Source organism: Winogradskyella sp. (genome assembly GCF_003712105.1).
Classification (GTDB): domain Bacteria; phylum Bacteroidota; class Bacteroidia; order Flavobacteriales; family Flavobacteriaceae; genus Winogradskyella.
On record NZ_RHLG01000007.1, the window covers coordinates 1 to 57671 of the forward strand.

The 57671-nt window shown below is 33.3% G+C and carries 51 protein-coding genes and 3 tRNA genes (1 of these 54 running past the window's edge); 21 read left to right on the forward strand and 33 right to left on the reverse strand.

All coding sequences use genetic code 11. The annotated features are described in order from the left end of the window. Positions 1–245 precede the first annotated feature (245 nt). The 4 genes from thrS to rplT all read left to right on the forward strand — a co-directional run bounded on the left by thrS (position 246) and on the right by rplT (position 3476). Entirely contained in the window at positions 246–2186 is a 1941-nt protein-coding gene (gene thrS / locus ED556_RS13655) for a threonine--tRNA ligase (RefSeq protein WP_296325070.1), read from the forward strand. A 68-nt stretch (positions 2187–2254) separates the two neighbouring features. Then, positions 2255–2767 carry a translation initiation factor IF-3 gene (gene infC, locus ED556_RS13660; RefSeq protein ID WP_296325298.1) on the forward strand — a complete coding sequence of 171 codons (513 nt, stop codon included), beginning with the start codon at positions 2255–2257 and terminating at the stop codon, positions 2765–2767. Between the two features lie 60 nt (positions 2768–2827). Continuing rightward, positions 2828–3025, forward strand: coding sequence for a 50S ribosomal protein L35 (gene rpmI / locus ED556_RS13665; RefSeq protein WP_102754533.1), 198 nt, complete (start codon positions 2828–2830; stop codon positions 3023–3025). 106 nt (positions 3026–3131) lie between these two features. Further along, a complete protein-coding gene (rplT, locus tag ED556_RS13670; protein WP_073081329.1) occupies positions 3132–3476 on the forward strand; it encodes a 50S ribosomal protein L20 in 345 nt (114 codons plus the stop codon). Between the two features lie 66 nt (positions 3477–3542). Here rplT and ED556_RS13675 read toward each other — a convergent pair whose 3' ends face one another. The 7 genes from ED556_RS13675 to tgt form a co-directional block, all read right to left on the reverse strand. Then, positions 3543–4622, reverse strand: coding sequence for an adenylate/guanylate cyclase domain-containing protein (locus tag ED556_RS13675; RefSeq protein ID WP_296325079.1), 1080 nt, complete (start codon positions 4620–4622; stop codon positions 3543–3545). 15 nt (positions 4623–4637) lie between these two features. Next, positions 4638–5822, reverse strand: a complete 1185-nt coding sequence (locus tag ED556_RS13680) for an asparagine synthetase B (RefSeq protein ID WP_296325302.1) — start codon at positions 5820–5822, stop codon at positions 4638–4640. Positions 5823–5973: 151 nt separating this feature from the next. Beyond that, complete coding sequence (gene dnaB / locus ED556_RS13685) at positions 5974–7506, reverse strand: replicative DNA helicase (protein ID WP_296325081.1); 1533 nt, start codon at positions 7504–7506, stop codon at positions 5974–5976. A 257-nt stretch (positions 7507–7763) separates the two neighbouring features. Next, positions 7764–8717: an acetyl-CoA carboxylase carboxyltransferase subunit alpha gene (locus tag ED556_RS13690; RefSeq protein WP_296325084.1), complete on the reverse strand. Its 954-nt coding sequence runs from the start codon at positions 8715–8717 to the stop codon at positions 7764–7766. Positions 8718–8778: 61 nt separating this feature from the next. Further along, positions 8779–9675 (reverse strand): DMT family transporter, encoded by an 897-nt coding sequence (locus ED556_RS13695; RefSeq protein WP_296325087.1) that lies wholly within the window; start codon positions 9673–9675, stop codon positions 8779–8781. After that, positions 9662–10741, reverse strand: a complete 1080-nt coding sequence (locus ED556_RS13700) for an LptF/LptG family permease (protein ID WP_296325090.1) — start codon at positions 10739–10741, stop codon at positions 9662–9664. Before ED556_RS13700 ends, ED556_RS13695 begins: the two co-directional genes overlap by 14 nt. A gap of 2 nt (positions 10742–10743) precedes the next feature. Further along, positions 10744–11874, reverse strand: coding sequence for a tRNA guanosine(34) transglycosylase Tgt (gene tgt, locus ED556_RS13705; RefSeq protein WP_296325093.1), 1131 nt, complete (start codon positions 11872–11874; stop codon positions 10744–10746). Positions 11875–12042: 168 nt separating this feature from the next. Here tgt and ED556_RS13710 point away from each other — a divergent pair, with 168 nt between their 5' ends. From ED556_RS13710 to ED556_RS13720, 3 genes are read left to right on the forward strand one after another with little or no spacing between them, the layout of a single operon-like run. Then, positions 12043–12888, forward strand: coding sequence for a transketolase (locus ED556_RS13710; protein ID WP_296325096.1), 846 nt, complete (start codon positions 12043–12045; stop codon positions 12886–12888). 36 nt (positions 12889–12924) lie between these two features. Beyond that, positions 12925–13878, forward strand: a complete 954-nt coding sequence (locus ED556_RS13715) for a transketolase family protein (protein WP_296325098.1) — start codon at positions 12925–12927, stop codon at positions 13876–13878. 53 nt (positions 13879–13931) lie between these two features. Continuing rightward, positions 13932–14576, forward strand: coding sequence for a porin family protein (locus ED556_RS13720; RefSeq protein WP_296325101.1), 645 nt, complete (start codon positions 13932–13934; stop codon positions 14574–14576). 64 nt (positions 14577–14640) lie between these two features. Here the strand turns inward: ED556_RS13720 and ED556_RS13725 are convergent, their stop codons facing one another. Further along, on the reverse strand, positions 14641–15693 hold the full coding sequence (locus ED556_RS13725; protein WP_296325107.1) for a hypothetical protein: 1053 nt from the start codon (positions 15691–15693) through the stop codon (positions 14641–14643). A gap of 128 nt (positions 15694–15821) precedes the next feature. Between ED556_RS13725 and ED556_RS13730 the strand changes: the two genes are divergently transcribed. Next, positions 15822–16190 (forward strand): S4 domain-containing protein, encoded by a 369-nt coding sequence (locus ED556_RS13730; protein ID WP_296325112.1) that lies wholly within the window; start codon positions 15822–15824, stop codon positions 16188–16190. A gap of 48 nt (positions 16191–16238) precedes the next feature. Next, the gene (locus ED556_RS13735; RefSeq protein WP_296325116.1) at positions 16239–16742 is read left to right on the forward strand and encodes a phosphoribosyltransferase family protein; all 504 of its coding nucleotides are present in this window, start codon (positions 16239–16241) and stop codon (positions 16740–16742) included. Here the strand turns inward: ED556_RS13735 and ED556_RS13740 are convergent. Next, a complete protein-coding gene (locus ED556_RS13740; protein ID WP_296325119.1) occupies positions 16734–17255 on the reverse strand; it encodes a shikimate kinase in 522 nt (173 codons plus the stop codon). The two genes, ED556_RS13735 and ED556_RS13740, sit on opposite strands and share 9 nt — an antisense overlap. A gap of 132 nt (positions 17256–17387) precedes the next feature. On the opposite strand from ED556_RS13740, the gene ED556_RS13745 reads away from it, so the two are divergent. The 6 genes from ED556_RS13745 to ED556_RS13770 all read left to right on the forward strand — a co-directional run bounded on the left by ED556_RS13745 (position 17388) and on the right by ED556_RS13770 (position 21388). Then, positions 17388–17460 (forward strand) — tRNA-Lys (locus ED556_RS13745). A 53-nt stretch (positions 17461–17513) separates the two neighbouring features. Next, positions 17514–17599 (forward strand) — tRNA-Leu (locus ED556_RS13750). 111 nt (positions 17600–17710) lie between these two features. Then, positions 17711–18613 carry a MerR family transcriptional regulator gene (locus ED556_RS13755; protein ID WP_296325122.1) on the forward strand — a complete coding sequence of 301 codons (903 nt, stop codon included), beginning with the start codon at positions 17711–17713 and terminating at the stop codon, positions 18611–18613. A 2-nt stretch (positions 18614–18615) separates the two neighbouring features. Continuing rightward, complete coding sequence (gene crtI / locus ED556_RS13760) at positions 18616–20082, forward strand: NAD(P)/FAD-dependent oxidoreductase (RefSeq protein ID WP_296325124.1); 1467 nt, start codon at positions 18616–18618, stop codon at positions 20080–20082. A 3-nt stretch (positions 20083–20085) separates the two neighbouring features. Then, complete coding sequence (locus tag ED556_RS13765) at positions 20086–20925, forward strand: phytoene/squalene synthase family protein (protein ID WP_296325127.1); 840 nt, start codon at positions 20086–20088, stop codon at positions 20923–20925. Between the two features lie 16 nt (positions 20926–20941). Continuing rightward, positions 20942–21388, forward strand: coding sequence for a sterol desaturase family protein (locus ED556_RS13770; protein ID WP_296325129.1), 447 nt, complete (start codon positions 20942–20944; stop codon positions 21386–21388). A gap of 2 nt (positions 21389–21390) precedes the next feature. Here the strand turns inward: ED556_RS13770 and ED556_RS13775 are convergent, their stop codons facing one another. The 5 genes from ED556_RS13775 to ED556_RS13795 form a co-directional block, all read right to left on the reverse strand. Continuing rightward, positions 21391–21948 (reverse strand): TlpA disulfide reductase family protein, encoded by a 558-nt coding sequence (locus tag ED556_RS13775; RefSeq protein WP_296325132.1) that lies wholly within the window; start codon positions 21946–21948, stop codon positions 21391–21393. Positions 21949–22019: 71 nt separating this feature from the next. Further along, positions 22020–22892: an anti-sigma factor gene (locus ED556_RS13780; protein ID WP_296325134.1), complete on the reverse strand. Its 873-nt coding sequence runs from the start codon at positions 22890–22892 to the stop codon at positions 22020–22022. Positions 22893–22984: 92 nt separating this feature from the next. After that, a complete protein-coding gene (locus ED556_RS13785; RefSeq protein ID WP_296325137.1) occupies positions 22985–23656 on the reverse strand; it encodes a Crp/Fnr family transcriptional regulator in 672 nt (223 codons plus the stop codon). Positions 23657–23764: 108 nt separating this feature from the next. Next, positions 23765–25285 (reverse strand): outer membrane protein transport protein, encoded by a 1521-nt coding sequence (locus ED556_RS13790; RefSeq protein WP_296325139.1) that lies wholly within the window; start codon positions 25283–25285, stop codon positions 23765–23767. 30 nt (positions 25286–25315) lie between these two features. Further along, positions 25316–26401: a hypothetical protein gene (locus tag ED556_RS13795; RefSeq protein WP_296325141.1), complete on the reverse strand. Its 1086-nt coding sequence runs from the start codon at positions 26399–26401 to the stop codon at positions 25316–25318. Positions 26402–26502: 101 nt separating this feature from the next. On the opposite strand from ED556_RS13795, the gene proS reads away from it, so the two are divergent. The 3 genes from proS (at position 26503) to rpsT (ending at position 28423) form a co-directional block, all read left to right on the forward strand. Then, positions 26503–27981 carry a proline--tRNA ligase gene (proS, locus tag ED556_RS13800; RefSeq protein ID WP_296325143.1) on the forward strand — a complete coding sequence of 493 codons (1479 nt, stop codon included), beginning with the start codon at positions 26503–26505 and terminating at the stop codon, positions 27979–27981. A 98-nt stretch (positions 27982–28079) separates the two neighbouring features. After that, a tRNA-Glu gene (locus tag ED556_RS13805) sits at positions 28080–28151 on the forward strand. Positions 28152–28171: 20 nt separating this feature from the next. After that, positions 28172–28423: a 30S ribosomal protein S20 gene (rpsT, locus tag ED556_RS13810; RefSeq protein WP_296325145.1), complete on the forward strand. Its 252-nt coding sequence runs from the start codon at positions 28172–28174 to the stop codon at positions 28421–28423. Between the two features lie 203 nt (positions 28424–28626). Here the strand turns inward: rpsT and ED556_RS13815 are convergent, their stop codons facing one another. From ED556_RS13815 to ED556_RS13835, 5 genes are all read right to left on the reverse strand, one after another. Further along, complete coding sequence (locus ED556_RS13815; protein WP_296325147.1) at positions 28627–30894, reverse strand: aconitate hydratase; 2268 nt, start codon at positions 30892–30894, stop codon at positions 28627–28629. Positions 30895–31176: 282 nt separating this feature from the next. After that, positions 31177–32130: a MoxR family ATPase gene (locus tag ED556_RS13820; RefSeq protein ID WP_296325149.1), complete on the reverse strand. Its 954-nt coding sequence runs from the start codon at positions 32128–32130 to the stop codon at positions 31177–31179. Positions 32131–32133: 3 nt separating this feature from the next. Next, complete coding sequence (locus ED556_RS13825; RefSeq protein WP_296325150.1) at positions 32134–33594, reverse strand: peptidylprolyl isomerase; 1461 nt, start codon at positions 33592–33594, stop codon at positions 32134–32136. Further along, the gene (locus ED556_RS13830) at positions 33542–34384 is read right to left on the reverse strand and encodes a peptidyl-prolyl cis-trans isomerase (protein WP_296325151.1); all 843 of its coding nucleotides are present in this window, start codon (positions 34382–34384) and stop codon (positions 33542–33544) included. The genes ED556_RS13825 and ED556_RS13830 overlap by 53 nt, the downstream gene beginning before the upstream one ends. 4 nt (positions 34385–34388) lie before the next feature. After that, positions 34389–36326 (reverse strand): peptidylprolyl isomerase, encoded by a 1938-nt coding sequence (locus tag ED556_RS13835; RefSeq protein ID WP_296325152.1) that lies wholly within the window; start codon positions 36324–36326, stop codon positions 34389–34391. Between the two features lie 216 nt (positions 36327–36542). On the opposite strand from ED556_RS13835, the gene ED556_RS13840 reads away from it, so the two are divergent. Then, entirely contained in the window at positions 36543–37283 is a 741-nt protein-coding gene (locus tag ED556_RS13840) for a T9SS type A sorting domain-containing protein (protein ID WP_296325154.1), read from the forward strand. 57 nt (positions 37284–37340) lie between these two features. Continuing rightward, entirely contained in the window at positions 37341–37583 is a 243-nt protein-coding gene (locus ED556_RS13845; protein ID WP_296325155.1) for a hypothetical protein, read from the forward strand. On the opposite strand, the gene ED556_RS13850 is transcribed toward ED556_RS13845, so the two are convergent. From ED556_RS13850 to ED556_RS13915, 14 genes are all read right to left on the reverse strand, one after another. After that, entirely contained in the window at positions 37575–38708 is a 1134-nt protein-coding gene (locus tag ED556_RS13850) for a lycopene cyclase family protein (protein ID WP_296325157.1), read from the reverse strand. The two genes, ED556_RS13845 and ED556_RS13850, sit on opposite strands and share 9 nt — an antisense overlap. A gap of 1 nt (position 38709) precedes the next feature. Then, positions 38710–39345 carry a carotenoid biosynthesis protein gene (locus ED556_RS13855; RefSeq protein ID WP_296325160.1) on the reverse strand — a complete coding sequence of 212 codons (636 nt, stop codon included), beginning with the start codon at positions 39343–39345 and terminating at the stop codon, positions 38710–38712. Next, complete coding sequence (gene crtD, locus ED556_RS13860) at positions 39345–40820, reverse strand: 1-hydroxycarotenoid 3,4-desaturase CrtD (RefSeq protein ID WP_296325162.1); 1476 nt, start codon at positions 40818–40820, stop codon at positions 39345–39347. Before crtD ends, ED556_RS13855 begins: the two co-directional genes overlap by 1 nt. Positions 40821–40905: 85 nt before the next feature. After that, complete coding sequence (gene guaB / locus ED556_RS13865; protein WP_296325164.1) at positions 40906–42375, reverse strand: IMP dehydrogenase; 1470 nt, start codon at positions 42373–42375, stop codon at positions 40906–40908. A 39-nt stretch (positions 42376–42414) separates the two neighbouring features. Further along, a complete protein-coding gene (locus ED556_RS13870) occupies positions 42415–43737 on the reverse strand; it encodes an alkaline phosphatase D family protein (protein WP_296325165.1) in 1323 nt (440 codons plus the stop codon). A gap of 87 nt (positions 43738–43824) precedes the next feature. Beyond that, positions 43825–46266: a TonB-dependent receptor gene (locus ED556_RS13875; RefSeq protein WP_366663757.1), complete on the reverse strand. Its 2442-nt coding sequence runs from the start codon at positions 46264–46266 to the stop codon at positions 43825–43827. Next, a complete protein-coding gene (locus tag ED556_RS13880) occupies positions 46244–47626 on the reverse strand; it encodes an HTTM domain-containing protein (RefSeq protein ID WP_296325167.1) in 1383 nt (460 codons plus the stop codon). Before ED556_RS13880 ends, ED556_RS13875 begins: the two co-directional genes overlap by 23 nt. 63 nt (positions 47627–47689) lie before the next feature. Continuing rightward, positions 47690–48823 carry an imelysin family protein gene (locus ED556_RS13885; RefSeq protein WP_296325169.1) on the reverse strand — a complete coding sequence of 378 codons (1134 nt, stop codon included), beginning with the start codon at positions 48821–48823 and terminating at the stop codon, positions 47690–47692. A 102-nt stretch (positions 48824–48925) separates the two neighbouring features. Further along, positions 48926–50143 (reverse strand): DUF4856 domain-containing protein, encoded by a 1218-nt coding sequence (locus tag ED556_RS13890; protein WP_296325171.1) that lies wholly within the window; start codon positions 50141–50143, stop codon positions 48926–48928. 102 nt (positions 50144–50245) lie between these two features. Beyond that, on the reverse strand, positions 50246–50608 hold the full coding sequence (locus ED556_RS13895; protein WP_296325173.1) for a DUF6686 family protein: 363 nt from the start codon (positions 50606–50608) through the stop codon (positions 50246–50248). Between the two features lie 12 nt (positions 50609–50620). Further along, a complete protein-coding gene (locus tag ED556_RS13900) occupies positions 50621–52810 on the reverse strand; it encodes a PepSY domain-containing protein (protein WP_296325175.1) in 2190 nt (729 codons plus the stop codon). Between the two features lie 24 nt (positions 52811–52834). Next, positions 52835–53281, reverse strand: a complete 447-nt coding sequence (locus ED556_RS13905) for a DUF2271 domain-containing protein (protein WP_296325308.1) — start codon at positions 53279–53281, stop codon at positions 52835–52837. A gap of 81 nt (positions 53282–53362) precedes the next feature. Then, a complete protein-coding gene (locus ED556_RS13910; protein ID WP_296325177.1) occupies positions 53363–54856 on the reverse strand; it encodes an ankyrin repeat domain-containing protein in 1494 nt (497 codons plus the stop codon). 21 nt (positions 54857–54877) lie between these two features. Continuing rightward, positions 54878–55771 carry a DUF6607 family protein gene (locus tag ED556_RS13915; RefSeq protein WP_296325179.1) on the reverse strand — a complete coding sequence of 298 codons (894 nt, stop codon included), beginning with the start codon at positions 55769–55771 and terminating at the stop codon, positions 54878–54880. 83 nt (positions 55772–55854) lie between these two features. Between ED556_RS13915 and ED556_RS13920 the strand changes: the two genes are divergently transcribed. Further along, a protein-coding gene (locus ED556_RS13920; RefSeq protein ID WP_296325182.1) for a TonB-dependent receptor crosses the window boundary here: on the forward strand, positions 55855–57671 show its 5' portion. 361 nt of this gene lie beyond the right edge of the window; the window shows 1817 of its 2178 coding nt (coding positions 1–1817); it begins with the start codon at positions 55855–55857; its stop codon lies beyond the right edge, outside the window.

The window sequence follows — 57671 nt, forward strand, 5'->3', positions numbered from 1 at the left end:
TATGAACTTATCACTCTAAAACATATATAAATATATCCGTTTTAGAGGCCGCAAAGATAAACCCTAAAACCAATTCAACAAGACTTTTTTTAACTTATTTTTACCCATTTCATTACAAGGCTATAAACCAAGTCTTTACACTCATAAAAACATAGAAAAATAATTCCAAGTATCTAATATTATTATTGTATGTAATAGTAATAGAATTATCTTTGCACCTTAATTTATAATAACCATAGTCCATTATGATTCAAATTACATTACCAGATGGAAGTGTAAAATCTTTCGAGAAAGGTAGTAGCGCAATTGATGTTGCTAAAAGTATTAGTGAGGGTTTAGCGAGAAATGTTATTTCTGCAAAATTCAATGATGACATCATTGAAACTACAACCCCACTCAACACAGATGGTAGCTTAACTCTTTTTACTTGGAGAGATGATAATGGAAAAAAGGCTTTTTGGCATTCTTCGGCTCACATTTTAGCACAAGCTTTAGAAGAGTTATATCCTGGTGTTAAACTTTGGGTTGGTCCTGCGATTGAAAATGGCTTTTATTACGATGTTGATTTTGGTGAAGATTCTATCTCTGAAAAGGATTTTAAAACAATAGAGAATAAAATGCTTGAGATAGCACGAGGAAAACATGATTTCAAAATGCGTTCAGTTTCTAAAGCTGATGCTCTATCGTATTATAAAGGTAAAAATGAATATAAAGTAGACTTAATTGAAGGGCTGGAAGATGGAGATATTACCTTTTGCGATCATTCTTCATTTACTGATTTATGCCGAGGTGGTCATATACCAAACACTGGTATTGTTAAGGCAGTAAAAGTTTTAAGTGTAGCTGGTGCATATTATAAAGGAGATGAAAACGAAAAACAACTGACTCGTGTTTATGGTATTTCATTTCCTAAACAAAAGGAGTTAACCGAGTATCTTCATTTATTAGAAGAAGCAAAAAAACGTGATCACAGAAAGTTAGGTAAAGAATTAGAGTTATTTACTTTTTCAAGAAAAGTTGGCCAAGGCCTTCCTTTATGGTTACCTAAAGGTGCCGCCCTAAGAGAAAGACTAGAAAACTTTTTAAAAGCCGCTCAAAAGAAAGCAGGTTACGAAATGGTGGTGACACCACATATCGGTCAAAAAGAATTATATGTGACTTCTGGACACTATGCTAAATATGGTGAAGACAGTTTTCAACCCATAAATACACCGGCAGAAGGGGAAGAATTTTTACTTAAGCCAATGAATTGTCCTCACCACTGTGAGATATATAATGCTAGACCTTTTTCGTATAAAGAATTACCCAAAAGATATGCTGAGTTTGGGACAGTATATAGATATGAACAAAGCGGTGAGCTACATGGTTTAACTAGAGTTAGAGGATTTACTCAAGATGACGCTCATATATTCTGCACTCCGGATCAGTTAGATACTGAGTTTAAAGAAGTTATTGATTTAGTGCTTTATGTCTTTGGTTCTCTTGGTTTCGAAAACTTTACAGCTCAGGTTTCTATAAGAGATCCTAAAAAACCTGAAAAGTATATTGGTAATGCTGAAAATTGGGAAAAAGCTGAAAATGCAATTATAAATGCAGCAAAAGATAAAGGGCTTAATTATGTAGTTGAAGAAGGTGAAGCTGCATTCTATGGTCCAAAGCTTGATTTTATGGTTAAGGATGCACTCGGAAGGCAATGGCAATTAGGTACGATACAGGTTGATTATAATTTACCTGAACGTTTTGATTTAACATACAAAGGAAGTGATAATGAGTTACATAGACCTGTTATGATTCATAGAGCTCCTTTTGGAAGTTTGGAGCGGTTTGTTGCAATTTTGCTAGAGCACACAGGTGGTAACTTCCCGCTTTGGCTAATGCCCGAACAAGCTATAGTGCTATCTATCAGCGAGAAATATGAAAAATACGCTGAAAAAGTTTTAAATTTGCTAGAAAATAACGAAATTCGCGCCCTCGTTGACAATAGAAACGAAACAGTAGGTAAAAAGATACGTGAAGCAGAACTGCAAAAGTTTCCTTATATGATTATTGTTGGCGAGCAAGAAGAAAATAATAATACTATTAATGTAAGAGCTCACGGCGGTGAAAACTTAGGCACGACAAGTGTAGATGCTTTTTCAGAAATAGTGAAAGAAAAGATTAAAGAAAGTTTAAAAACTTTTAAATAATAACGTTTAACTAAAATTTATAAGCCATAGCAATACGTAGAAACAGAAGGAATAACAATAGACGTGTAATTAAAGAAGATAAGCACCGAATTAATTCTAAAATAAGATCTGAAGAAGTAAGACTTGTTGGAGATAATGTTGAGATAGGAATTTATCCTACCAGAAAGGCATTATCAATAGCAGATGAACAAGGATTAGATCTTGTTGAGATTTCGCCAAATGCAAATCCACCTGTTTGTAAAGTAATGGATTATAAAAAGTTTCTTTATGAACAAAAGAAACGTGAAAAGGCGTTAAAAGCTAAAGCAACAAAAGTTGTTATAAAAGAAATACGATTTGGTCCACAAACAGATGACCATGATTATGAGTTTAAAAAGAAACATGCCATAAAGTTTCTTAATGACGGTGCAAAATTAAAGGCGTTTGTGTTCTTTAAAGGACGTTCAATTGTTTTTAAAGAGCAAGGACAAATTTTATTACTTAGGTTAGCTCAAGACTTAGAAGAATATGGAAAAGTTGAGCAGATGCCTAAATTGGAAGGTAAACGTATGATTATGTTTATCGCTCCTAAGAAAAAATAATAAACGGCTTAATATAGATTAAGCAAAAGATAATAAGCGAAACGTAAAAAATAGGAGAAAATGCCTAAAATGAAAACTAAATCGAGTGCTAAGAAACGTTTCAAACTAACTGGCACTGGTAAGATTAAAAGAAAGCACGCTTTTAAGAGTCATATATTGACAAAAAAATCTAAAAAGCGTAAGCTTGCGTTGACTCATGATACATTAGTACATAAGTCTGACGAGGATAATGTTAAAACAATGTTGCGTTTAAAGTAATATAAGTTTTAACCGGTTAAAATAATTTTATAAACCCTGGAGTTAGGCAAAAGAATTTAGCAAGTGTCGTTTTTAGACCGCCTACTACAAAAAACAATTAAAAGAAATGCCAAGATCAGTAAATTCAGTTGCTAAAAGAGCCAGAAGAAAAAAGGTTCTTAAACAAGCAAAAGGTTATTGGGGAAGACGTAAAAACGTTTGGACAGTAGCCAAAAATGCGGTTGACAAAGCGATGCAATATTCGTATAGAGATCGCAGGAACAAAAAGAGAACATTCCGTGCATTATGGATTATGCGTATAAACGCAGGTGCTAGACAGCATGGTATGAGCTATTCAAAATTTATGGGTAAATTAAAGGCTAATAATATCGAATTGAACCGTAAGGTACTTGCAGATTTAGCTATGAATCACCCAGAAGCTTTTGAAGCTATAGTAAACAAAGTTAAATAAGGCGTTTAGCCAAATTAATAACAACATTTCGCTTAAAAAAACCCAACTTTAATAAAGTTGGGTTTTTTATTCGCTATAATTAATAGCATAGATTTTTAAGCGCTCTTGCTTACCTCTAAGTTCTATATCCTGAGATATGAGTTCGTAATGGGTATCGGATATATTGAGTTTGGTCAATACAGACTCTGATACTAATAGCTTTTTACCATAACTGTTACAAAGACTTTGTATTCTAGATGCTGTATTAATGACATCACCATGGAAAGCCAAATCCTTTTTAACTGTACCAACCTCAGCTACCATGAGTTTTCCAAAGTGAATACCTGCTTTAAACTCTGGCATAAAACCATACTTAGTATTATAGTAGGCTTTCTTTTTCTTTAGCTTTGACTGAAACGCATAAAACAAGTTTATACAATTGTTACGATGAAACCCTTTTCTTGAAGGCCAATAAATAACGGCTTCATCACCAACATATTGATACACTTCAGCATCATACCTACCAAGCGTAATGTTTAGGTCAATAAAACAATCTTGTATAAACTGGCTATACATCTTATGACCTATGTGTTCAGCAATTTTGGTTGAGTCTTTTAAATCAATGAACATAAGTACACGTTCTTGCTCTTTTGGGCGCTTGTATGTACCGAGAAGAACTTGAATAAAATTACCACGACCAAATCTATCATTTGCTAAACGTATTAAAGAAAAAACAACAGATGCGATAACAAAATATACAACTGTGGTCCAGAAACGAAGATTGGTTTTCCACCAACCATTATCATTAGACAAATCTCTATCTAATTCTATCTCTAATAAAAATGAACTCGCACTTAATATAATTACTATAAGAATAAAATAGACAATTGACTTAAATATAATACTCAAACCTAGTATTAACCTTTTACTTAAGCGGTCAAAAATAAACTCGATGATGGTATAAAAAACACTTACTATTAATCCTATAAGTATTGAGAAGAAGTAATATTCTCTAATTGGAAGGTATAATCGTTCTTCATCAGTAAACAATTTTAACTGATTTTCTAAACCATTATATCTTAATGCAGTTAACAGAACAAATGCTATTGTCCAGAAAACTACTGAAATTAATAGGAGTCGAAAAAAAGATTTGAGTTTATAAGACATTTTTATTATTCAAAATTATGTCTTTTGTTTCTTTTTCTTAGCTGCAGGAAACAAAACATTATTGAGTATTAATCTGTAACCTGGTGAAGTTGGGTGCAAATCTAATTCTGTTTTTGGGTCTCCTACTCTATGTGTATAATCTTCAGGATCATGACCACCATAAAACGTGAAAAAGCCTTTTCCTTTTATGCCATGTATGTATTTGGCTTCTCCGTTAGTTCTGTTTTCGCCCATAACCAGGACATTAGACTTTATTTCATCTCTTGTAAACGAAGTTGTTTGCCCCATAAATCCTTTTACTAAAGCTGTATGATTTTGAGTAAGCATTGTTGGTATTGGGTCCCATTTTGCAGAATACTCCATCAAGGAAAAGTAATCAGTTGATTTAGGTATACGACGTTTTCGCGTCATATCTATTGATGAAAACTCATAAATATTTGGACTACGTTCTAAAACATAATTTTTGAAAGCAAATGTTCTACTATAATCTATTTTATTTTGGTAGGCAGGATCACTACCATCACCATCAAACATGGGTTCACAGATATCTACACCTTCTGCAGAAAGTGCAATATCAAAGCTATCTGTTGCAGAACACATCGCAAACATAAAACCACCACCAACGACATAGTTTTTAATCTTCAAAGCGACGTCTAACTTAGCATCAGAAACCTTGGTGTACCCAAGTTTACGAGCTAAGGCCTCAGCTTCTTTTTTCTCTTTTATATACCATGCTGCTGATCGGTATGTTCTATAGAATTTACCATATTGTCCTGTAAAATCTTCGTGATGTAAGTGTAACCAGTCATATAATAACAATTCGTCATTCAAAACCTCTTCATCATAAACTGTTTCATAAGGAATCTCGGCATAGGTCAATACCATTGTAACAGCATCATCCCAAGGTTGTTTACCATAAGGTGTATACACTGCTATTTTAGGTGCTTTTTCTAAAACAACGGCTTCTTGGTTTACCGCAGGGCTTGCAATATCTTCAAGAATTTGTGCTGCTTGACCATCAGAAATTACTTCAAAAGACACACCTCTAATCTGACATTCGCGCTGAATAATTTCTGCATCAGGTAGTAAGAACGAACCACCACGATAATTAAGTAACCACTTTACCTTTAATTCGCGTTGTAAAGTCCAAAATGTAACTCCGTATGCCTTAAGATGGTTTTCTTGTGATTCTGCATCCATAGGAATAAGTATATAGGACGCATAAGACGAATAACCAAGAAAAAACAGCAGCACTAAGAGAATATATCTTTTCAATTTCATCATTTTAAAAATGAAAGATACTCAAAAAACAATACTAACAGAAGTGTTTAAAAGATAATTAACAAGTGCATTAGAATGGTACACCATCATCATCAGGAGCATCAAATGCATCAGAAGCAGATGGGAAGCTATCTGGCTTGAAGGTATCATCGTTTGCCGCAGCGTTCATCTTTGAGTGGAACTCTCCGAATGGTGTGTCGAAATCATCGAGATTATCAAACTTACCAAGATGACCAATAAACTTAAGTCTAATATTATCTAAACCACCATTTCTGTGCTTTGCAACGATAAATTCGGCTTGGCCTTCAGTTGGTGAGCGTTCTTCATCATCCCATTCATCAATCTTATAGTATTCTGGTCTGTAAATAAATGAAACAATATCTGCATCTTGCTCGATAGCACCAGATTCACGTAAGTCTGATAACAATGGGCGTTTACTGCCTCCACGTGTTTCGACAGCACGTGACAACTGAGATAAGGCTATTACCGGAACATTCAATTCCTTAGCCAAAGCTTTTAAGTTACGAGATATAGTAGAGATTTCTTGTTCACGGTTTCCTCCTTTTTGGCTTCCTCCAGCCGTCATCAATTGAAGGTAATCAATTACAATTAACTTTATACCGTATTGTGATGCTAAACGACGTGCTTTTGCTCTTAAATCGAATATAGATAACGAAGGTGTGTCATCAATAAATAATGGTGCTTTCTCAAGTGTTTTAACTTTTACATTTAGTTGTTCCCACTCGTGTTTTTCAAGCCTTCCAGTTCTTAATTTTTCAGAAGAAAGCCCAGTTTCACTAGAAATTAAACGTGTAATTAATTGAACCGACGACATCTCCAAGGAGAAAAATGCCACTGGTATACCACTATTTACTGCAATGTTTCTAGCCATTGTAAGTGTTAATGCGGTTTTACCCATACCTGGACGAGCCGCCACAATAACTAAGTCACTCGGTTGCCAACCCGAGGTTAATTTATCGAGCTTATCAAAACCTGATGGTATGCCACTGAGACCTTCTTTATTAGAAATTTCTTCAATTTTCTTTTTAGCTTGAATTACTAAACTCTGAGCGGTTTCAGTTGATTTTTTTACGTTGCCTTGCGTAACCTCGTATAATTTTGCTTCGGCATTGTCTAATAAATCAAAAACGTCTTTAGTTTCATCATAAGCTTCTTCAATAATTTCGTTTGAAATTTTTATGAGACTTCTTTGAATATATTTTTGAAGAATAATACGTGCATGAAACTCAATATGCGCCGAAGACGACACACGTTGTGTCAAAGAAATAAGATAGAAATCGCCGCCAACCAAATCTAATTTTTCATCTTTTCGCAATTGTGTCGAAACTGTTAATAAATCTACAGGTTCACTGTTTTCGAAAAGCTTGAAGATGGCTTCAAAGATATATTGGTGCGCTTCTTTATAAAAGGCTTCTGGACTTAAGATATCTATGACCTCATCAACTCCTTTTTTGTCAATCATCATGGCGCCCAAAACCACTTCCTCAAGGTCAAGCGCTTGAGGTGGTATCTTTCCCTTTTCTAGGCTAATTAAGGAACTCGTATCTATTTTATAGCCTTTAACTGGGTTAGGTTGCTTCATTATATGGTGACTGAATTAGTTGCTTTAATTTACGAATTTTAATCCATAAATTAAAGTTGGTTGTGTTGATTTAGCTCAGATTAATTGCGGTTACGAATGTAACTAAAAGCTTTCTAAAATATCAATTATGATAATACAGAATCGTCAACAATCCATCAACATTTTAACTGTTAATAACTTGAAAATATTGTTAATAGCGCATAAAAAAACTGAAGCAAAAATGCTTCAGTTCTTTCTATCTACTATATTATATCGTATTAAGATTTAAAAACACCCATCTCGGCATATTTATCCATACGTTGATTTACCAAATCTTTTGGTGATAAGTTTTTAAGCTCGTCGTGAGCTTTTACAATGGCGTCTCTAACAGCTAAAAATGTTTTCTCTCTGTCTTTATGTGCGCCACCTAGTGGTTCTTTAACGATTTGGTCAACAAGCTTCATGCGTTTCATATCTTTGGCTGTAAGCTTTAAAGCATCAGCAGCTTGCTCTTTGTACTCCCAACTGCGCCATAAAATTGATGAGCAAGATTCCGGAGATATTACAGAATACCACGTGTTTTCTAACATTAAAACTTTATCTCCTACACCGATACCTAATGCTCCACCAGAAGCACCTTCACCAATAATAACTGCTATAATTGGCACTTTAAGACGCGTCATTTCAAGGATATTTCTTGCTATAGCTTCACCTTGTCCTCGCTCTTCGGCCTCTAATCCTGGATAAGCACCCGGCGTATCTATTAAAGTTACTACTGGTATTCCAAACTTTTCAGCAGACTTCATTAAACGTAACGCTTTACGATAGCCTTCTGGATTAGACATCCCAAAATTTCTATATTGTCTAGTTTTAGTATTGAATCCTTTTTGCTGACCAATAAACATATAAGATTGATCTCCAATCTTTCCAAGGCCACCAATCATTGCCTTATCGTCCTTTACATTTCTATCTCCATGAAGCTCTAAAAACGAATCTCCACATAAAGCCTTTATATGATCTAATGTATATGGTCTATCTGGGTGACGCGATAATTGTACACGTTGCCAAGCCGTAAGATTTTTATAAATCTCTTTTTTTGTTTCAAGAAGTTTCTTCTCAATTTGCTTGCATGTTTCGGTAACATCAACATCACTTTCATCTCCAATAACCTTGCATTTTTGTAATTGGTCTTCTAGCTCTTTTATGGGTAATTCAAACTCTAAATATTCCATACAATTTGAAGTTGTTTTTTTAGTTAGTTAAGTGTACAAATATATAAACTTTAATCGGTAATTAACTTTCTTTTAGTTTTCTACTTTTTCTATTCTTTAATATAGCATCCATAATTAAGGTTAAGATAATTATACATGCTCCGATATAAAACTGAGAGGACATTTTCTCGGTCTCCGGAAAGATGATAAGTGCTAAAATAATTCCATAAACTGGTTCCAAGTTATAACTCAATATTACAGTGTAAGGTGATATATATTTCATAACCTCAACAGCACCAATAAACGCATATGCCGTGCATACCGATGCCAGAATAAAAATACAAATCCAATCCACCTTATCTAGTGTAAAAAATTCTGTATTAAATCTTATTCCTGAAAAATAGATAAGTACTGTTAAAAACAATACACCACTTATAAACTCATAAAACGAAATCACAGTTGCGTTATAATTTTTGATGAATTTTCCATTTATCACTGCAAAAAGAGTAGATAACAAAGCTGAAAGTAAGCCAAGGATAATTCCGTTTAAATATTTGAGTTCACTACTGGTGATTAAAAAAACACCTACAATAACAATTACACCAAATAGAATTTCGAAAATCTGAATTCTCCTCTTAAAGAAAAGCGGTTCAACAAAAGAAGCAAAAAAAGCACCAGAAGAAAACATAGCTAAAGCTATAGATACATTAGATTGCTTAATAGACTCAAAAAAAGTAAACCAATGCAATGCAATTAAGATTCCAGCTCCAGAAAATTGCAATATTGCTTTTTTAGACACCTTTATATTAAGCTTGATGATCTTAATGTATAAGAACATTAAGATTGTGGCAATTGCCATTCTATACCATACAATTTCACTTGCACCAATTGAAATTTTTTTACCTAATATGGCAGTAAAACCAGCAATAAAAACTAGAAAATGGAGATGCAAATAGTGTTTTAGATTACCTTTTAGCATTGTACAAAAGGTAAATGGCAAGAATACCAAAAATTATGTTTGGAAACCAGACAGCAATAATAGGGTCGAAATTAGACTGTTCAGCCATGACCCCAAAAATTTTATCGAAAAAGACATATATCATAGCTATGGTAATACCGAATGCTAAGTTAACTCCCATTCCACCTCGCCGTTTAATCGAGGAAACGGCTACGGCAATAATAGTTAAAATAAATACTGAAACTGGCAAACTCCATTTCTTATATTTTACTACTTCATAGCGTCCAATATTAGATGAACCTCTTGCTTTTTCCTTATCAATAAAATCAACTAATTCATGATATAATTTTGTTTCGGCTATATAATTTACGGGGGTTAAATCGTCCACATCAAAAGAAAACCTAACATTAATTTTACTCTTTTGTTCTACAGTTACATTACCAAGACTATCATAGACTCTTTTATAATAGCCATTAAGAACAAAAGTTGTGTCCTCTTCCTTATATCTTAAACTATTAGCAAATACTTTATATTCTAAACGATTGTCCTTAAAATGCTCTAGTGCAAAATTTTGACCACGTTTAGATTTAGGATCAAATGAACTTATATAAATAATATCGTTGTCTGTTATCCGCCTATACACATCTTTAGTATCTTGGATTTTTTTATTTCTTGATAAGTATTTGTATCTAAATTCATTGTAACCTTTACTAGCTTTTGGCGCTAAAAACATTCCAAGAATCAGTGCACAAATGGCAATAATTGTTGCACCGATTAAATAAGGTCTCAAAAACCTTGAAAATGAAACTCCTGAACTTAAAAACGCTACAACCTCTGTATTATTAGCAAGCTTTGATGTAAAAAATATCACCGATAAAAACAAGAATAACGGGAATAGCAAATTGGCAAAATAGATTGTAAAGTTTAATAGGTATTCTGCAATCTCATTAAAACCAGCATCACTATCAATAATTTTACCAATTTTCTCAGCCATATGAACCATAATGGCTATTGGAATAAACAATAGCAACATCATTAAAAAAGTAAATAGATATCTCTTAAGTATGTACCAATCTAATATTTTCATGTTTACAAACGCTTATCCATTTGTTTCACCATTTTATCTTTCCAAGTTCTAAAATCACCATTACTAATATGTTTTCTGGCTTCTCTCACTAGCCATAAATAAAAACCTAAGTTATGTATGGTAGCAATTTGTTTTCCAAGTAATTCATTTACAGTAAATAAATGTCGTAAATACGCCTTACTATACTCGGTGTCTACAAATGTAATTCCCATGTCATCTATAGGTGAAAAGTCATCTGCCCATTTTCTATTCTTGATATTTATAGTTCCATGAGCTGTAAACAACATTCCATTTCTAGCATTTCGGGTAGGCATAACACAATCAAACATATCTACACCTAACGCAATATTTTCTAAAATATTTATTGGTGTGCCAACACCCATTAAATATCGTGGTTTATCTTCTGGTAAAATACCACAAACCAATTCTGTCATTTCGTACATTTCTTCAGCAGGCTCTCCAACGGATAGACCGCCAATGGCATTACCTTCGGCACCTGCATTAGCTATATACTCGGCTGATTGTTGTCTTAAATCTTTATAAGTACTACCTTGAACAATAGGAAAGAAGGTTTGTGAATAATCGTACTTAAATGGTACCTTTTTAAGATGCTCAAGACAGCGATCTAGCCACCGATGCGTCATATGCATAGAACGCTTTGCATAATTGTAATCACAAGGGTAAGGCGTACACTCATCAAAAGCCATGATAATATCAGCACCTATACTACGTTGAATTTCCATCACATTCTCTGGTGTGAAAAAGTGCGTACTTCCATCAATATGAGATTTGAACTTTACACCTTCTTCTTTGATCTTTCTATTTGCCGAAAGCGAATACACTTGGTAACCACCAGAATCAGTTAGGATATTTCTATCCCAATTCATAAACTTATGTAAACCACCAGCTTGTTCTAATATTGGAGTTTGCGGTCTTAAATAAAGATGGTATGTATTCCCGAGTATTATATCTGGGTTGATATCATTTTTCAGTTCACGCTGATGCACCCCTTTTACACTAGCAACTGTCCCAACAGGCATAAAAATTGGTGTTTCTATCGTTCCGTGATCTGTTGTAATTACACCAGCTCTCGCCTTGCTATTAGTATCTTTTGCAATCTTTTTAAACTCCATAAACCAGTTGTGAATGGGCAAATATAATTAACTCATTTTCATAAGCTCTTAATTAATTTTAAAATTGTTAGCAATTAAGCAAAATCGTTAATAACTGGCATATTACAAACTTTGCCACACCTATCTAATCCACTATTTTTGGCGTATAAAATTTTCAAGTCATTTAATATGCCAAATATTCAAGAATTAAAAGATTTAACTACTCAAGTTCGTAGAGACATTCTACGTATGGTACATAAGGTTAATTCAGGTCATCCTGGTGGATCTCTAGGTTGTGCTGAGTTTTTTGTAGCACTATATCAAGACATCATGGAAAGAAACGATGGGTTTGATATGGATGGAAAAGGTGAAGACTTATTTTTCTTATCCAACGGGCATATTTCACCTGTTTATTATAGCGTACTGGCACGCTCAGGGTATTTTCCTGTTGATGAACTCAACACATTTAGATTAATTGACTCAAGACTTCAAGGTCACCCAACAACTCACGAAGGGTTACCTGGTGTGCGAATTGCATCTGGTTCTCTTGGTCAAGGAATGTCAGTTGCAATAGGTGCTGCTGAAGCGAAAAAGCTTAACAATGATCATCATGTGGTTTACAGCCTGCATGGTGATGGTGAGCTACAAGAAGGACAAAATTGGGAAGCCATTATGTATGCTGCTGCTAGAAAAGTTGATAATTTGATTGCAACAGTTGATTTAAATGGTCAACAAATTGATGGTTCTACTGATGACGTTTTACCTCTTGGAAGTGTAAAAGGTAAATTTGAAGCATTTGGTTGGACTGTTATTGAAATAGAAAACGGAAATGATATAGCATCTATTCTTGATGGAATGGAAAAAGCAAAATCGTTGTTAGGTCAAGGAAAACCTATATGTGTGCTTTTGAAAACCGTAATGGGTAATGGCGTTGATTTTATGATGCATACACATGCTTGGCATGGTAAAGCTCCAAATGATGAGCAACTGGAGATTGGATTATCACAAAACGCAGAAACCTTAGGAGATTATTAAACCCATTTTAGATTTAAGAACTACGATTTTAATTTTATGAAAACATACGAAAACACAGGAAATAAAGACACTAGATCCGGTTTTGGAGCAGGATTAACCGAACTTGGAAAAACCAATGAAAATGTTGTAGCTCTATGTGCCGACTTAACGGGTTCCTTAAAAATGGATGAGTTTAAAAACAATCATCCAGAACGTTTTTTTCAAGTTGGAATTGCGGAGGCAAACATGATTGGTATAGCTGCTGGTATGACTATTGGCGGCAAAGTACCTTTTACTGGTACTTTTGCAAATTTTTCAACTGGACGAGTTTATGACCAAATTCGTCAGAGTGTAGCATATTCTGATAAAAATGTGAAAATATGTGCGTCACATGCTGGTATTACATTAGGAGAAGATGGTGCCACGCACCAAATTCTTGAAGATATTGGTCTAATGAAAATGTTACCAGGAATGACAGTAATAAATACTTGTGATTTTAACCAAACCAAAGCTGCAACGCTAGCTATTGCCGAGCATCATGGTCCGGTATATTTAAGATTCGGTAGACCTAAAGTGCCAAACTTTACACCTGAAAATCAAAATTTTGAAATTGGTAAAGCAGTAAAACTAACAGATGGTAATGATGTTACAATTGTTGCTACAGGTCATTTAGTTTGGGAAGCATTAGAAGCTGCAAAAGCTTTAGATTCTGAAGGAATTTCTGCTGAAGTTATTAATATCCACACTATAAAACCTCTTGATAGTGAAGCCATAATACAATCTGTATCTAAAACTAAATGTATAGTAACGGCCGAAGAACATAACCATCTTGGAGGATTGGGAGAAAGTGTGGCAAGAGTATTATCTCAACACCAACCAACACCTCAAGAATACGTTGCTACTAACGATACTTTTGGCGAATCTGGAACTCCAGCTCAGCTAATGGATAAGTACGGATTAAACAGCAAAGCAATAATAGAAGCTTCAAAAAAAGTTATAAAAAGAAAATAACTTGAGTTTGGCAACGTTTTTGTTAAAGTATTCTAAATCAAAAACGAATAATCATGAAAACTCTAAAAAAAACTTACAATTTTTTTAATCACGAACTTTCTAAAGCAAACAGGCTTTGCTTTGCATTCATTCTTACTTTAGCTTTTTCAATTGGCTCCTATGCACAAAGCGGCAGTGGATTTGGTATTAAAGCAGGATTAAATTACGGTGGAAATGGAGATTACTTCCAATCTATTAGTAATAATTTTGAGAATCCTGACCAAAACATCGGGTTCCACTTTGGTGTTTTTGGCAAACTTGGTAACAAGATTTATTTCAGACCAGAACTTGTGTATTCTAAAGTGAAAAGTGATTATGATGCTGGTGATTTTGATATGCAAAAACTTGATTTACCACTTTTAGTAGGTGTAAAAGTTTTAGGTCCTCTTAATGTCTTTGCTGGACCGTCATTGCAATATATCTTGGATACTGACGATGGTTTTAGCGCACTTAATATAAGTGATATAGACAACGACTTTAGTGTAGGCCTTAACTTTGGTATTGGAATTAACCTTAATAGATTAGGTATTGATTTAAGATACGAGAGAGGATTTAGTGATAACGAAGCAACGTTTATTGACAATAATAATTTAATATCACTTGACAGATTAGACACTAGACCAGAGCAGTTAATCTTAAGTTTATCTTATAAGATATAAATGTCAATCTTTGAAATAAAAAAACCGCTAGTGATTATCTAGCGGTTTTTTTTTAATCGTTATTCTAATTGTCTTCGCTGTAATCTTCGGTTATATCTTCATCCAAATAGTCTGGTTCACCATTCATGTCTGTATCTACAATAGTTCCAGTAGTTAGAGTAACAACACCCATGTCAACAGTTCGCGTTAATTCGAATTCATTAGTTGCTAAAATTGGATCAGAATCTCCCACATTAAAGATATATTCTGTACGCATTAGCTCATTTATTGTTAGGACACCATCACCATCATCATCTGGATCAACATAATTTACAATATTATCTTCATCAGTATCTTCATCAAAAGTACTTAAATCTCCATTCAAATCTTCTACATATGAGGGTATACCATCTTCATCATGATCAACGACCTGCGATTGAAAAAGTGTAAACTTAAACATCAAATTAGAATAAGAAGGTATGCCTAACAATTGTGTAGAAAAATAAGCCAAACCAGACGGAAGAAACATAATACCAAAACCGTAATTATTATATTCTACAGTCGGTCCAGTAGTAAAACTTTCAGCAGTATTAAACTCTGGAAAAACACGTTGCCAACCTGTGATAACTCCACCGCCATTTACTCCAAACCCAACCAAATTAAAATCTGCAGGAGTTACAGCACTATCAAATACTGAATCTTCATCATTAGTATCAATCTCATCTTCAAAATTAGGAATTAATCGTCCTTCATATTCTACTCGAACAGCATCAGTGAAGTTAGGAGATTCTTCTCCTCCACCCTGATTAATTTTTAAGATATAGTATTCATATACGGTATCTTCAAACGTAGTTGTTCTAGTTTCAACGGCATCAATTAAAAGTGTATGGTTAGCCGGTACAGTGGTTAATAAGGTATCGATAATAATATCTTCGACTTCAGGGTTTACTAATCCAGCAAGTTCTCCACTATTATAAAAGTGGGTCTGCAAATACTCAAGTATTAATGCTTTATCAGTAGTCTGTTGTTCAGTTCGATCTCTGTCTTCTACAGGAATAAAATCTGGGTCATCTGGAGAACATGCTACAATTATTACTGCTAATAGTAAAAAGTATAGACTAAGATTTCTTAATTTCATATCATTATTTAATTCAAGTTTGCGTATCTACACAAATCAAGTTCAATTATTGCTTTTTTTAAAGGCGCAAGATACAATAATATAATATTTTTGTACAAATAGATTAACGCAGTTTTTAGTTAAAATGTATGCGTATAGATAAGTATTTATGGTGTGTTAGGTACCTAAAAACCCGAAATCAAGCAACTATTACTTGCAAAAAAGGACAGGTGAAGGTTAATGATAGTGTTGTAAAGCCAAGTAGAGAAGTTTATATAGGTGATATAATTTCCTTACGAAAAAATCAAATTAACTATAAGATCAAGGTTAATGATATACCTCCAAACAGAGTTGGCGCTAAATTAGTTGATATATATAGGACAGATTTAACGCCAAAATCTGAATTTGAATCCTTGGAATTACTTAAGTTTAGCAAAGATTATTATAGAAAAAAAGGTACTGGAAGACCAACTAAAAAGGATAGACGTTCTTTAGATAACTATTATGAAGAAGAATGATAAACTACTGACTCAGTATTATTTAATATAAATTATAAAAACAGTCTTATGGTAAAAGAAAAAAGCATCATATTAAATCATCAAGAAATTCAGCACAAAATTAAACGCATTGCATACCAGATTTACGAAAGTAATGTGAATGAAAAGGTTTTAATAATTGCTGGAGTAGAAGAAAATGGATATTTGTTGGCCAAAAAAATTAAATTACAACTTGATAAAATTTCGTCCATAGATTCTAAACTTTGTAAGGTTTTTATAAACAAAAAATCACCACTTGATTCAATAGAGACTTCTATTAAACCTACAGATTATGCTAATAAATCTATTATACTGGTAGATGATGTACTAAACTCTGGTAGTACATTAATTTATGGTGTTAGACATTTTTTAAGTGTACCAATAAAACAATTTAAAACAGCAGTTTTGGTAAACAGGAATCACAAGAAATTTCCTGTTAAAGCCGATTACAAAGGCATATCTTTATCGACTTCTCTTAATGAGCATGTTAATGTAAATCTTGGTAAACAACCTTATGAAGCTTATCTAGATTAAATGAAAGAGTATGTCTTCGATTATTGCCTCTACAGATTTATTATCTGTTACAATGGTATAGTTACTTTGGGAATAAAATTGTGACCGCTCGAACAAATGTTTCCCTATAAATTCCTGGATTTCTGATTTTGAACTAATATGACTTAATAAAGGACGTTTAGATTTTTCAGATATTAATCGCTCAGTTAGAGTTAAAATAGAAGCCTTAAGATAAAACGACTGAATAGTATCATTTCTTAAAATGAGTTCTAAATTATTTGAGTAGCATGGTGTTCCGCCACCTAACGAAATTACTAAATTGGATTTTTTATCAAGCAGTTCTTTTAGATATTTGGTCTCAATTTTTCGGAAAAATATTTCGCCTTTGTTTTCAAATAATTCTGAAATTGAACTCGCTTCTTTTTCAGAAATGTAATCATCTAAATCGATGTAATCAAAGTCAATCACTTTAGATAAATGACTACCTATCAGAGACTTTCCAGAGCCCATATAACCCATTAAAACGATTATCATAATTGTATAAAAATTGATTGCAAAATTCAGATCTAATTTCGAAACAAAAAAACAAAAAATTTAATATAAAAAAGCATTGTTTTATTAATTAAACATTTTATATTTGCACCCTCGTTTAGAGAAACACTTATTGACTTGGTAGCTCAGTTGGTAGAGCATCTCCCTTTTAAGGAGAGGGTCCTGGGTTCGAGCCCCAGCCAAGTCACTTTAGTTAAGCAAATTTGCTTAACTTTTTTTTTATATTTACCTCACTATTATGCGCACGTGGCGGAATTGGTAGACGCGCTGGCTTGAGGGGCCAGTGACCGTTTTAGGTCGTGGAAGTTCGAGTCTTCTCGTGCGCACAATCATTCATCTACAGTTACTCTTAGTTATTTTCTTTACTTAAATTATGTTAAATACATAGCAGTTTTTAACATAAAAACTTATTTTTGTTTAAACTTTTTTAGTAATTAATGAACAATTTAAAAAATAAGTTTAGTATCAAGGACTTAGAGAACCTTACTGGTATCAAAGCGCATACCATAAGAATCTGGGAAAAACGGTATAAATTATTATCTCCTAAACGTACTGATACAAATATTAGATACTATGATTTAGCAAGTTTTCAAAAACTGTTGAATGTAAGCTACCTAAACAATAACGGCTATAAAATTTCAAAGATTGCAACACTTAAGCAAGAAGATATTCAGAATCTTGTGAGAGAAATTGCTTCTAAAACAAATTTAGAAAGTCACGCTATAAACTCGTTTAAATTGGCAATGCTCAATTTTGACCAAGTTTTATTTTACAACACTTACGATTCCTTGTTAAAGGATATGTCTTTTGAAGATATATTCTACGAAATATTCATTCCACTTTTAACTGAGATTGGTTTACTATGGCAAACTAACACCATTACTCCTGCTCACGAGCACTTTTTAACTACGCTGATAAGACAAAAGATTCTTATAAATACGGAGTTTATTCAAGCAGAAGCAGAACCAAACTCAAAAAAGACATTTGTTTTATACCTACCAGATAATGAAATACATGAGCTTGGATTAATGTTTTTGTATTATCAAATAGTAGCTCATGATTACCACGCTATCTTTTTAGGGCAAAGTGTTCCTCTTGAAAGCCTAGAAGCAGTACTTCATTATTACGATGATTTAATTTTCTTATCTTATTTTACAATCAAGCCTCATAAAGATGAGATAGACAAATACGTGAGGGATTTTGACAAGCTCATCCTGCAAAAATCTAACGCGGAACTATGGATTCTAGGACAAATGTTGAATAGTCTTGACTTAGATAACCTACCTAGTAAAGTAAAGCCACATAAATCTATTGAAGAAATAGTTTCTCAATTAAAGTAGTCATGACTAAGATATCAATAATAGGGTCTGGATTCTCCTCGTTGTCTGCTGCATGTTATCTAGCCAAGCAAGGTCATAATGTAGCTGTATATGAAAAAAATAGTACTGTAGGTGGTAGAGCCAGACAACTTAAAAAACAAGGATTCACTTTTGATATTGGTCCTAGTTGGTATTGGATGCCAGATATTTTTGAAAAGTTTTTCAATGATTTTGGCAAGTCAACAAAGGATTATTATCAATTAGATAAATTAAGCCCAGCCTATAAAATCTTCTTTTCGGATGATGAAATCACTATTGGTGATTGTTTGGATAAAATATGTGACGAATTTGAAAGAATCGAATCTGGCAGTTCCGAAGAGCTAAGAAAATTTATTTCTAAAGCTCAGGAAAATTACGATATAGCAATCAATAAGATTGTTTTAAAACCTGGACTATCTCCTTTTGAGCTTGTTACAAAAGACACTGTTACGAGAGTTGATCAATTTTTTAAAACTATTAGCAGTGAGGTGAGAAAAAAGTTTAAAAACCCTAAACTTATTTCTACTCTAGAGTTTCCTGTATTATTCCTTGGGGCAAAGCCGAGCAAAACACCTTCATTTTATAGCTTTATGAATTTCGCAGACTTTGGATTAGGCACATGGCATCCAAAAGGTGGTATGTATCAAGTAATCAACGCAATGCAAACTTTGGCTATAGAATTAGGTGTTGAAATTAATACAGAATCTAATGTCACTAAAATCAATGTTAAGGATGGAAAAGCTATTGGCATTACTGTAAACAATACTGAAATTGAAAGTGATTATGTGTTAAGTGGTGCCGACTATAATCACTCAGAAACTTTGCTTAATAAAGAGCACAGGCAATACAGCGATTCTTATTGGGAAAAGAAAACTTTTGCTCCTTCGTCATTATTATTTTATGTCGGCTTTAATAAAAAACTTAAAAATATAGAACATCACAATTTATTTTTTGATACAAATTTTGATGTACATGCTCAAGATATTTACGATAATCCTAAATGGCCTGAAGAACCATTATTCTATGTCAATTTCCCATCAATTACTGACAAAAGTATGGCGCCCGATGGATGTGAAACAGGTTTTTTTCTAATCCCAATTGCGCCTAATTTGGAAGACACAGAAGAGTTAAGAGAGCAATATTTTGATATTATTATTGACAGATTTGAGAGAAAAACCAGTCAAAATGTTTCTAATAGTATTATCTTTAAAGAGTCCTTTTGTGTAAAAGACTTTAAAGAACAGTATAATTCTTATAAAGGAAATGCATACGGTATGGCAAATACATTGTCTCAAACGGCATTTCTTAGACCTAATTTGAAAAGTAAAAAAGTAGCTAATCTCTACTTTACTGGACAATTAACAGTACCTGGCCCTGGTGTTCCACCTTCATTGATTTCAGGTAAACTGGCTGCAGATTTAATAACAAAACATCATTCAAAAAAAATTTAGGTTATGAAATCAATTTTCGATAATGTATCAAGAGAATGTAGCAAGCTTGTTACAACTTCTTATAGTACATCGTTTTCTTTAGCAACCAAGATGTTGTCAGAAAGTATAAGGCAAGATATTTATAACATTTATGGGTTTGTGCGTTTTGCAGATGAAATTGTGGATACATTTCATGATTACGACAAGCAAAAACTATTCGATAAATTTTCTGAAGACTTAGAAGATGCTTTGAATATGAAAATTAGCCTCAACCCTATTCTTAATTCTTTTCAAGAAACCTATCATAAATATGGAATAGATAAACATCTTGTTGATGCCTTTATGAAAAGTATGAAGCAGGATTTATTCAAACAAAACTATTTAACCGAAGAAGAATACAAAGAATACATTTACGGCTCTGCAGATGTTGTAGGTCTTATGTGTCTAAAGGTTTTTGTTAAAGGTGATAATGACAAGTATAACGACCTCAAGGACTCAGCAATGAGTTTAGGTTCGGCATTTCAGAAGGTGAATTTTTTGAGAGATTTAAAAGCTGATTTTGAAGATTTAAGCCGAACGTATTTCCCTAATACAGATTTAACTCAACTAGACGAAGACTCTAAACAAAAAATAATTAACGACATAGAAGAAGACTTTAGAAAAGGTCTAGTTGGAATTAAAAAATTACCATTAGAAGCTAGATTTGGTGTTTTTATGGCGTACAGATATTACAATAAATTACTTGAAAAGCTTAAGAAGACTCCAGCAATAAAGATCAAATCTTCTCGAATTAGAGTACCAGATTACAAAAAAGTGGAGTTGTTAACTCGCAGTTACGTGAAATATCAACTAAATTTGCTGTAAAATTTAGATATTATAAATGTTGGCTATTCTCTGGATACTCATTTTCCTTGTTACGTTTTTTATAATGGAGTTTAATGCATGGTTTACGCACAAGTATATTATGCATGGCTTCTTATGGAGTTTACACAAAGACCACCATCATAAAGACCACGATAGCTGGTTTGAGCGCAATGATGCTTTTTTTATTTTTTATGCAGCTGTTAGTATGGTGTGTTGGTATTTATGGGGCGAGCATAACATTTGGTATTGCTTACCAATAGGCATGGGCATTATGGCATACGGTATGGCTTATTTTATTGTTCATGATATCTTTATTCATCAACGATTTAAGTGGTTACGAAATATTGATAATAAATATGCTCGAGGTGTGAGAAGAGCACACAAGATTCACCATAAACACTTAGGTAAAGAAAAAGGTGAAAATTTTGGTATGCTTATCGTACCTAAGAAATATTTTAAGTAGAATTATTTCAATAGTTTATTCAGTTCACTCTGAACTTTTTCACTGAACCAATCTACTGCTCCAGACTCATCAATAACTATTTCACCTTCTGCATTTATTACTACAGTTCTAGGTATCGATTTGGTCATTAATACATTTGGTGGCTGGCTATATGGCTGATAGACTGGGAAGCTGTATTCGTTCTTATTTTTAAAATAAGATACCTTTTTAAAGTCATCAGTTGTAATAAATAAAAAATCCACCTTATTGTTATAAGCATCATACAGGGATTGTAGGCTTGGCATTTCGGCAATACATGGTGCACACCATGTAGCCCAAAAATTAATTACAATTACTTTACCTTCTGATTGATTTAGGTTTTTTAGTAGTCCTTTTTCGCTTTTTAACTGCCAGTTGGTATCTGTAATCCGTACTGAATTATCTTCTTCAAGAACACGTATTGAATTAACTTTAGTTATGAGTTTATGCAATGCGACTTGAATGGGTAACCTTGTTTGAGGAATAATTAATAGCAAAATGACTATTAAAAATATAATGTTTGTCCATTTTGATCTTGACATATCTAAAAAACTAAAGCGTAATCTCTTTGACGAAATTACGCTTTATTCATAACAAAATGTTTAGTTAATAATTATCTTGTCACGGTTCCAGTTGGTAAAGATGTAGGGTTCGGATTAAAATCGTGTGTAGATGGTGCTGTAGCTGTACCGGCTACTCCAACCAGTGGCTTAACTGCAAATGGCGCAGGAGAATCATCTGGTACTGGCTCAAGAGATATTACTACCATTCTATTTCTTACATCCAATGGAAACATCTCTCCAGTAGGTGCGTTTAAAAAGAAATCTTCTCCTGGTACCGGTGGTCCTTGGTTAAATGCTGCACCACTAAATCCAGTAAAATCGTCTCTATCTCCAAAATTATCAAATCGTCCAGTGCTAATTGGTCCTGAGTCTCCAATAACCCAGCCTTCATAAATCCATCCAGGATTTTGAGACACATCTGGTAGTGTTAAATTTGCTGTAGGTGGCATACCTGGAGTACCATACCACACACCATATTGATCGTTTCCATTATTAGGTGCTCCACCTGGAACGTCTTCATCTGTTGGTGTTCTCAAGAAAAATGTTCCTGAAACATTTGTAAGATCACCTATCAATGCTGTATTAACTGTAGCAGAATTGCCATTAAATTCACCTCTAAGAAGTTTAGAGTCTGCAGGTGCTGGATCTGGGTCAACTAAAGGTTCAATAGTTAAGACAAAAGCTGTTGCAGTCTCTAATTGTGCAGAATTAACATTAAAACTTTGAGGGAAAGTTACACTAGTAAAGGTACCAGTAGATACTGGGTTACCATTAACTATTATCCAACCTTCGTACACATAATCTGCGCCCAAAGTTTCTAGCCCATTTAAATTAAGTGTTAAGGTGTCTAAGCTAGATGAGTTATCATCATCACTATCACAAGAAGTAAGCAGTAATCCTAATGCAATTACTCCTAAAATCATTTTTTTGATCATTGTCTTATTTTTAAGTTCATATAAATTTGTTAATGCTAAATTATATGCAGCTTATAAGACAAAATGTTAGCTAGCTAACATTATGCAATTTTTTTCAAAAGCCTGATTTCTTTTCTAGTAAAATCTATGATATTATTCTCCTTAAGGTCATTAAGAAGAGTATTTAATGTTGGTCTAGATACACCGATAAGAGATGCGATATCTTTTTGAGTATAAGGGTGTCTAATAACATCGTCTCCTGTTTCTTCGCAATTGTAACCATACTCAACACAAAGTTCATCTAAAAATTCTATAAGTCGAGTTCTAGCGTCTTTGAACAACAACAATTGTAATCTTCGTTCTAATTTTTTGAATTTAAACCCAATAAACTTATACACCTTAAAGCTAAACGTCTGATTATCGCGCATTAATTCGTGCATTGTATTCACACCTACTGGACATATTGAAGTATCGTTATCTATAGACTGTGCAAACTCATCTCTCTTAATCTGCCCCAGTATGGCTCTTTCCCCGAATAATTCACCTTTACGCAAAATTGCTTTTACAACCTCTTGACCATCTTCATTGTAGTAGCCAATCTTTACTTTGCCTTTTTCTATTAAGTAGACTTTATTGGCTTTATCTTCTTCAAAATAGATATAATCACTTTTTTTATACGCGTCAAAGATGTGGGAGCTTTTATAGGCTTTAAATTTATGAGGACATAACAACCCAAAAAGATTCACGTCTTCGAAAACCCAAATAGAACTCATAGCTGGTAAAATTTGATTATTAAATGACGAGTCGTAATTTTTAGCTACTCCTTACAAAAAAAGCCTTAATAAAAATATTAAGGCTTTTTTTAAATGATGTATTACTATCTATATCCCGAATGTAAGGGTCAAAACCACATCAGTAAAAGTAGTATCAATATTAGCTGTTTCTCTAAAAGTAGGTGCATTAGAATATAAGAAGGTATTGCCTTCTCGCTCTGCCTGACTAAAAGCAACATCTATTGCAAAATCGCCAATTCTGTATCCTAAGCCTAGGGAGTACGAGGTTAAATCACCAACAAAAGTATCATCTTCATAAGGGCTTTCTTCAAATCTATATCCACCTCTGAAGCTCAATTGCTTATATCTATATTCTGCACCAAATCTATACGTATTTGAAACTCCTAAAAGGTCTGATATTTGACTATTCTGAAATGCAAAAAATGGGTCATTAGTAGGCCTAAAAGTAGATTCGCTATAGTCCTTCCTTGAATAATCAAAACTAAAGAGTCCTTTATCTCTAAACACATATGCTAAGCTACCTGTAATTTTTCCAGGTGTGCGTAACCTGTATTCAGGAAATATATTTATAACATTAGGGCTTATGATTATTGGATTGTTGAAACCATCAACAGTGGTTTGTAAAAATTGAGTTGTTTCTTCATTAATGCGATACCATGTTGGTGAATTATATGTCAAACCAACTCTAAACTCATCTGTTAGTTTTATTATAGATCCTAACTGAAATGATATTCCTGCACCAGTTGTAAATAATGTATTATCAAAGCCTACTGCAGAAACAGTTGAGCCAGCATTAGAGTTAGTTTCATCAAATACCGTTATGCGTTCATAATTTAAAAAATGAGCATTTACATTTACGCCTATATTAATTCGTTCATCATATTGGGCAGCAAAATTAAATGCCATTTTACCATTATATCCGGTAGATTCTAAAGCATAGCGCTGGCTATAATTACCACCAACAATATTGCTTGAGTAATCTATATTATCATCCACATCCGCATCAGGTTCTAAAATAAATGATTCAAAACCTAAGAATCCTTGTTGATGCCCAAATCCAAAAACAGCGCCAATATCGGCGTATGCTTGACCAATAGTCTCTCCAGGTAATGCTGATATTTCGTCTAAACGTAATCCGTTAGCAAAACCTGAAAAATATTCACCTATAGAAACATCTGGGTTAACACCACTAGCTACCCATCTATTGTTAAAATCACTAGTCCTATCATAAGCAACACCTAATGAGAATTTATTCCACTTAGTATTTGGATTGTTACTGGCATAGACAAAAACACCGCCGCCTTGAGCTAAGTTGAAATTATCATCATTTGAAGATGTTAAACCATTAGAATAATTAACATCATTATTTTTTGTTGATAATCCAATGGTAAATGAAGCTTGGCTCTGTGAAAAAATCGTTGAGCTTGCCGGATTAATATTTATAGCTGATAAATCGCCACCTAAAGCTCCGAATGCACCGCCCATAGCTCTAAAACGAGCAGTACCTTCAATTTCATCATTTCCATATCGTAAAGCATCTGTAAAATCTTGCCCATAAGTAAAGGACATAGAAATAACTGTTATTAATAACAAAATAACCTTTTTCATAGCATTTTTTAATAAGACTTAAACTGTAAATTAACCTCTGCGTCCTCCGCCTCTAGAACCTCCACCTCTAGAACCACCTGAAGATCTTGAACCTCCTGAGGAACGTATAGAACCAGATGAACGTGATGAACCACTTGAACGTCTTATACTTCCAGAATTTCGACTTGAAGAAGAACGTCTTATAACACTACCTGAATTTCTTCTTGTTGTTGAAGGTCTACTTATTGTACCTCCACGTCTTGTTGTGGAAGGTCTAGTTATAGTTCCTCGGTTAGAGCGCGTTCTTGGACTACTAGTAATACCTCTTCTTGACCTTGTGCCAGTTGTACCTGGCCTTACAATTGTACCATTAGAGTTTCTCCTTAAACGCGTATTTCTGGTAATATCACTATTTGAGGCAATGCGCCTACCAACTGTAGTTCCCCTTCTTGAAACTGTCCTTCTATCTAATTGGGCTATTGATCTACTATTTAAAGCAGAATTTCGACGTCCATTAATACTACCTCTTCTGCCATAATTATAGGCTAAACTATTACCATAATATCCTCCATATCTATTAAAGTTATTCCAACCCCAGCCATAACCTGGTGGGCACCAACCCCAATTATTCCAGCCCCAGCCATAACCTAAACCAAAACCTCCCCATCGATTCCATCTATTCCATCCCCAAGTATTCCAACCCCAACCAAAGCCAAAACCACCATTCCAAAGCCATGGGTCCCAACCCCAGCCCCAGTTATTCCAACCAGTATTATAATAATTGATTACAACCCTGTCATTAACTTGACCCCAACCGCCATAGTTGCCATCTACTACTTCTACAATTTCTTGTTCGGCATTATCAGAACTGTAAGAATCAATATCAGTAAAAATTTCAGTTTCTTCGCTTATAGTTTCAAGCTTGTTAGCAGTTTCAGCAAAATAATTGGTGTAATATTGAGAATTAGCTCTGCTATTTGACGCTTGTTCAACATCTACTACAACTTCATCAGAGCTATATATACCATCATTATCATATCCAACATATTGATAAGAGCCACAAGAATAAAGCATTAAAATTGCTCCTAATGCTAACAAAGGCGTTTTAATTTTTTGGTGTGTAGAAGTAAATCGCATATCTATTATGATTTAATTGTTGAACAATACAAAAATAGTTAGTTTTGCCCTACTATTTTTCTATTTAACATCAGCACAATTTTTGTGCCAAATTACAGGTAATGAGCAAAAAACTCACAAAAAGGTCAGAAGATTATTCAAAATGGTATAATGAATTAGTAGTTAGAGCCGATTTAGCTGAAAATTCAGCTGTAAGAGGCTGTATGGTTATTAAACCCTACGGTTATGCAATTTGGGAGAAAATGCAAGCAGAATTAGATAAAATGTTCAAGGCTACTGGGCATCAAAATGCATACTTCCCATTGTTTGTTCCTAAGAGTTTGTTTGAAGCTGAAGAGAAAAACGCGGAAGGCTTTGCTAAAGAATGTGCCGTTGTTACACATTATAGATTACAAAATGATCCGGATAATAAAGGTAAACTTCGCGTTGATCCTGAAGCCAGACTAGAAGAAGAATTAGTGGTAAGACCAACAAGTGAGGCCATTATTTGGAATACCTATAGAGGTTGGATTCAAAGCTATAGAGATTTACCTATACTAATAAATCAATGGGCTAATGTAGTGCGTTGGGAGATGCGTACGCGTTTATTTTTACGTACTGCGGAATTTTTGTGGCAAGAAGGACATACTGCACATGCTACTGAAGCCGAGGCAATTGCTGAAACTGAACAAATGAACAAAGTCTATGCAGACTTTGTAGAAAACTTTATGGCCATTCCAGTAATTAAAGGTGTGAAAACAGAAAGTGAACGTTTTGCCGGTGCTATTGACACACATTGTATTGAAGCATTAATGCAAGATGGAAAAGCGTTGCAAGCTGGTACTTCTCACTTTTTAGGACAGAACTTTGCCAAAGCCTTTGATGTAAAATTCACGAATAAAGAAGGTAAGCAAGATCATGTTTGGGCAACATCATGGGGTGTATCTACACGTTTAATGGGAGCGCTTATTATGACCCATAGTGATGATCAAGGACTTGTACTTCCTCCAAACTTAGCTCCTAATCAAGTCGTTATTGTACCTATATATAAGAATGATGAGCAACTTGCTGAAATTACCAATGCTGTAAATACAATTAAATCTTCTCTTGAGTCTAATGGCATTAGTGTAAAATTCGATAACAGAGATACATTAAGACCTGGTGCAAAATTTGCGCAACATGAATTACAAGGTGTACCACTGCGTATTGCGATTGGACCTAAAGATTTAGAAAACGGAACTGTAGAACTTGCAAGAAGAGATACTCTTACAAAAGAAAATGTTTCTATTGAAGGCATTGAAAATACAATTTCTAACCTTTTAGAAACTATTCAAAATGACTTATACAATAAAGCATTACGTTTTAGAGAAAATCACATTACTGAAGTAAATAGTTTTGAGGAATTCAAAACAGTTCTTGAAACAAAAACAGGTTTTATTTCGGCGCATTGGGATGGAACAGCTGAAACAGAACATAAGATAAAAGAACTCACTAAAGCGACTATTCGTTGTGTACCATATGATAGTAAAATTGAGGATGGTTTATGTGTGTATTCTGGCAAACCATCAAAGCAACGTGTGTTGTTTGCAAAGGCTTATTAATTTTTTTTTAAAAAAAAATGTTTTGGTGTTGCAACATTTAAAAATAGTTGTATTTTTGCATCCGCAATGGAAACATTGTGGGTTCAATTAAACCAAATGGCCCGTTCGTCTATCGGCTAGGACGCCAGGTTTTCATCCTGGTAAGAGGGGTTCGATTCCCCTACGGGCTACAATTATAATATTAAAAAATATGGCAAATCATAAGTCTGCTTTAAAAAGAATTAGAAGTAACGAAAAAAGACGTGTGCTTAATAGATATCAGCACAAGACTACGCGTAATGCTATTAAAAAATTACGTGAGTTAACTGACGCAAAAGAAGCACAAGCAATGCTACCAACTGTTTTTGGAATGATTGATAAGTTAGCTAAGAAGAATGTTATCCATTCTAACAAAGCTGGTAACTTAAAGTCAAAATTATCTAAGCACGTAGCTGCACTATAATTTATTTGCTTTATAAAATATTTATAAGCCTTTCATTAGAAAGGCTTTTTTTATTAGTTGGATTTTAAATTAATATAATCGAAGTATTACTATTGGCTTTAACATGAAGTTTCTAAAACGATAATTCCGCTTTTCAAAAATTACCACACACAAAAAGGCTTTGATACGTATCAAAGCCTTTTTTTCTAAATTTTATTATGGTTTTAAGCGTTCTGCTTCTTAATTAAATTAAGTGCCGAACCTTCATTATACCATTCAATTTGAGAATCGTTATACGTATGATTTAAAGCAATCGTATCCTTACTACCATCAGAATGAACAACTTCAACATGCAATTGTTTTCCTGCAGCAAATTCATTTAAATCTAAAAAGTTAAATGTATCATCTTCTTGAATTAAATCGTAATCTGCTTCATTAGCAAAGGTTAATCCTAACATGCCTTGCTTCTTAAGATTGGTTTCGTGAATACGAGCAAACGATTTAACTATTACCGCTGCTACTCCAAGGTGTCTTGGTTGCATTGCAGCATGTTCTCTAGAAGAACCTTCTCCATAGTTATGATCACCTACTACGACTGTCCAAATTCCATTCTTTTTATACTCACGCTGAGTATCTGGCACACCTCCATAATCTCCTGTCAACTGGCTCTTTACAAAATTAGTTTTCTTATTAAAGGCATTTACAGCACCAATTAAAGTGTTATTTGCAATATTATCTAAGTGACCTCTAAAACGTAACCATGGTCCAGCCATAGAAATATGGTCAGTTGTACATTTTCCAAATGCTTTGATTAATAACTTAGCTCCAGTTATAGAATCACCTATTGGCTCAAAAGGTGTTAATAATTGAAGCCGTTCTGATGTTGGATTAACATTAATCTCAACACCACTTCCATCTTCCATTGGTTCTAAATAACCATTCTCTTCTACATCAAATCCTTTTGGAGGTAATTCCCAACCCGTTGGTTCATCTAACATTACTTCCTCTCCATTTTCATTTATTAACGTATCAGTAATAGGGTTAAAGTCTAAACGACCAGCAATAGCAATTGCAGCTGTTAACTCAGGTGAAGCAACAAATGCATGTGTGTTTGGGTTACCATCTGCACGCTTAGCAAAGTTTCTATTAAAAGAATGTACAATACTATTTTTTGGAGCATTTTTTGGATCGCTATAACGTGCCCATTGTCCAATACATGGGCCACAAGCATTTGTAAATATCTTAGCATCTAATTTTTCAAAAACTTGAAGAATTCCATCGCGTTCTGCAGTATATCTTACTTGTTCAGAACCAGGATTAATACCAAATTCTGCTTTTGTTTTTAAGCCTTTATCTAAGGCTTGTTGAGCAATTGAAGACGCTCTAGATAAATCTTCATATGATGAGTTGGTACAAGAACCGATTAAACCCCATTCTACTTGCATTGGCCAATCATTAGCTTTGGCCTTCTCTGTCATTTCGGAACCTACAGATGTAGATAAATCTGGCGTAAACGGCCCGTTTAATAAAGGCCCAAGCTCAGAAAGATTAATATCAATGACTTGATCAAAATAGTGCTCTGGGTTTTCATATACTTCGGCATCAGCAGTTAAGTAGTCTCTAATCTTATTTGCTTCATCAGCTACATCTTCTCTATCAGTAGCACGTAAGTAACGTTCCATTGAGTCATCATAACCAAAGGTAGATGTTGTAGCACCGATCTCAGCTCCCATGTTACAAATGGTACCTTTACCCGTACAAGACATAGCAGTAGCACCAGGTCCAAAATATTCAACTATAGCGCCCGTTCCGCCTTTTACAGTTAAAATTTCAGCAACTTTAAGTATTACGTCTTTAGGTGCAGTCCATCCTGATAGCTTTCCAGTTAATCTTACGCCAATTAATTTAGGAAATTTAAGCTCCCAAGCCATACCTGCCATAACATCTACAGCATCAGCACCACCAACACCAATTGCTACCATTCCTAAACCTCCAGCATTTACTGTATGAGAATCCGTACCAATCATCATTCCTCCAGGAAAGGCATAATTTTCTAAGACCACCTGATGAATAATACCTGCTCCTGGTTTCCAAAAACCAATACCGTACTTATCTGATACAGACTCTAAAAAATTAAACACCTCGCTACTTGTATTATTAGCATGTTTTAAATCTGTTGCAGCACCTTCTTTAGCTTGTATTAAATGATCACAATGCACAGTTGTTGGTACAGCGACTTTCTTTTTACCAGCTTGCATAAATTGCAATAATGCCATCTGGGCTGTAGCATCTTGACAAGCAACACGGTCTGGTGCAAAATCAACATAGTCTTTTCCACGAGAAAACGCTGATGTTGGTTTACCATCCCATAAATGTGAGTATAGAATCTTTTCTGAAAGTGTTAATGGTTTACCAACTATTTCTCTAGCTGAATCTACGCGTTCAGTCATGTTTGCGTAAACCTTCTTAATCATGTCTATATCAAAAGCCATAAAGTGTTTTTATAAGGTTATTAATATGTTTTAAAGCAGCACAAATTTACTAATTATATAACATTTTTAAAAATATGTAAAGAAAACGCAAAATCATTGAAAATAAATCATAGAAATATTATTTTTTAATGAATTATTTCAAATTTTAACAGATTAAATGCTTGTTAATTAATAATTTAACATTTTATCTTATTTAGAACAAGTATGAATTAAATTTAGGATTATAAATTTTTTGAAGTAAGATTAAGAATTTGGATTGCGTTCTTAATACGAATATCATTTTTAGAACAGGCTCTCGATTATCTTCTCATCAGTGATACCTTCAGCTTCAGCCTTATAATTCTTTATAATTCTGTGCCTTAATATGCTAGTTGCAACCGCTTGAACATCTTCTATATCAGGAGAAAACTTACCTTTTGTTGCTGCGTGAGTTTTTGCAGCAAGAATTAAATTTTGAGATGCTCTAGGTCCTGCGCCCCAATCTACAAATTCCCTAACAATTTCTGCAGCTGAGCTTTCTTTTGGTCTGGTTTTACCTACTAAAGTCACAGCATATTCAACAACATTATCAGCTACTGGAATTCTTCTAATAACATCTTGATAATCTATAATTTCTTGAGCAGTGAATAATGCATTAACCGTTTGAACTGCATCAGTAGTTGTAGTCTTTACAATATTAACCTCTTCTGAAAAAGACGGATATGTAAGGTTGATGGCAAACATAAAACGGTCTAATTGTGCTTCAGGCAACGGATAGGTACCTTCTTGCTCAATTGGGTTTTGCGTTGCTAAAACGAAATATGGTAAAGCTAGTTTATAGTTATGTCCTGCTACGGTTACAGCTCTTTCTTGCATTGCTTCTAAAAGTGCTGCTTGGGTTTTTGGAGGTGTTCTATTTATTTCATCTGCTAAAATAATATTAGCGAAGATTGGCCCTTTAATAAATTTAAACTGACGATTTTCATCTAATATTTCACTTCCTAAAATATCACTTGGCATTAAATCTGGAGTAAACTGAATACGCTTAAAGTCTAATCCTAGTGTTTGAGCAATAGTATTTACCATTAAGGTTTTAGCCAATCCAGGAACTCCAATCAATAAGGAATGCCCACCGGAGAAAATAGATATAAGGATTTGCTCAACTACTTCTTCTTGACCTACAATTACTTTAGAAATTTCAGATTTAAGTGCTTTGTATTTTTTTACAAAGTTTTCAATAGCAGTTACGTCTGACATATATTATTGATTTTTTAACCAGTTACCATTAAAATCACAGTCTCTATAGTCACCATTAATTTTAATGTATGTCGACATTATTGTTTCTTTTTGCCACTTTCCAAGTGCGTCAAAGTGCTTGTTTTGTAGAGCTAGACGTTTGATCTTTAAATAATCTTTAGCAAAATCTGCCTCATGCTCATCAGTACGATTTGTAACTGTAACTATCTTAAACTTGATAGGGTTTTCTCTATCACCATCTTGAATTACTTGACTAATTTCGCCATCTTTTAACTCTTGCACCTGGCCATATATTTCAGGATCAATTTTAGTGAGCTCAAAATTAAAATCTTGAGTTGTAGGATTTGTTAATTTACCACCTTCAAACTTTGTTTCTTTCTCATCACTAAACTCTCTGGCTGCTTCACTAAATGAAATTGAACCGTCCACTATTCGTGTCCTTACATCTTCGATTCGTTTTCTAGCCTTGTCAATCGCATCTGGTGTAATTTCTGGTCGAATTAAAATATGACGCACATCGTATTCTTGACCTCTGATCTTTTCTAATAAAATGATATGGTATCCAAAATCTGTTTTAAATGGTTCTGAGATTTGACCTTCTTCTAAGGAAAACGCAACATCTCTAAACTCTTTAACCATTCGAGGACGCTTTCTATTTAATGTATACTTTCCGCCAAAAGATTTTGAAGCCGTATCATCCGTATAAAACAGAACTTTAGTGGTAAAACTCGCACCATTCTCTTCAATGTCCTTTTTAAATCCTTTTAACTTATCAATTGCTGCTTGCTTAGAAGTTTCACTAATTTCAGGGATTACAACAATATTAGCGATTTGCAATTCGGTACCAAACGTTGGTAGGCCTTCTTCTTTTAAATCATTATAGAACTGTCTTACCTCTTCAGGTGTAATTTCTACTTCAGCTAATACCTTCTCGCGCATTTGTCCTGCTAAGGATTGATTTTTATTAATCTCGTATATTTCTTCACGAAGTGCATCTTCAGATTCTTTCTTATAGAATGCCAATAACCGATCCATAGAGCCGCCAAATTCTCCTAGAATCCCTTGTATTTGTTGATCTATTTGTGAGCGGATTTGTAGTTCATTAACAACGATACTATCTTGAATAGCCTGATGAGCGTATAATTTTTCTTCAAGAATACTCCCAAATAATTCGCATCTAGTTATATCTCCTAAATCACCTCCAGCAGCTTTAATCTGAGCTATTCTTCTATCAACATCTGATACTAAAACAATATAATCTCCTACAACGGCGGCTACCCCATCGGCTTTAATTCTATTCCCTTTTTGAGGCTTATCTTTCGTAACTTCTTCTTTTTTTACTTCGTCTTCTATGATTTCTTGAGAAAAACCAATACTAGTTATTAAAGACAAAAGGGCAACTAAAAGACTTTTATTTATAAATCTCAAACTGTTTATTCTTAATGGCATCTTTCGTAATTTCATTTTCTATCTGCTTGATCAGCTCTAATTTTCTTTTGTTTGTTATGATTTGGTTTACGGTAGACCTTACGTAATCTAAGGGTGCAAAATCGTTGCGCAAAAGTACATCATTTATTTGAACCAAATATAGGTTTAATGAGTCTTTAAGCTGTATAAAATTAGATTTTTTTAACAGTTGATTTTTATTAGATGGATTTACGACAGGTATCTTTTCAATAACTTGAGATGCCTTAACCCATAATGAGTCGTTAAGCGAATACGATCGAAATTGAACCGAAATAGAATCTAAAAATACTTTGTCCTCGTTTTCAAAATTTTTGAAGCGCATTTTAATATCTTCTAAATTAACTGCATTGAGCGGTAAACTGATGTATCGCAATTTGAGTAATTCGTCATTAAGTTTAAATGATTCTTTGTTTGAATTATAAACTAGCTCAGCTTCTTCTGCATTTACTGATGTGTCGATTTCGCGCTTCACTAGAGCATCTAGATACGTTTTAGTATACAAATCAGATTCATATTGCTTAACAAGACCACCAAACTCTCTTTGTTTATCTTCGGGAATATTAAGCCTAGCTTGTTTCATTAATAGAATACCGCTTGCCCAGTTATTAATGAAATTATTAACCAATAAGGTGCTATCTGTTTTAGAAACGCCTTTCGGAATTATTTTCAGAATATCTTCTTTATATAAATAGGCATCATCAACTCTAGCAACAGCATCTTCTTCGATATTATTTTGATTACAAGCAAATAACGCCAAACATAATATGATAACTAATGAACGATTCATTTAATTAATTATCTAATTTAGATTTTAGCTTTTTGAATAATTTTTGGTTAACATCAACTGTGAAATTTTCGCGTAAACTCTCAAGCCAATCGCTCTCAATTTCATTTTGGTAATCATTAACAACAATACCTCTTGCCTCTTTTAAAGTTTTGGTACCAGCAGGAATCAATTCTTTAATATTTAGTACATGATATCCTCCATTATGTTGGTAAATAGTAGAAACTCCTTTTTTAAGCTCTAAGTTATTAGGAAGCTTTTGGTTCGTAACTTCAAAAACGCCCGAAGTAAAAATAACAGCCTTATTGTCATCTTTATTTAAAGTTTCAGTAATGGCTTCACTCGAAGCACCATCATTTAATAAGGATCTTACTTTTTCGGCAGTGTCTTGAGAACTCGCAGTAGCCATTACCATATCTATTCTGTCTTTCCATAGATATTTACTTTTATTAACTTCATAAAAACTTTTTAAACCAATCGTATCCTTTGAAGCCTTATTCCATATTTCCTTTTCCATAAGAGCAAACAACAACAAGCCATCTCTATATTCGATTAGAACGTCGGCAAATTCTTGGTTTTCATTAACGAGATTATCCTCTCTAAACTTTAAAATAGAGTTCTCATAAAACAACCTTAATTCGTTATCAATAACTTTATTTATAGGTGTTTGTTGACGCATGTACTGACGTTGTTTAGACTTTAAATGCTGAAGGAAATCATTATTAGTATAGCTACTATCGTTCACGGTTAAAACGACATCACTGCCTTTATAATTGCTTGGTAAATTAAACGTCCCAGATAAATAGCTATCTCTAAGAATCGATTTAAAATAAAGCTTCGTATTTTGATTTTTATAAATTTTATAACGCTTAGACAACTCCTTCGCCATAGCGCTATTAATTAATTTTGAACGAGAGTCTCGTTTTATTTGTACTTCTAAAGTCGGCTTAAGCTCGTCAAAAGATTTGATTGGCTCTTTACTTATTAGCTTAATTATATGCCATCCATATTTAGTTTTTATTGGTGCAGAAATGTCATTTGGTTTTTCTAATGCAAACGCAGTGTCTTCGAATAGTGTAGATGATAATTGACCACTTTTAAAAGCACGTAATCTACCACCACTTCTAGCCGAACTTTTATCATCTGAAAACTGTTTTGCTAATGCTCCAAAATCTTCCCCTTGCTGTAATTTGCTATAAATTAATTTTATCCGCTCTTCAGGATTAATTGTACTATCTTTTTGATTTAATGAGAGCATAATATGTGCAGCGTTAACTTTACCTCTTGATGGTCTTTTCTCATGCACCTTAACAATATGATATCCAAAATCTGTTTTGAATGGCATAGATACAGTTCCTGGCTCGGTATTATAAGCCATGGTTTCAAAATCATAAACCATTTTAAAGGTCGAAAAATATCCCAAATCTTCTACTAAGGTAGTTTTACCATTATGATACTTGTCCTTAGTGGTTTCAAAAGATTCGATTGCGAAAGATTTTCTATATTCTAAAAGTTTGTTGTAAGTTACCAATGTATCTTCTTCAGCACTTTCCATAATTAGAATGTGAGATGCTTTGACATCGTACTTCATTCTCTCATAGGCTTCCTTTACGAGCTCATCTGTAACTTTATTGTCTGAAAGATAATTTTTGGTGAGTTGCTTTTTATAATTTTCAAATTCATTTTTATACTTAGTATCATTATCTAACCCCAAGCGTTTAGCTTCTTTTAATTTTAGTTTATAATCAATAAATAACTCTAAATAATTTTCTAATTGCTTTTGGGATTCGTCTTTTACCAAATCCAAATTTTTGTTGTAAAGCTTTAAAAATTCTTCTGAAGTAATATTATCACCATCAATAGTGATTAAAGCGTCTTGTTTTTGGCTAAAACCAAAATTAACGCTAACAATAAGTAGAAAACTAAAAATTAGTCTAAGATTCATAACCATTTTACTTAAGTAATATTTAGATTTTATAGAGACCAAACAAAAATAACATAATTGTAATATTATAAATAATATGTTATAGACCAATCTCGTGCCAAATCAAAGAATATGGTGTTAAATTATAAAATTATCAACACGAAAACGTTTGCGTTATATAATAAACAATGATGAAGCTCTAATTATTAATATATTTCAACAATTAAGCATTTTATTATGAAACACTTCTACTTTACCTTACTATTTTTATCATCAAGTTTGTTCATGTTTTCTCAAGAAGTCTTGTCATTTAATGGATATAATGGCAGTGGCGCTACAGTTACTGCAGTCACAGCTTCAGTTAATGATAACATTACAATTACTTTTGAAGATATAGACATTATAAATAATTTGTATACAGAAAATCAAAACTCTCTTTTTATTTATGGTGGTTTAGATACTTCAGCAGGTGGTTTTCAAGGTGCACCTGGATTTGGTGATCTTGGCTCTCAACCCGAGATATTTTTGGATGCTGGCGATACTGATAGCAGTACGGGTCCTAATACCTATAGTATAACTATAAACTTAGCACTTGAATATACTTCAGTGTTAGATGGTACCGAAGTATTTGGTTATAATTTAATATTCCAAAACCAGTTTGGTGGTGGTGGCAATAACCAAACTGTAGATCTTTATATAGACTTGATAGACAAAATAATTGATCGAAGCACCTTAAACACAAATAGTGTACAAATTGACGCTGTTGAGACTCGAGTAGTTAACAATAGCTTGATTGTTAACAGTAATTCATCGATTCAACAAATTCAAATCTACAGTATTTTAGGCGAGAAAATCCTTGATAAAACATACAATAATAACACTTATACTGAAATAAGTACAGATTATATGGCTAAGGGTATTTATGTTGTAAAAGTTTATTCAGGAAATAAAATAAGTTCCAAAAAAGTTATTTTATAATAGTATCTTAGATTTAAATTAATAGAAAGCATCGTATAATTTTATGATGCTTTTTTTATGAGAAGACTAAAACTTATATGGGATTTTAGAGGTCCAGTTGCTAAACAAACTGCCGACCACCATTTGATTCATCTTAAACAATATATTGAATTAGAGCAACTCGATATTTCTATTACCGGAGTAGAAACATATTCTGAAATGCATAGTATTGCTTATATGGTAATAGATGAAGCGGATATGAAACCTATACGGGATACGCTAAAACCGCATCGCGGTCAAGTATATCAAGACCTAAAATAAACGCCTAAATAAGGCTTTTGTAAATTGCCAAGGCGGCACTGACGCTATAATTTTTAAGTCTTCTAACAATGACGTTTCTTCATCTAAGAATTTTAAAATTGTGGTGGCTTTAGCCTTTTTAAACAAGGATGAAAATAACTCAGAGCCTAGAGCATTGTTTGTATACAGCACGTCAAGAAATAACAAATCGTAAAACCAGTACTTATCCAGTTTTTTGAAAGTCTTTAAGTTTGAATTGGTTTTTAAAAATTCTACCAAAAGCTTGGTCTGCTTTGTAGTATTTCTAAATGTATATCCAGTACTAGCCTTTGTCCAACCACCTGCCGTACCAATATGTAATACACTTTCAGTATTATGAGTATTAAATTTATACGCAGTCATTGGTATTGAACCTCGCTCCTTTTCAATGATTTCGTAATCTTCTATTTGTCTTTCGGTTAAATAATCCTTGATTGCTTGCTCATACTCGGAAGTTTCTAAAATGGTTTTTGAAAATAGTGTATACTCAAATAAAGCGGTATGCTTATCTATAGGTAAAACATACATAAATCTGGTATTCTGTTTTTGTGGAATGGAAAAATCCATAAACTTAGCCACTGATTCGTCTACAATAGGTTGCTCAGTTTTTATAAACCAACCTAAAAAATGTTGCTGTAAAACTGGGTATTTCTCTTGCAATGTAAAGTCCTGACTAGGAATACTATTTAATAGTTTTTTGCCTTTAAAAATACCAACTGAAGTTACAACATCTATTATTGCATTTTCATTAAAACCCTTAACCGAAGCGTTAACATATTTAATAGTGTTAGATTTTTTTATAGTTGACCAAAGCAAATTGTAAAAGTTGCCACTTCGAATCATTTTGTATCTATAAGGAGCAATATTTATAGTTTTCTGTATCGAATCACTACCAAAATATATACTGTTCCAAGATTTCGACAACACTGTATCCCATTCACCATCACCATTTTCCCAATAACACCATGTGCGATCGTTACCTTTATCTTTTTCTTTATCTATGATAAGTATGGATTTATCATCAAAAAAAGAATCCTTAGCCATACGATAAGCTAACATCAATCCTGATGCTCCAGCGCCTAGTATAATGTAGTCGTATAACTTCATGTTAGAATATTAAAAACGTAATAAAAAATATCACCATGGAAGTTAAAATGTGCCAAGACACTTGTTTATCTGTTTTAACTTTAAACTGCTGATATATCATATGGGCGATAAAAGCGACTATAAACCAACCCACATAATTTTGGACTGGGACAACTCCACCATCAAACTCCCAAAAATCAAAACGCGGAGCCGAAATTTCGATAGCTCCATCTAGTAATGTCATTAATAGTGCTCCAATGCTGGCCTTAAGAACTCTATTCTTACTAAAGCAACTAGCGACATCAGAAGTAATCGCAGTAAGTAAGGCCCAATTTAAGCAAATCATTACCGGAACACCAACTACCTTTAAGCCTAAGTTTTCACCATACGTGTAACTACCGAATATTAATCCAAAATTAACACCTAAGGCCTCAGTAATAAAACCGATAAAAAATGGAATACTAAAGGCAATGCTATAGATGGGTTTAAAAGATTTAATATTTATAATTACGATTACAAATAGCAATAACAAGTTAATTGAGGTCATACTTAGAAACCAGTCTGAGTAGCCTTCGGATAGAATTCCGAAAATTCCAGAAATCGTAAATAACCAAACTAAGAATATTGAAAAGTATTTTATGAATTTTGAATCAATCATTAATTGGTTTTTTCTATTAATTCAGCAACAATTTTACCTGATAACAAACACAAAGGAATACCGCCGCCAGGATGCACACTACCACCACAAAAATACAGGTTCTTTATGTCAGATTTAAAATTTGGATGCCTTAAAAAAGCGGCATACTTATTATTGCTAGATGCGCCATACAATGCACCTTGATAACTTTGGGTTCGTGACTCTATAGTTCTTGGTTCTAAGATTGATTCAAAATCAATTAATGAAGAGATATCCTCATTGAGTAATCTACTCAGTTTTTGTAAAATATTTGTTCTGGCTTTATCAATAATCGCATCCCAATCTTGTCCGGTATTACTTGGTACATTTATCATAGTAAACCAATTTTCACTACCAGAAGGTGCATCAGATTTTTGATCTTTAGATGTAATATTCACATATACTGTTGGGTCATCACAAACATCTTTTTTATTGAATATATAATCGAACTCATTTTTATAATCACCAGAGAAAAATATATTGTGCAAATCAAGTTCTGGAAATTCCTTCCTTATTCCCCAATAAAAGATTAATGCAGAACTACTTCGTGGTTGTTGCAACACTTTTTCAGGGGCTTTTAATTGTGGTAAAAGTGCTCTATAACTTGGCACAATATCAGAATTAGACACAACTATATCTGCAATAACCTCTTTATCTTCTAGCTTAATACCTGTTGCTTTTTTTCCTTCGGTAAGGATCTGCTTTACCTTAGTATTAAAATGAAAATCTACCCCAATATCTTTTGCTAATTGAAACACACTCATAGTGATAGAGTGCATTCCACCTTTAGGAAAATAAGTACCAAAATGTTGTTCTAGATGAGGAATCATTGACATAATCCCAGGCGTTTTGTATGGAGAAGACCCATTATAAGTAGCAAATCTATTGAAAAACTGAACTAATCGTGAATCCTTTAGTGTATTGGTGTTATACTCATTTAATGAGCTATTGATATGTAAGCTATTAATATTAAATATGGCTTTTAAAGTATCCTTAGATAAATAAGTATCTATTTTATGAAGCGATTTTTCTAAAAATAAAGATGCCGTTAAATCGTATTTACGTTTACTATCTTCAAAATAATTTAAAATATCTTCAGCTTCTACATCAAATGTCTTGGAAGCTTCTTTGGCAAATGTATCTATATCAGCTGAAGCAGAAAATGTTGTTCCGTCTTCATAAAAATAGTTGCAGACAGTTGACTTCTTTATATATTGAAAATACTCTTCTATTGGTTTGTCAGCAACTTTGAATAGCTCTTCAACAAACTGTGGCATGGTAAATAAAGATGGTCCCATATCGAACCGGTAACCATTTTCGGAAAATGCGGTGAGTTTTCCACCAGGGTATGCATTTGCTTCGAATACTGATACATTATGACCTTGAGCTCGCAATCTTATGGAAGATGCTATTCCAGCTATACCTGCTCCAACAATGACAACTTGCTTTTTTTTCATGAATTGCAAAGATACGATGAAAACAAAAAAAACCTGCGCAATTTATACTTGCACAGGCTTAAAATTATCTTAAGGTTTTAATTATCTATCTTGAATAATTAGGTGCTTCTTTTGTGATCGTTACATCATGTGGATGACTCTCATGTATACCACTTGCAGTAATTTTTATAAACTGCCCTGAATCTTGTAATGTCGAAATATCTTTTGCACCACAGTAACCCATACCTGCACGTAAACCACCAACAAACTGATGGATACTTTCAAACAATTCTCCTTTGTACGGCACACGACCTACAATACCTTCTGGAACTAATTTTTTAATATCATCTTCAACATCCTGGAAATAACGGTCTTTACTACCTTGTTTCATGGCCTCTACAGAACCCATTCCACGGTACGATTTAAACTTACGACCTTCGTATATAATCGTTTCGCCAGGACTTTCTTTGGTACCCGCTAAGAGTGAACCTAACATTACAGTATCTGCGCCAGCTGCAATTGCTTTGGGTATATCACCTGTATATCGGATTCCGCCATCGGCAATAACAGGAACTCCAGAACCTTTAATTGCGGCAGCAACTTCTAGCACTGCAGAAAATTGAGGAAAACCTACACCAGCAACGACACGCGTTGTACAAATAGAACCAGGACCTATACCAACTTTAACTGCATCTGCTCCTGCCTCAACTAAATATTTCGCAGCTTCTGCTGTTGCTATATTACCAACAACAACTTCTAGCTTCGGGAACTTAGATTTTATATCTTTTAGAACTGCAACTACACCTTTTGTGTGTCCGTGAGCTGTATCAATTATTACAGCATCAACTCCAGCTTTTACTAATGCTTCAGCTCTATCAACTGCGTCAGAAGTAACACCAATAGCAGCAGCAACTCGAAGTCTTCCGTAAGAGTCTTTATTAGCAATTGGTTTTTGAGTAACCTTCGTAATATCTCTAAAGGTGATGAGACCAACTAATGCATCTCCATCTACAATTAGTAGTTTTTCAATTTTATTTTCTTGAAGAATTTTTTCAGCATCTTTTAACGACGTGCCTTCAGGTGCAGTGACTAAGTTTTCACTTGTCATGACTTCAACAATTGGTCTTTCGTTACGGTGTTCAAAACGTAAATCGCGATTGGTAACTATTCCTTGAAGTTTTCCATTGTCATCAACAATAGGAATACCACCAATACTGTGCTCCCGCATCGCATTTTTAGCATCACTAACTTTAGAATCCATTGGCAGCGTTACTGGATCTAATATCATTCCGCTTTCAGCTCGTTTTACCTTACGCACTTTTTTAGCTTGTGCTTCAATCGTCATGTTTTTATGCAATACTCCTATTCCACCTTCACGTGCCATAGCAATTGCCATGCGACTTTCAGTTACGGTATCCATAGCCGCTGAAACTATAGGCACATTAATAGTAATGTTACGGGTAAATTTTGACTGAATATTTACTTCACGTGGAAGAATTTCGGAATACGCTGGAACAAGTAGGACGTCGTCGTAAGTAAGACCTTCTCCTAATATTTTATTGTTATGAGCTGTCATTTTGCAATTAAAATTTAATTGCAAGCAAATTTACACATTTTATTTCTTGTAACGTAACTCTTTAGCTTTAATCTTATAATCCCAAACTTTATTGCCATTTTGATCATAAATAGTAAGCATTAATTCTCTGTTTGTACGTTCTCCAGAAACATTTACAATCCCAAAGTTTCTTTTGTAAAATGTCTTGTCTTTTACTTGTAATGTATTGCCTTCATCTCTTGGGCTATGAATCCCTGATGTTAACGGTGAGCACGTAATATCTACTAAAGGATAGGCATCAACTCTTTCCAATCTTGAAATTTCGGTATGATGACGGTCACCACTCATAAATACAACACCCTCAATTTTTTCCTCATTCAACCGTTCAATTAAGCGTTGTCTTTCTTCTGGATAGGTTGCATAATTCTCATACACTGCAGCATCAGAAATGGTTTGCCCACCAATACATACTATTTTAAATGTAGCCTTACTTCCTGTTAATGCATTGATTAACCACTCTAATTGCTCATCTCCTAAATAGGCCTTATTCTTTGTTAATTGACGGTTTGGGTCACGATGATAACGATTATCCATCATAAAAAACTCAACATCGTTCCATAAGAAGTGTGAAGCAATACCACCATTTTTCACCACATTAGTATTAAGGTTACCCCAGTAATCGTTAAATACTTTTTCGGCTATCTCCTTATTTGCATAAGTTGCATCAGAGTCATTTGGACCGTAATCATGATCATCCCAAGTTGCGTAATGGTGTACGTTTGCTAATAGAGGTTGTAATTCTGGCGTTGCTCTTACATGTCGGTATCGGTGTCTAATACCACGTTCTGTTAAAAAATCTGGTGTTCTTAAATACACATTATCACCTAACCACACCATAAAATCTGGTTGCTTTTGGTGAATATTTGTGAATATCTCATAATTGGCACCATATGATGTTCCCGGTCTATCGTCCTTGGTTTCGTTTGCATAGAAACAAGAGCCAATTGCAAAGCTAAAATCTGGCGGATCTGTTCTGTATTGCCATAAGGTTTGCGTTTGAAACTCTAAAGGATAATCTCTGGAAACATATTCGTCATTTATATATAACTTATAGGTATATGTTTTGCCATAGTCAACTTCACTTGGATATAACTTAGCAATAAAGTCATTATCTGAAGTTGTAGTTACCGAATTTGTAAAAAAACTTTTCCCATCAAGTATGTACTCTATTTTCACCACAGCAGATTCTGTAGTCTGTACCCAAACTAAAACTTCCCTAAACCCAGAGTAGCCAAGCATTGGGCCTGACTTTAACAAACGTTCTTGTGCAAGAATTGTAATTGAAAAAAATGATAACAAATAGAGTAGAAAAACACGTTTCATGGTTATGAGTTTTGTTCAAAGTTGATGAATCTTTCACTGAATAAGATTATCAAAATGTTATCTTTTCAGTGATATAAAAATGTGAAATTAAAACTTTATCTGCAAGGTTGTAAACCAATTTCTTGGCGGAGAAGGAATTATTCCAGGACCAGGATAGGCTTCTGCTCGTCTTGTAAAATAGGCGTTATCTAAAAGATTATTAATTCCTGTTTCAAGCTTAAAATTTTTATAAGTATATGATAAGGATACATCTAAAATATCATAAGATGGAATTTCTCCAATAACTCCGGAACTTCCTCCTAATAAAGTACTAGAGTTGCCTGCATCCGAAAACTGCTCTGATAAATATGTGTATTGTATGCTACCTTGTAAATCTTTATAGCCAAATCTAATACCTGTTTTTAGGTTCAATTCTGGTACATATTCTACTTTATTACCAGTGATATCGCCATCAACTAAAAGCGGGTTAGAGCTTGTATACTCTGATTGTATAAAAGAAGAGTTAACAAAGAAATTGAGTTTTATATCTTCATTTTTAATAAACCATTTATTTAAATTAATATCTATTAATGATTCTAACCCATAAATAAACGCGTCTCCAACATTAACTCTACCTAATTTAACTTCATTACCAACAACTGTTTGTACTAAACCTATTCTATCATTATAAAAAAGTCCAAAAGCACTCATATCAAAAGATATAATATTTGATACTCGCCCTCTCACACCTATATCTATGGTCTGTCCTTTTTCATCATTAAGAGGTAAAATAATAAAATTAGGATTTACTAAATTAATATCAGAAAAAGTGACTGACCTATAATTTTGAGAAGCATTTGCATAAAGCTCTACTTTTGGGCTAGGCCTATAACTTGCACCTAAACCAACCAGCACAAACGAACGTTCATTGGTATCGCTAGATAAAACTGTTTCGTTTAAAATTACATTACCAGCTGCATCCAGATTAATTAGTTGAGAAGAACCATCGCTTTCTGTTTTAATGTACTCAAAACGTACACCAGGCGTAATCGATAACTTATCATTTAAGTAAATGATATTTTCTCCAAAAAATGCAATATTTAAATTAGGGTTACTAAAATTAGATTGGTTTTGATAATTGGGAAATAAGTCTGTTTGTAAATCAAAATTTGGGTCAATGCCATCACTTCCTGGACCTTGAATAGATGTATTATCTGCATTATAATACTTTGTCCCTATCAATCCGGTAGAAGACTTTCCAAAGAGTTTGTATTTGGTTAATAAGCGTGCTTCAAAACCAAAATTATTGAATTCGCCTTTTATTAAATCTCTTTCGGCAAAATCATCAGGTATTTCTTGCCTATTGGTCCTAAATCCTAAAGCATTTCGCTCAGCATCAAGACCAAAGAAGTTGAATGTAAAGTTTGTATTCTCTGAAAATTCGTGAGCTACTTTAAAATTGTATAATAGCCAATCTATTTGAAACCAGTTACGTGTACGGTTTCCTTGAAATGGGTCTTGTGCAAACTGACTATCGTTAAGACCACCAGGTTGTTGCACTAAATATCTCAAATAAGTGAGTTCGCCAGATAGCTTAGTTCTGTCAGACAATTGGTAACCTAAATAAGCATAAGCATTTTTAGATTCGAACTGAGAGTTTGGTCTAAAACCATCACCTTTTTTATAATTAAAATAGGTGTAGTAACTAAACTTATCTTTTGTCCCACTTAAGCTTGTAAAATTAGTATACAAGCCAAAACTACCTAATGTATTTCTTGTAATAAACTCAATGGGTTTATTAGGGTTTGGTGATTTTAATTTAAAGTTAATTAGCCCGCCAAACTGTGTTCCATATTGCAATGAAGCGGCACCACGTACCACTTGGATTTGGTCCACGGCTTCAGCTGGTGGCGTGTAGTAACTCTCTGGATAGCCCAAAACATCAGCACTAATATCGTAACCGTTTTGTCTGGTATTAAAATTAGATGTACGGTTTGGGTCCAAACCACGACCTCCAATATTTAATTGTAATCCTGCATCATCATTCTGAAATATATTTAAACCAGCAACTTGGCTATACAATTGTCTTGCATTATTGGTAGCCAAATTAGCCATAGATTGGTCTACAAGAATAACCTCTGTTTTTTTACCAGCATAAATTGCGGTTTCTTCAACATCTCTAAGTCTGGTAAGTTCAAACTCCTCAGCTCTTTTAGCTGAAATTTCTACAGCAGTTAAAACTTCCGCATAAGGTTCTATTGATTGATTTAAAGTTGTGTCGCCATTTACATCCACTGTTACTTCAATTGACTTATATTCAAAAATGAAGAACACTAATGTTATTCTATCTTTATTGGTATTAAACTCATAATATCCATCAGTATTGGTCTTCGCTAAAAGTCCACCTTTCTTATTATAAACTTCGACATTTGCAACAGGTTGTTGCGTTGCTTGATTTTGTATTACACCAGAAACTTTACTCTGTGCAATTGCTAAAACACTTATTAAATAAATAACTAACGTTATACTATAGTCCTTTAATCTCATCATTAAATGGTAATATCCAATCTTTATGTTTAAACGATTCTTTTAATTGATATAAATCTACTTTTGGGTCAATATATCTTTGGCTCATTCGGCCATTAAGAGCTACATGGCAATCCACAAATACTTGTATATTCTCATGGCCTTGGCTTTTAAAATGGTCTCCTAAAAAATGAGCGTATTCGATTATAAAATCTGGTTGAAAACTCATTTGTTTTTCTTGAAACGGTGTAAGAAAATCACTGTTCTCCACATAAAAAAAAGTGTTTGTTTCTGAGTTGACTATCTTAAAATTTGTGTACCCAGCTTTCTCCATAAGCATTACTCGCCAGCTAAAACGATAACCTTCTTCTGTCCAGAATAATTCTTTTGGGTAAAGCGCATATCGCCAAGGCAAAAGTATTTGAACACTAAAAAATACTGCCAATATAGAAAGTATAACACGTTGGCGTTTCGCTACAAATATATCAATCACTTTAACCTCTACAAGACTTTTTGACTGCACTCGAAAAGACAACAGGTTTATAATCTTTTTAAGACCTTTAATAACCTTATTATGAAAACCGGATTCAAAGAAAATTAGAGTAGAAATGATCATGATATACGGAAACATTCCGATAGGGAATAAAACTCTGGTAAATACATGAAATATCACTACCAAAACAAAGGCAAAAGTTCGGGTACGTTTATAAAGGAGCAAAAAGGGAATAGCCAAATCATACAACATTCCTGACCAACTCATCGCAAAATGAAACCAGTCTTTATGCATTAGTGTTTCACCAATAATAGGAATGTCGTATTTAGATGGCAACCATATTTTTAAGGGCATGGCTTTAAATAACCAATCGCTATTTAGCTTCGCCAAACCGGCATATACATAGACTATAGATAGCAATAGTTTTACACTATCAATAGTCCATCTTGGTATTTGGGTATATTCTTTTTTTCTAATGATGTTATCTATAGAGAAGTAAGCATTAGCAGGTAAAAAAATCATTAAAAAACTAAGAATACTTGTAAAGTAGTAATGGTTAAGATAGGTAGTCTTATCCATCAATTCTATATAAGTAAAGCTCAAAAAGAATACAATAATAGCTAAACGATATTTAAAACCTAAAGCCACTAGAAGTGCAGCTAAACCACAAATAAAAAATAAAAGATAGGTGTAATCACCAATTGGTTTTATCCATTCAAAACCAAAATAAGAAAAGTGAAATTTTGGTTGTAGGTAAAGTGTTTCAATCCAGCCTTTAGACCAAAATCTAATAATGCTTGCTAACATCATAATACCAAAACCAATTCTAAAAACCGCCAATGGTGCAGCGTTAGTATTCTGTTTAAAATATGACCTTAGTTCTGTTAACATTAATTGGTTTAAAAAAAAGAGGTTGTCACTGAGACAACCTTCTATTTTTATAATATTACTTTATTAATCACCGTCACTATCTTGAAAATCGATAGCAAAGTCTAAAGCTTGGCGCATATCAACTTTTATTAATGGCACCATAGCTTGCATGATTTCGTAAGTCGCTAAAACTTGAGTGTTGTTATTTTCTATTTCACTTGAAAAATCATTTCCTAAACTATTTATTGATGATCTAACAGCAGAAAATTGACTCTGAATAGCTGTTGCAATATCATCAGAATCCAAGAACTGTAAATATGTGCGTAAAGAAGAGCCTGTAGTTGAACCATTATACGCTCTACCTACAAAAAAGTTTTCTAATGCAGTTAAGGATTCTAATGCCAAAATTTTAGACACGTCTCTTTTATAAAAAGCTTCAACCTTATCAGGGAATATTTGATTTGAAGAGAAAACACCAGCAGGAATCCCAATTTTTTGAGCCCTAAAACCACGTTCATAAGCAAATATGAAGTCATTGGCTATTTTATTAAATGAGCCTGACTGAGAATTTTCTGTGGTAGCAATAAATTGTCCTCGGTAGGTATTTTGCCAGTCATTTAATATTTGGTTATTAAGCGATAACATTCTAGACATCACATCTGTCATGTAAGTAATGTAACCTGCTCCATTAGTATTGGTTGTAAACTTATCTAAAGCTGTAGCATCACCTGTTGCAATACCATGAATCAAATAATCGAATGCAGGAAAACCTTGATCGTTTAAAGAATCTAATAAATCATAAGTCCCAGAGGCAGCATAACCATCTATTTCTGATGCCGAAACAGGATATATATTAAAGTACCATACAAATCCCCTACCTTCATCATTAGCTAGATTGCTAGCAGTCTCAGCAAGACCAATATTAAACAGCTCTACATGTTGCCAAACTCTATATGCTTCTAACCAAGCAGCACTTAAAGCGTCAAGGTTAGTTTGTGTTTGCGAGTTAACAAAATTTGCTCTTGCTACATCCATAGCAGATAACTTTGCTCCTAAATCTTGAAATGCTGGAATAACAATATTATCAGCAACGTTAGTTAACAACTCTGTTCGGTTAAAACCGTCACCGTTGTTATTATTATCTCCACTATCATCTGAGGAACTACATGCTGCAATTACAACACATAAAACCAAACCAAAAATTATTCTTTTTATCATAGTTTTTTTTATACAACAAATGCCATTCACCTTACGAAAATGACATTTGTATTCTTAGTTTTTGCAAATATATAATATTTATTCAATCTAAATAAATACTTTTTATGGTGCAGCTTGTGCCACTGTGAAACTACCAAAACGAGTTGCGATAGCATCAGATATTGTATCTAAAATAGTAGTGTCATTGGCTATATCCCAGAAACCATTACCTTCTAGTAAATCTGCTAAGAATGTATCTACCTCATTTTTAGAAAAATAAGCGCTATTAGAATTTGGTTCACGTGTAAATTGCAAACTGTAAATAAATCCATAGCCTTCAGATAAATCATGAAAACCTGAACCATTATCACCATTTTGGAATGCATTTTTTGCAGATTGTAGATAGTATACTGCTCTTACACCTATTACCTGCGATACTTTTTCTCTTATGATTTCGGCTTGCTCATTACGCACTTCGTAGTTTTTCTCTACAATTGCTGCACGACCTAGTTTTAAAGCATCGTAAATATCCTGAGCAATACCATTAAAATCAGGGTCGTCGTTTACTCTATCTAAGTATTTGTTTAAGAAGCTATCAGAACCTCCAAGACCTTCACCTATATCTACTAATGGTGTAGGAACACTAGAAGCCGTACCAAATAAGTATCCGTATGCTTCATCCCAATCGTGCTCCATATCAGTATAGTTTTTACCTTCAACAAGTATGTCATTATCATGTGCCTCAGTAGTACTTGATAAGAAACCTTCACTGATATAATTGTTAAGCATTTGGTCTACCATTAAAGCACCAATTAAACTCTTATTAAATGCTTGATTAAGTTCTAGACCTTTACCATTAACATAACGTGTAGAACCATCTTGTGCCACACCTTCTTGAATAAATCCTGGGTTACCAGCACTTGCAGCATTTGCCCATGCAGGATATACGTCAGTTACTTGCTCAGCAATCCAACCATCAAAATCGGCTACATTTGAAAGATTAGCAGAACCACCAAAAAAGTCAAAAGAAGCAGCAGTTTTAGTTCTTACAACTTTACTAGTTTCAGCATTTAAAGCAGGGTCAGAGAAGTTATCTCCAGTGTTTGTATACATACCATCTATTTGAGCTTCTGTAAAACTTGGATCTTTTAAGGCATCAATAATTTCTTCTGCCATTCTAATTCTAGTAGTTTGACCACTAAAACTAATTGACGTTTGTCCATTTCTTTGGAATTCGTAAGTTGGTGGAGCAACCACCTGATTTACAGCTGCATCATCATCACTATCGCAAGAGGTAAATAGACCAGCAATTACAATTAAACTTAGAGCAAATTTTTTCATTTTGTTAAATATTTTATTTAGAATTGTTTTAAATAATTTTTCGCAAAAATACACTTCAAGTCTAAACATGCAAAATTTATTTAGACTTATTTTAAATAAATTTTAATTGATTAAAAATTCATAATCAATATCATCTGTTTCAAGATAAAATGATGGGAAAGAATTTTTATGTTGAGTATAATTCAGCAAGAACATTAATTCTTTTATTTCTTGTCTGTTAAACATTATTATTAAATTGTCTTGAGCTGATGGCAAAGGAATTTTTCGCTTTAAAGATGTACATGAGTATTTGTATTCCCAATAGTCTACTTCGATATCATTTATATATTCCTTTAATCTTATAAACTCTTTTGCATTTAATGAAAAAAAGAGATTATTAAAACTTAGGTGGTACGATTTACAGCCAGTACAAAAGTTTAATTCACCACTCTTTACTCTAGCTAATGTTATTATTTCGTCAGGCATATATATCTCAAATTAATAGCAATCCATTTTTATTTGTTCGTTATTTTCAAAAACGCTCAGAGGTTTATTAAGTTTTGATTTGGTTATACTATCTAAAACTTCTAAAACTCCATTTTGCATTGCGATAGAACCACATATCATTATTACGCTGCCATTATCCAAAGCAGAATAAAACAGATCTTGATTTTCTAAAATTAAGTCCTGCACATATATTTCATTTTCCTCTTTTGAATAAGCAACATGAAAACTTGATAATGTTTTTTTATTAAAAGCTGTATCAATAAAACTAGAATATAATTCTAATGATGTTTGAGTACGTCCACCCCAAAATAAATGTGTTTTTACACCTTGAGTATTATTATTAATCATACCCAAGAATGGTGCAATACCTGTACCGTTTGCAATCATTATAACTTCATCAGTATAATTAGGAAAGTGAAAATCTAAATTTCGTTTTAGCCTTGCTCTGACTATATTATTTTCATTCATAGTGTTTAAATAATTAGAACATATACCTTTTTCATGGCGTTTGATACTTAAAACTATCGAATCATTAACCTTACCAACAGAATACAATCGTTCTACATTATCTTCTTCAGGATAAAAGGCAATTAAATCTCCTGATTGAAATTTTAGTCTTTTATTAGGCTTTAATTGAATTATATATGTATCATCGTTATTAGTGTCGGTTTTGCTAACCACACTAAACTGCTTTAGTTGTTTAGATTTGATTTTTGATTTTGGGCGTTTAATTTTTAAGTCTAAATTTTTTGATAATGCCCATTTAGATGCCCAAGTCTTAAACGCTTCAAAGGACTGATTGTTAATTTTAAAAAGTGGTAATAGTGGTATAAAATTATTATGTTTTTGCAAAAAACCATCTACCACAATAGCATACTTACAGAAGTCTGGATACAGTAGAGAACCAAAACCTACTACCGAATAATTAATTATTGAATTTTGCTCTAGGTTTGCCAGCCTGCTTTCAAATTTCTTAGCATTTGAGGGTGCATCACCTTCACCATAAGTAGATGTAAAGACAATAAGGTCTGTTGCCTTTTTATATGCTTTATAATTATCCAAGCTATCTACAAAGACACTCTTGCGCAAATCATTTAAGGCTTCTGCAAATTGCTTAGCAAAAGTGAAGGTATTTCCTGTCTCCGAACCTACAAGAATTACATATTCAGCTTCGTCTTTATCTACTTTATTTTTATAAACTTTTGTATCCTGTTTACGCCTTAAACTCATAGTAAAACCAGAATACATAAAGAATAAGATCGAAATGCAAGACAAGAATAGTACAATTGACCAAATCACTGTTCCTCTTCCTGTATGTAACACAATACTCCAATCTAAAAGTGAGGAAACTAATGGTATAGAAGCATGACTAATAACTTGTCCTGAGTATTGATTAACAAGTACTTCTTTATTCTTTAACCTTAAAACATAATAATCTTCTTCATCCTTTGAAAAAGGAAACTCTAAGCGTTTTAAATCTGAAATTGTATTGTTATTAAAAACTTCAAAGTCTTGGAGTAGAATTCTTTTAGTTTCAAAATTTTCTTCACTAGATATGTGTTGCAGTTTTTCTTCTGGTAATATTGAAAATCGTTCCATAGATAAAAACACACCTGTTAGGGTAATAACAATAATTGGTATGAGTGTATATCTACCTAATTTTACATGATAATCTTGCTCGAAATTCTCTTTAATGATTGGTGCAAACCAACGTTTAAATCCACCTTGACGTTTTGCAATCAAAACTGTACCAGATATAGCTATTAAACATAATAAGAATGATACTAAGCCTATAATAAATCTTCCTGTAGATTTTAAAAATAGTGAACGATGTAGGTTTGTAGCAAACTCATAAATAGGCTTTTTTTGAATTGTTTTGCCTAGAATATCACCATTTATAGGATTGATGTAATATGTTCCACTTTTACCATTTTTATCTACAAGGCTAGCCTTTAGAAAATTATTTGAGTCTTGCTCCAGACTAAGTACTTCGTCATATTTATTTGAGAGTACAGTAATCGTTTTTTCTATTGGTAAATCTCTAGCTTCTCTAATTTCGTAAGAGTAGCTTTGATTTGTAATGGGCTCAAATGCTAATATAATTCCAGTTACAGAAGCTATGAAAATAAAAACTGCTGAAGATAATGCAAGAATATAATGGCTATATCTCCAGATGGACATGGTCATAAACGAAAAGGCTTATTTTTATTGTGGTAACATTCTGACGTAGCGTATAAAACCTTGTCCCTCAAACTTACCATTTACAGATTCTGAAGTCAGTTCAAATTCTACATCATTAGTATAATACTCTTGATCTTCTACAGCTGTTTCAAATCGTATCTTGTACCCGCTATCTATTTTATCATCATCAATTCGTATAGCTGTAATAGAGCGTTCACCACCACTTATTGTAGCACCAGTAATTGCATCTATATCTGCTCTCACTTTGCCTTGAAACTTCCACCACTCAGTTATATCAAAATACCATTCATCGTCATCTCCTAAAACATATAAGGTCTTTTCATATTTTCCTTCTGGATTGATTAATGATATTACTATGTAAGCTCCTTCTCCGGTATAATTAGTCAACTGAATCATACATTTATAAGTCGATGTTTCTGAATCATATGATTTGAAACCATAGAAAGTCATGGTTACAAAAAAGAGAAGCATTACAGATTTTATTTTAATAATAGATGTTTTCATTTTAATGATTTTTCTCGATTGATGAGATTATTTTAAAAAGCTAATGTCAATTTCATTTTTCTGAAGAATTTCATTTTCCATTGCTAAATCGTATACAGATTCTTCAAATTCTGTTTTTACTGTCTTATCTGCACCTTGAGATATTAAATACATTAAAATTTCTTGATTTTTAGCTTTCATTGCAGCTAGATGTAAGGCTGTTAAACCATCTCCATTTTTCTTATTTATATCAATTTCTAACTTGCCAATTCGCTTTAATAATTCAAGATTACTTTTTTCCACTGCTAGGTGATATAAGGTTTTACCATTGCCCTGTGTTTCAGTTAAATCTAAACCTGCTGATTTTAAAACCTCAAATTTTGCCTCGAATGCTTCTGGAGCATTAGCTCTAAATGCGTTAATAAGGTAATACATTAGAGAGTTTCCTTCTTTGTCTTTAACGTTAATATCTCCACCTTTTTCAATAAGAAATTTAACAACATCAGTCTTATTTCTATTCAAGGCTTTTGTCAATGCAGAACGACCGTCGTTATCTTTCTTATTAATATCATCAACATAATTATACAATGTCTTAACAACTTCGATAGAGTTACTATTTGAAGCATTTATAAATGGTGTATAACCTTCGGCATCTTGCTTATTTACATCAATACCTTTATCTATTAAATATTGAATTAACGTTAGGTCCTTACTTCTGTAAGCTATATTGTGTAATGGGTTTCTACCTTCAGCACCAACTACATTGATTTTAAGACCTTTATTTTCCAAAAACTTGTAAACTTCAATAGTATTTTGCTTACCTCTAGTTCCTTGGCTTGCCATTATTATTGCATTTCCACCTACATTATTAGATTTTTTGTAAGTAATTCCTTTGTTGATAAGCTGTTGTAGGAAATCTAAATTTCCTCCTTTAGCTGCATAATTAAAAATGCCATTGCCGTTATTATCAGTTGTATTAAGGTCTGCACCTTTGGAAATAAAGTAATCAACTAACTCAAAATTATTTAGGAATGGAGCAACTAATAATAAGGCATTGGCACCATTATGGCTTTTCTCTTTAGTAATATCGGCTCCATGTTTAAAAATAAAATCGTACAATTTTGCATTCAATTGACCAGTAGTTGCTGCAAAATTTAAAACAGAATATCCATGACTATCAACAATATCGGTTTTGGCACCCTTATCAACCAAATATTGCATCATCTCTATATTATCTTTATAAGCTGCCCAGAAAATATAGGTTCTACCATCATGAGTTAATTTGTTAACACCATTATCTTTTTTATCAAGCAGATATTTTATTGTGGCATTATCTGTTTTTTCTATTAATGCCCATGATACTGCATCAAATGCGTTGGAGTTAAGAGAAGTAATATCATTACCTTGAGCGATATGTTTCTCTATAGTTTCAACCGAAGGGTTTTGTTTCCAAAATTTCCTATCATGAAAAATATTTGATTCTTGGGCAAAAAGAGGAATTGAAATTATAGTACTTAAAAAAAGTATAACAACACTTTTCATTTTCATAGCTTTAGGAATTATCTATTTCTTTACAAAAGATTCAATAACATCATTTATTTCTGTAGCATCTACCATCTCATCGTCAAACAGATATTTATAAAGTACTTTATTATCTACTTTACTTTCCAAGCTTAAAGTCTGTTTGCGACCATAAACATCATCCCATTTTGTGCGAACAATTTCCCATTTATCGTAATGCTTTTTCCACCAGTCTTGTGCAGCTTGGCATTTACTATCATCAACTTTTTTGTAAGTGCTGTACCCTTTTTCATCTGCAATTACAATATCTTCTTTACCAGATTCGCGGACAACTTTTTTATTATCTTGATCATGAACCCATCCATAATCCGTTATCTCATGACGGTTGCCACGTAAGGTTATGTTGTAATCACTTCGTTTAGTGTACTCACGCCTTGGAAGTGGTGCAGTAGTTGTATTCTCCCAGTAGCTTTTTCCATCTATATGTATCCACGTTCCAGAACCTTCATAACGTGGGCTATCATCTACCTGAAATACTTTTTGGGTCCATTGACCATCTACATCAGATTTACTTTTGGTTTCAAATAACCATTCGTTATCTCCATTGTAAGTATATAAATCTGTGTTTTCGTATAACCAATCTTGTCGCCAATGCTTTATTATGTGTGGTCCAGCTTGTAAAATATGCTGTATGGATACTTTATTTTTTTCATCTACTACCAGTTGTCCCCATTCCAAGCCCTTGGTTTGATAGATTTTCGAGGGTCTATATAATGAATCTTGATTGTAGCTAAAAGTTTCAGCAAAGTTGAATTTAATTTCGAAGCAACCGCACATTTCCTTTATAGCTGCCCGGTCTTGTTTCAATTTCTTCTGTCCATGAGTTATAAATGTTCCAAAGGTCAGAATTACTAGAAATGAAAGTGTTGATTTCATGTTGTAAATATTTATTCGATTTCTTTAATCTTATTTAGATTGAATTAAAATAACTTATATATTTGCAGCAAATTTAATCAAGAATGATTCTAAATAAAAATTATTTAACGATTTATTTCTCATTGTTAATTTCAATTTTATCTACTGCTCAAGTTGAAAAGCCAAAAGATTCAACTGAAGCCGAGAAACTAGATCAAGTCTTGATTACTGCAACAAGAACCGTAAGGCAGTTATCTTCTGTTCCTCTTCCTGCTCAAATAATTACCAAAAAAGAGCTTCAGAATATCAATTCAATAAGACTATCAGATATTCTAGAGGAACAAACTGGTCTAATTATAGCTGCGGAATTAGATGGTACAGAAGGTATACAAATGCAAGGGCTAAGCTCTCAATATATACTTATACTTATAGATGGTGTTCCATTGGTTGGCCGTTCATTTGGAGCCTTAAACCTTAATCGTATTAGCGTTGGAAACATTAAACAAATTGAAGTTATAAAAGGTGCATCTTCTAGCCTTTATGGTAATGAAGCTTTAGGTGGAGTAATAAATATTATTACCGAAACTCCAAAATCTGGATTTAATGGTGATGTTAATTACAGAGGTGGAAGTTTTAATACACACGATACTGGCATAAACCTTAATTTCAAAAAAGAAAAATTTGGTATAACTACTTTTTTTAATAGAAATAGTAGTGGCGGATACGACTTGGACGAATCTACACCTCAAAATACAATTGACCCATTTACAAGTTATACATTTAATAGTAATATTAATTATAAAGTTTCTGACAAAACAGAATTACTTTTATCCGGAAGATATTACTATCAATTTCAAGATAATGTTGCTTTAAATGATGAATTTATAGGCGAAAATTCTCTGAACGAATGGAATATAAATTTACGTACTGAACACGAATTTAACACTAAATGGAAAAGCTATTTAGAACTTTACGGAAGTCAGTACATAACTGATGATATTTCTACAAGCGATATTACAGGCGAAACATTACGTAATGACTTTGATCAGCGCTTTTTACGTCCTGAGTTGCGCACAACTTACAAACCTAATGATAATAGTGAGTTTATTTTTGGTGTAGGTATTACCAATGAAAGGTTAGAACGTTCATTATTTTCTACAACTCCTGAGTTTAATGCGCCTTATGTCTATACTCAATATGATGGTAATATTTCAGATAAATTAAACATCATTCTTGGAGCTCGTTTTGATGCACATAATGTGTATGAATCTCAATTTAGTCCAAAAGCAGCCATACAGTATAAAATTAGTGATAAGATTTCTGTAAAAGGTTCTGTTGGATATGGGTATAAAGCTCCAGATTTTAGGCAACTTTATTTAGACTTCACTAACGCTGCTGCTGGAGGTTATACAGTTCTTGGATATAATGAAGTACCTCGAAGACTTCAAGAATTATTCGAACAAAATTTACTCAACTTTTCAACCATGCCTAATGGTCAAGAATTTTCCAATGCTGAAAAGCAACAAGAAATTAATCTCATAACATCAAATTTTAATAGTGATTTGAAAGCTGAAAGTTCTATTAACTTCAACTTAGGATTTGATTTTAAAATAAATAACAATCTAAAATTTAATGTCAACGGTTTTAGGAACAACATAACTAATCTTATACAGGTTTTAGTTGTTAGATCTGCTGGTCTTGGAACAGTTACCGACAGACCTCAACTTATAGGTAGAGATAATGGACAAAATGTTTTCTCTTATGAAAACAGGGATGAAGTTTATACACAAGGTATAGAAGTAAATGCGGAATGGAAAATAAACAATAATTTCAGGCTTAGTGGTGGTTATCAACTACTATATGCATATGATAAAGAAGACCTTGAGAGACTTGATAATGGTTTGGTTTTCGTTAGAGATCC

Bases quoted from the DNA above. Each gene is read 5' to 3' on its own strand.
- ED556_RS13695 (WP_296325087.1), bottom strand. From the start codon at position 9,675: ATGCTAAAAGGTAATCTAAAACACTATTTGCATCTCCATTTTCTAGTT.
- ED556_RS13795 (WP_296325141.1), bottom strand. From the start codon at position 26,401: ATGCGATTTACTTCTACACACCAAAAAATTAAAACGCCTTTGTTAGCA.
- ED556_RS13910 (WP_296325177.1), bottom strand. From the start codon at position 54,856: ATGAAAAGTGTTGTTATACTTTTTTTAAGTACTATAATTTCAATTCCT.
- ED556_RS13780 (WP_296325134.1), bottom strand. From the start codon at position 22,892: ATGATTTTAGGAGTAATTGCATTAGGATTACTGCTTACTTCTTGTGAT.
- ED556_RS13720 (WP_296325101.1), top strand. From the start codon at position 13,932: ATGAAAACTCTAAAAAAAACTTACAATTTTTTTAATCACGAACTTTCT.
- ED556_RS13715 (WP_296325098.1), top strand. From the start codon at position 12,925: ATGAAAACATACGAAAACACAGGAAATAAAGACACTAGATCCGGTTTT.
- ED556_RS13680 (WP_296325302.1), bottom strand. From the start codon at position 5,822: ATGGATGCAGAATCACAAGAAAACCATCTTAAGGCATACGGAGTTACA.
- ED556_RS13730 (WP_296325112.1), top strand. From the start codon at position 15,822: ATGCGTATAGATAAGTATTTATGGTGTGTTAGGTACCTAAAAACCCGA.
- thrS (WP_296325070.1), top strand. From the start codon at position 246: ATGATTCAAATTACATTACCAGATGGAAGTGTAAAATCTTTCGAGAAA.
- ED556_RS13690 (WP_296325084.1), bottom strand. From the start codon at position 8,717: ATGGAATATTTAGAGTTTGAATTACCCATAAAAGAGCTAGAAGACCAA.
- ED556_RS13675 (WP_296325079.1), bottom strand. From the start codon at position 4,622: ATGTCTTATAAACTCAAATCTTTTTTTCGACTCCTATTAATTTCAGTA.
- ED556_RS13880 (WP_296325167.1), bottom strand. From the start codon at position 47,626: ATGTTAACAGAACTAAGGTCATATTTTAAACAGAATACTAACGCTGCA.
- ED556_RS13850 (WP_296325157.1), bottom strand. From the start codon at position 38,708: ATGAAGTTATACGACTACATTATACTAGGCGCTGGAGCATCAGGATTG.
- ED556_RS13820 (WP_296325149.1), bottom strand. From the start codon at position 32,130: ATGTCAGACGTAACTGCTATTGAAAACTTTGTAAAAAAATACAAAGCA.
- ED556_RS13725 (WP_296325107.1), bottom strand. From the start codon at position 15,693: ATGAAATTAAGAAATCTTAGTCTATACTTTTTACTATTAGCAGTAATA.
- ED556_RS13885 (WP_296325169.1), bottom strand. From the start codon at position 48,823: ATGATAAAAAGAATAATTTTTGGTTTGGTTTTATGTGTTGTAATTGCA.
- ED556_RS13890 (WP_296325171.1), bottom strand. From the start codon at position 50,143: ATGAAAAAATTTGCTCTAAGTTTAATTGTAATTGCTGGTCTATTTACC.
- ED556_RS13770 (WP_296325129.1), top strand. From the start codon at position 20,942: ATGTTGGCTATTCTCTGGATACTCATTTTCCTTGTTACGTTTTTTATA.
- ED556_RS13895 (WP_296325173.1), bottom strand. From the start codon at position 50,608: ATGCCTGACGAAATAATAACATTAGCTAGAGTAAAGAGTGGTGAATTA.
- ED556_RS13900 (WP_296325175.1), bottom strand. From the start codon at position 52,810: ATGTCCATCTGGAGATATAGCCATTATATTCTTGCATTATCTTCAGCA.
- ED556_RS13855 (WP_296325160.1), bottom strand. From the start codon at position 39,345: ATGATTGATTCAAAATTCATAAAATACTTTTCAATATTCTTAGTTTGG.
- crtI (WP_296325124.1), top strand. From the start codon at position 18,616: ATGACTAAGATATCAATAATAGGGTCTGGATTCTCCTCGTTGTCTGCT.
- ED556_RS13870 (WP_296325165.1), bottom strand. From the start codon at position 43,737: ATGAAACGTGTTTTTCTACTCTATTTGTTATCATTTTTTTCAATTACA.
- rplT (WP_073081329.1), top strand. From the start codon at position 3,132: ATGCCAAGATCAGTAAATTCAGTTGCTAAAAGAGCCAGAAGAAAAAAG.
- tgt (WP_296325093.1), bottom strand. From the start codon at position 11,874: ATGGAGTTTAAAAAGATTGCAAAAGATACTAATAGCAAGGCGAGAGCT.
- ED556_RS13755 (WP_296325122.1), top strand. From the start codon at position 17,711: ATGAACAATTTAAAAAATAAGTTTAGTATCAAGGACTTAGAGAACCTT.
- rpmI (WP_102754533.1), top strand. From the start codon at position 2,828: ATGCCTAAAATGAAAACTAAATCGAGTGCTAAGAAACGTTTCAAACTA.
- ED556_RS13845 (WP_296325155.1), top strand. From the start codon at position 37,341: ATGAGAAGACTAAAACTTATATGGGATTTTAGAGGTCCAGTTGCTAAA.
- ED556_RS13915 (WP_296325179.1), bottom strand. From the start codon at position 55,771: ATGAAATCAACACTTTCATTTCTAGTAATTCTGACCTTTGGAACATTT.
- ED556_RS13790 (WP_296325139.1), bottom strand. From the start codon at position 25,285: ATGAAAAAGGTTATTTTGTTATTAATAACAGTTATTTCTATGTCCTTT.
- crtD (WP_296325162.1), bottom strand. From the start codon at position 40,820: ATGAAAAAAAAGCAAGTTGTCATTGTTGGAGCAGGTATAGCTGGAATA.
- ED556_RS13775 (WP_296325132.1), bottom strand. From the start codon at position 21,948: ATGTCAAGATCAAAATGGACAAACATTATATTTTTAATAGTCATTTTG.
- ED556_RS13840 (WP_296325154.1), top strand. From the start codon at position 36,543: ATGAAACACTTCTACTTTACCTTACTATTTTTATCATCAAGTTTGTTC.
- rpsT (WP_296325145.1), top strand. From the start codon at position 28,172: ATGGCAAATCATAAGTCTGCTTTAAAAAGAATTAGAAGTAACGAAAAA.
- guaB (WP_296325164.1), bottom strand. From the start codon at position 42,375: ATGACAGCTCATAACAATAAAATATTAGGAGAAGGTCTTACTTACGAC.
- ED556_RS13825 (WP_296325150.1), bottom strand. From the start codon at position 33,594: ATGAAATTACGAAAGATGCCATTAAGAATAAACAGTTTGAGATTTATA.
- proS (WP_296325143.1), top strand. From the start codon at position 26,503: ATGAGCAAAAAACTCACAAAAAGGTCAGAAGATTATTCAAAATGGTAT.
- ED556_RS13905 (WP_296325308.1), bottom strand. From the start codon at position 53,281: ATGACTTTCTATGGTTTCAAATCATATGATTCAGAAACATCGACTTAT.
- ED556_RS13815 (WP_296325147.1), bottom strand. From the start codon at position 30,894: ATGGCTTTTGATATAGACATGATTAAGAAGGTTTACGCAAACATGACT.
- ED556_RS13785 (WP_296325137.1), bottom strand. From the start codon at position 23,656: ATGAGTTCTATTTGGGTTTTCGAAGACGTGAATCTTTTTGGGTTGTTA.
- ED556_RS13710 (WP_296325096.1), top strand. From the start codon at position 12,043: ATGCCAAATATTCAAGAATTAAAAGATTTAACTACTCAAGTTCGTAGA.
- ED556_RS13700 (WP_296325090.1), bottom strand. From the start codon at position 10,741: ATGAAAATATTAGATTGGTACATACTTAAGAGATATCTATTTACTTTT.
- ED556_RS13835 (WP_296325152.1), bottom strand. From the start codon at position 36,326: ATGAATCTTAGACTAATTTTTAGTTTTCTACTTATTGTTAGCGTTAAT.
- ED556_RS13740 (WP_296325119.1), bottom strand. From the start codon at position 17,255: ATGATAATCGTTTTAATGGGTTATATGGGCTCTGGAAAGTCTCTGATA.
- ED556_RS13875 (WP_366663757.1), bottom strand. From the start codon at position 46,266: ATGATGAGATTAAAGGACTATAGTATAACGTTAGTTATTTATTTAATA.
- ED556_RS13765 (WP_296325127.1), top strand. From the start codon at position 20,086: ATGAAATCAATTTTCGATAATGTATCAAGAGAATGTAGCAAGCTTGTT.
- ED556_RS13735 (WP_296325116.1), top strand. From the start codon at position 16,239: ATGGTAAAAGAAAAAAGCATCATATTAAATCATCAAGAAATTCAGCAC.
- dnaB (WP_296325081.1), bottom strand. From the start codon at position 7,506: ATGAAGCAACCTAACCCAGTTAAAGGCTATAAAATAGATACGAGTTCC.
- ED556_RS13830 (WP_296325151.1), bottom strand. From the start codon at position 34,384: ATGAATCGTTCATTAGTTATCATATTATGTTTGGCGTTATTTGCTTGT.